A 57,671-nucleotide genomic window follows, 5' to 3' on the forward strand; every position below is an offset into this window, starting at 1 on the left:
GGTATTAGCCCCGGTTTCCCGGAGTTATCCCAAACTATAGGGTAGGTTGCCCACGTGTTACTCACCCGTCCGCCGCTAACGTCAAAGGAGCAAGCTCCTTTTCTGTTCGCTCGACTTGCATGTATTAGGCACGCCGCCAGCGTTCGTCCTGAGCCAGGATCAAACTCTCCATAAAAGAAATTTGATTAGCTCAAATTGTTTTGCTGGCATCATGTTTGATGTCCAAAATTTTTGTTTTGTTCACTAGCAAAACTAGCTACTTAAAACTTTATTGATTACGTTTTGCTTGTTCAGTTTTCAAGGTTCATTTTATTTAAGTCGTTTTCAGCGACTTTATTATCTTATCTTATCCCCAACTAAAAGTCAACAACTTTTCAAAACTTTATTTTCAAGCGTTCCTTCTTGTTAAGGACAATTAATAATATATAATATAGCATTTTAAAAATCAAGCATTTTTCATAAAAAAATTAAAAATCTTTTTAATATCTATTACAAACAATAGAATTCCTGCTAATACAATCAATCCACCGATGATTTGTGTCATGATTAAATACTCTTTAAATATCACCAAAGCTAAAAGAGCAGCTCCTACAGGCTCAAATAATATAGCAATTGAAACAACATTCGTACTGACGTATTTAATTGACCAATTAAACAAAGTATGACCAAGTAAATTTGGTATTAACGCTAATAAGATAAACCATAACCAATCCATCGAAGAATATGGACCAAAAGATTCCCCTTTAACCATTACATATATAAATAAAGTGATGGTACTTACAACATATACAACCATTGTATAGGTCACAAGTGATAATCTCTTACGTACATCCTGTCCTAATAGAAAATAAGCTGTCGCTAGTGCACAAGCAACGAGCGCCAGTACATCTCCATATAAGGCTGTTCCACTTACTTTAAAATCGCTCCAACTAATTAAAACACTTCCTATTATTGCAATTGATCCTGCTACGATTGTTTTCATCGTAATTTTCTCTTTAAAGAAAAAGTAAGTGCCCACAAACGCAAACAAAGGTTGTAGTGTTACTAAAACTGTTGAACTTGCTACTGAAGTATAGTTGAGTGATTCAAACCATAATATAAAATGAAAAGCTAAAAAAATCCCTGCAACTGAAGAAAATAGCCAATCACGTCTTTTTAAAGTCGTTAACTCCTTTGTATATCCCCTTAAAAACCATGGCGCCATGATTAAAACGGAAAATAGCATGCGATAAAATGCTATAATCCCCGCTTCCGCCGATGCTAATTTCACAAAAATAGCTGACATCGATACTGAAATTACACCAATCACAATCGGGATGTATGGATGGATTTTTGGCTGCTCCAAAAAACCCCACCTTCCTAAAAAAATACTTATATGTCCTTACTTCATGTTGTACAATACAAAAAAGTGATGCACATATAATAATGACAGTTTGCATATCTCTTAGCAATACGAAATATCAATGGAGGGTTGTGTATGGAAACACTATTCGAAAATATGATTACATATGAAGTTGGCATAAAATTAGTTATTGCAGCCACATTAAGTTTAGTAATCGGTATCGAAAGGGAATTAAAGAAAAAACCAGTTGGATTAAAAACAAGTTTAGTTATTGCTACTTTCAGCTGCTTATTAACGATTATCTCCATCGAAACTGCCTACTCAACCCCCGCTAGAGAAGATATTAATATTACGATGGACCCTCTTCGTTTAGCCGCACAAATTGTTAGTGGAATTGGCTTTCTTGGTGCAGGAGTCATTCTAAGACGCGGGAATGACAGCATTACGGGTTTAACAACCGCTGCTATGATTTGGGGAGCTGCTGGTATTGGTATTGCGGTTGGTGCAGGTTTTTACATGGATGCAACACTAGCTGTTGTGATCATTGTTTTTGGAATTGAAGTACTATCACCTTTTCTTATGAAAATCGGACCAAAGCGAATTCGTATGCGGGAAATTTTATTAAAAGTCCAAATTGATGATGACAACCATACAGAATCATTTCTATTATTTTTAAAGGACAACAACATTATCATTGAAAATATACGCATTAAAGATGTGCACTTAAAAAACGATAGTGTTTTACATGAGTTAGATTTACGTCTTTCCTTAATCGTCTCGGATAATTTGTTGTCATTTTATCGTTCATTACGAGCACTATCTTATATAGAAAAAATCGAAATGGAAATTTTAAACTAGTTGGAGGATTTTTTATGGCAGAACTATTAAAACTACTAAAAGACGGTAACAAACCCTCTCTAATGGCTGCATGTGTAAATGCATTTTTAGGAATTATTAAAGGAATCGCCTTTTTCTTTACAGGTAACGTTGCGATGTTTGCAGAAATGATGCACTCTCTAGGCGATGCAGCAAACCAATTATTTGTGTATATAGGGTCAGCACTCTCTAAAAAAGCACCTACAAAACAATTTCCCGGTGGCTTTGGTCGTATTGTCAATTTAGTATGCCTTTTCGCCGTAATAATTGTAGCTATCCTTTCTTATGAAACAATAAAAGAAGGTTGGCATCATTTTATTCATCCCACAGGAGAGTCTAGCGGGATATTGATTGCCCTAGGAGTATTATTCATCGGGATTGTTTTAGAAGGGACAGTGCTAGCTAAAGCGGCTGCAGAAGTGCTACATGAATCAGGTCAAGAAAAAGCAGGTATCGCATCTATTCCGAAAGCATTCACATACTTGAATAGAGCAAAACCGGCAACAAAATTAGTTTTTATGGAAGATTTAGTTGCTACTGGGGGCAACTTCTTAGCCTTTGCTGCTATTTTAATTGCTTATTTTACAGGTTGGGGTCGAATAGAAGGACTAGTTTCGATGATAATTGGGGTCATGATGTTTTATGTTGTAGGTAAGGTATTCCTTGATAACGCACGTGGTGTCATTGGTGAAACTGATGAAGAGATGTTAAACCATATCGCTCACCTCGTAATGGATGATCCAAATATCAAAGATATTGTGCGTCTTGAAGTGATTAAAGAAGGAGAGTTTTTACATGTAGAATTAGTGGCTGAAGCTGATCCGCTTTTATCGTTAGCCTTTTTAGATGATGTTCGGGATCATTTAACAGAGGTAATCCTAAGCCAAAAAGGAGTATCTAAAGTAGCTATATTATTCGACGAAGATGATGGGAAAACAAGCTGGATACATGTTGGTGAAAAACCAAACAACTCCATTTAATACTTTTTAAAAACAAATAGCCAATTGCCGTATTTCAGGCAGTTGGCTATTTGTTAGACTAATTTTAAATTAGGAATATCCTCATAACCTACATAAACATGGTTTGTAATCATAAAAGTAAGTAATTTATTACAAGCAATCATTTGTCTTTTACCATTCTGCTGAATAACGATTTTTGAAAATAGTAAGGAGGCTTGACGATTAGCTAATGCATATTCTTCTGCATTGAGAATATTTCTGCCATCCACATGACAACCCAACACGAAATTTCCTAAAAAAGAATCCTTTAATACATTCGGATGCATGGATTGGTAATGTACTTCAGCAATTGAATCTTCTATATTCATAAATTGATGGGCTACCAAATAATGTTTTAAAGCACCTTTTAAATCAATTGCAATAGCTGTATCTGCTAAAATTGTTCGATAATAAACGGGAACAATCTCAGCACCCCCCAAATACGGCTTAACTTCTACAACAATTTCTCCAGAAGGACGAACAAATAATTGTACAATTGCTTTATTTACACCATCCGAAAAAATAACATTCGTTCGCCCAAAACGCACGCTTTTAAAAAATATACTTTGATCTACAATGTATCCAGTGATAATTTTATCATTTTCAATTTGCAATGATTTCGCTTCAATCCCCAATACCTCTACACAATTTTGCATTTTATAAACATGTTGCTGAAATGGCATTTCTATACAACTTAATGTAACAATACGATCCTGTAGCAATTGTTTCAACATTTGATCCCTCTCCTCTTTGTTTAATATTGTAATTATTTTAGTAAAGGTGGCTGAACAACTTCTGAACATTGACACACGAATTGACTGATTACGACAAAAAACTATCCTTTTCTGTCATTCCATAAATCACCTTATAGTAAAACAATCTACAATATAGGTTGAATGACTCAGCTAAAAACATGACTTTCCTCACTTAAAATAAAGAAAAATACATTTATATTCCTTCTATTATGTATCTATTTTATTATATTGCAGGACTAAAGAAACTTCTACGACAAAATTCTACATTAATCGTTAATTTTTCTTAACCTTGCAATAAAAAAAGTATGAGGCTATAAGCATAGCCTCATACTTAAAGTATTAAAGAGAATTTCGTAAAATGGTTCTTACATCTTCCTCTTGCAATCGATTAAAGTTGCCAAAAGGGCCATTTTGCATAGCATGATCTACAATTTGCTGGAATTTCGAATCATCAATATCGTAATCTGCCAAACGACTAGGTGCCCCTAATGATGTCCAAAATGTAGATAAACGATCAATCCCCTCATAAGCAACCTCTTCTACTGTTTTGCCTGTTGCCTCGACTCCAAACACACGTGTTGCTATACCTGCAAAACGCTCAGGATTTACTGGTACATTTAAACGCATCCAATGCGGTTGAAGAATGGCTAAACCACCTGCATGTGGAATGTCATATACAGCAGATACTGCATGTTCAATATTATGAGATGCCCAATCCCCTCGTGAACCAATTGATAGGAACCCATTTAAACCAATTGTCCCTGCTAATAGAATAGTTTCGCGTAACTTCGTATTTTCTAGATCCTCTAATAATTTTGGAGCTGTCGTAATAACCGTTCGCAATACCCCTTCACACATTTCATCTGTGATAGGAGTATTCGTTGTATTGTGGAAATATTGCTCAAATACATGCGACATCATATCCACTATTCCATACACAGTGTGATTTTTAGGTACAGTCACTGTATATGCAGGGTTTAGTATCGAAAATTTCGGGAAGGCTGCTGGACTACCCCAACTTAGTTTTTCTTCTGTAGCAGCATTCGTTATCACAGATCCAGCATTCATTTCTGAGCCTGTAGCAGCAAGTGTTAATACCGTACCTAGTGGTATAGCTTGTTCTACAAACACTTTACGTTTCACGATATCCCAAGCATCGCCATCATACTTAGCGCCAGCAACAATTAATTTAGAACAATCGATTACTGAACCACCACCCACAGCAAGAACTAAGTCAATTCCTTCAGTTTTGCATATCTCAATACCTCGTCTAGCTGTTTCTACTCGTGGATTTGGCTCTACACCACCTAATTCAAATACGGTTTTATCCGCCTGTTGTAATTTTTCTATAACAGCATCGTATACACCATTCGATTTAATACTTCCGCCACCATATACAACTAATACCTTGTTTCCAAATTGCTCTAATTCTTTCGGCAATTTTTCAAGTGCATCCTCACCAAAATGTAGTTTCACTGGGTTAAAAAAAGTAAATGAATCCATCTAATTCGCCCCTTTCTAGTTGGATTTTCTCATAATTACGCTAGAGAAAGCAAAGATTAAACGCTGTCAACACTTTGCTATTTCGAAAGCGTTTTTTCAAACTGTTCAGATTTTGTTCAGACAATAGTTGTATAGTACTACTCATTACATAAAATAAAAGGAATTTTTGCACATGCTTATTATTGTAATTGTTGTCGTAACCATAATTTTGGGCTTTTTTCTGCTAAGATTTTTTAAAATCAAAAAAATAAGGAACGAAAAAAAGATGCTATTAGAGCAGCGCCTAGACCACCTTCTTCAATCAAATAAAAACGAAAAAAATGAGTCATCCTAATAATATAGGAATGACTCATTATCTTCTTTTTACTTAAACCCAACCACGGAAGCGAGAAGCTTCTGCAGTACGGCGAACACCTACCATGTAAGCTGCTAAGCGCATGTTGATGTTACGTGTTGTTGCTGTTGTATATACATTATCAAATGCTTCGACCATTTTTTTGTATAGACGTTCTTCCACTTCTTCTTCTGTCCAATAATAACCTTGGTTATTTTGCACCCATTCAAAGTAAGAAACTGTAACTCCACCTGCAGAGGCTAATACGTCTGGTACAAGTAAAATGCCACGCTCTGTTAAGATTTTAGTTGCTTCAGCTGTTGTTGGACCATTTGCTGCTTCTACTACGATATTTGCTTTCACATTATGCGCATTGTCAGCAGTAATTTGGTTTTCAATAGCAGCTGGTACTAAAATATCACAATCAAGCTCTAACAATTCTTTGTTTGAAATTGTGTTTTCAAATAAAGTAGTTACTGTTCCGAAGCTATCGCGACGATCTAATAAATAGTCGATATCTAAACCTTCAGGATCATGAAGTGCACCATAAGCATCTGAAATACCGATTACTTTCGCACCTAAATCATGCATGAATTTTGCAAGGAAGCTTCCTGCGTTACCAAATCCTTGAATAACAACACGAGCACCTTTAATATCAATACCACGTTTTTTTGCTGCTTCTTCGATTACGATTGTAACACCTTGTGCAGTCGCACGGTCACGACCTTGAGAACCACCAAGTACTAGTGGCTTACCAGTGATGAAGCCTGGAGAGTTGAACTCATCCATTCGGCTATATTCATCCATCATCCATGCCATAATTTGTGCATTTGTAAATACGTCTGGCGCAGGAATATCTTTTGTTGGTCCTACGATTTGACTTACCGCACGAACATAGCCACGGCTTAAACGTTCGATTTCGCCCATTGACATTTGACGAGGATCACAAATGACACCGCCTTTACCACCGCCGTACGGTAGATCGACAATACCACATTTCAATGTCATCCACATTGAAAGCGCTTTAACTTCCTCCTCAGACACTTGTGGGTGGAAACGAACCCCACCTTTAGTTGGTCCTACAGCATCATTATGTTGTGCACGGTAACCAGTAAATACTTTTGTTGTACCATCATCCATTTTCACTGGGATACGTACTTGTAACATGCGAAGCGGTTCTTTTAGTAATTCATACATTGCTTCATCATAGCCAAGTTTATTTAGAGCATCTTGAATGACATCTTGTGTTGATGTGAAAAGATTTAAGTTTTCAGACATTATTAAATCGCCTCTTTGTTTTTTTTAATGATAGTTATCGGCATCATTGTAACATACTTCCGAATTAAAATGTGAACATTTTGTTAAAGTTTAAATACTTTTTCAATTTGTTCAATTGACCAATCTAAATCCTCTTGAGAAATAACAAGTGGTGGTGCAAAACGAATTACTGTATCATGTGTTTCTTTACATAATAGACCTAATTCTTTAAGTTTTTCACAGTATGGACGAGCTGCTTCTGTTAGCTCCATACCGATAAATAAACCACGACCACGTACTTCCTTAATAACTGGGTTGTTAATTTCTTTTAATTTACCTTTGAAGTATTCGCCAAGTTCGTGTGAACGCTCTGCTAATTTTTCATCTAATAATACTTTAATTGATGCAATTGAAACTGCACAAGCTAAAGGATTACCGCCAAAAGTTGAACCATGTGAACCCGGGTTGAATACACCTAAAATACTACGGTTTGCAGCCACACAAGAAATTGGGAATACGCCGCCACCTAGAGCTTTACCCAAGATATACATATCTGGTTCTACTTCTTCCCAATCACAAGCAAACATTTTACCTGTACGTGCTAAACCAGCTTGAATTTCGTCAGCAATGAAAAGTACATTGTTTTCACGGCAAAGTTCACGAGCTGCTTTTAAGAAGCCTTCTGTTGGAATGACGATACCCGCTTCACCTTGAATTGGCTCAATTAAAAATGCAGCAGTGTTTGGTGTAATAGCCGCTTTTAAAGCTTCGAGATTACCATAATCTACTAATTTAACATTTGGTAGCATTGGACCAAAACCACGACGGTATTCTTCATCAGAAGATAAAGATACAGCTAGCATTGTACGACCATGGAAGTTACCATTACATGCAATAACTTCAGCTTTACCCTCTTCTACGCCTTTTACATCATATGCCCAACGACGAGCTGCTTTAAACGCAGTTTCTACTGCTTCAGCACCAGTATTCATTGGTAATACCATTTCTTTATTTGTTAATTTCCCTACTAGCTCATACCATTCACCAAGGTTTTCACTGTAAAAAGCACGTGAAGTTAACGTTACTTTATCAGCTTGCTCTTTTAAAGCAGCGATAATTTTTGGGTGACGGTGTCCTTGGTTTACTGCTGAATAAGCAGATAACATATCTAAATATTTGTTACCTTCTGGATCTTTAACCCAAGCACCCTCAGCCTCTGAAATAACGATTGGCAGTGGATGATAGTTTGCTGCACCAAAATTTTGTGTTTGTTCAATAACTTGTTGAGTTTTTGTCATATCCTATTCTCTCCTTACTAATCATGTTGAAAAACTTTATAAAAGAAAGGGACTATGTATCACTATAAGTAGAATGATTAAGAATATAGCAACAATTCAAACGGTAAATTTGCTAACTTCTCCAAGGTAAACTACGTCATGAAAGTCTACGGTTTTAGCCAGGGTAGCGTTACCTGGAGAAGTGTCACAAATTCATTCAAAATGCCTCAATTTCTACCTACTTTGAACAGCCCTCACGTCAATGTGAAAATTAAAGCATTTCTGAAGTTGTTTTTGCTTGCATATGCAGTTGTAGGTAGTCTGGGCCACCTGCTTTTGAATCTGTACCTGACATGTTGAAGCCACCAAATGGTTGGTAACCTACGATTGCACCTGTACAGCCACGGTTGAAGTAAAGGTTTCCTACATGGAATTCTTCACGTGCTTTTTCTAGGTTCATACGGTTTGTTGTGATAACAGCGCCTGTTAAACCGTATTCTGTATCGTTTGCAATTTCAATCGCATGGTCGAAATCTTTTGCTTTTGCAATGGCTACCACTGGTCCGAAGATTTCTTCCTTCATAATACGAGCAGAAGGATCTACGTCCGCGAATACAGTTGGTTGTACGAAGTAGCCGACTGAATCATCTGCTGTACCACCAGCTACTAAACGACCTTCGCCTTTACCGATTTCGATGTACTCTGTAATTTTATTGAATGCTGCTTGGTCAATTACTGTTGCCATGAAGTTGCTGTAATCAGTTGGGTCACCCACTGTTAAAGCGTTTGTTAACTCTTCTACGCGATTTACCACTTGCTCATACACATCTTCTACGATGACAGCACGAGAACATGCTGAACATTTTTGACCTGAGAAACCAAATGCTGATTTCACGATGGATTGTGCAGCTAATTCTAAATCTGCTTCTTTATCCACTACGATTGTATCTTTACCGCCCATTTCAGCGATGACACGTTTAATCCAAATTTGGCCTTCGTTTAATACAGATGCACGTTGGTTGATACGTAAGCCAACATCACGTGAACCTGTGAAGCTGATGAAGCGTGTTTTTGGATGATCGACTAAGTAGTCACCTACTTCAGCACCAGAACCTGGTACGAAGTTCACTGCACCTGCTGGAAGACCAGCTTCTTCTAATACTTCGATAAATTTATACGCTACAACTGGCGTTGTAGAAGCTGGTTTTAATAACACTGTGTTCCCTGTTACTAAAGCAGCTACTGTTGTACCAGCCATGATTGCAAATGGGAAGTTCCAAGGAGAAATGACAATACCGATTCCTAATGGAATGTAGTCATAACGATTGTATTCACCTGGACGGCTTTCGACTGGCTGACCGTTTTTAATGCGTAGCATTTGGCGACCATAGTATTCCATGAAGTCGATTGCTTCCGCTGTATCTGCATCAGCCTCTGCCCATGGTTTCCCCGCTTCTTTTGTTAATAAAGCTGAGAATTCATGTTTACGACGACGAACGATTGCTGCCGCTTTGAAAAGAACGTCCGCACGAATGGCTGGATCAACTTTTTTCCATGTTTTGAATGTTTCATCTGCCGCTTGCATCGCTTTTTCAGCTAAATCTTTGCTTGCTTTCGAAACGCGACCAATGACTTCTGTTTTCTTTGCAGGATTGTACGAAACGATTTTATCTTCTGTTGTAATGCGCTCGCCACCAATAATTAGTGGGTAGTCTTGACCTAAGTAACCTTCAACTTTATTTAAAGCCTCTACATAAGCATTGTAGTTTGCCTCTTGTGAAAAATCTGTGAATGGTTCGTGTTTGTATGGAATCATACTTAATCCTCCCTTGTGAGATGTGTTTGGGTATGCAAAAAACATTGACGCAAAATATCTTTGCGTATAAAATATTCTTACACTTATTATAATGCAAAATTTCGTTGCATATTTCAAGTAAAAAATTTTTGAGGTGCACATTTTTATGAAAAATTCTGAACCTTTACTACCTTTTTATGAGTTTATTGCAACAAATGTATCCGTTGGTATTCATGCAGTAGACCTATCTGGCAAAACGATTATTTACAATACGAAAATGAAAGAAATTGAAGGATTTCATTTTGATGAACTTGCGGATCGTTCCATTATTGAAATGTTTTCCTTCCGTCAACATGAAAGTACGTTAATGCGTGTTTTACAAACAGGAAAAAAAGAAATTAACGTTAAACAATCCTACTGGAATAAAAATGGTCATGAAATTACAACAATCAATGATACTTTTCCACTTTTTGTTGAAGGCAAACTGATTGGCGCAATCGAATTTGCACGTGATATTACCTCTCTGGAAAAGCTTGTTTATCAACCCCTTCGTCGTTACGATGAACCATTAACATTTGATATGATTAAAGCTGATTCTGAATCCATGAAGCAGGTTATCGACAACGCTAAAAAAGCAGCTGCTGTAAAATTACCAGTATTATTAATTGGCGAATCTGGCACAGGGAAAGACTTAGTAGCAGAGGGCATTCACCACGCCGCTTCACCTGATCCTGATGCCTTTGTGACACTCGTTAGTCGCCGTTCAGCTCAATCGGTGCTTGATAAATTACAGCAATTATTAGAAGAAGATAAAGATTACACCTTCTTCTTCGAACGTATAGATTTTTTAAGCTTAGACATTCAAGAGCAACTTTTGGATATACTACATTCACTTCCACAGTCCAAATATATGCTAATTGGCAGTGTGGGCAGTGATCCCATTACATTGATTGCCGAAAAGAAGCTGTCAAAATCTCTATATTATTTTTTTGCTACAATGGCCATTACCATTCCCAATTTAACGGATCGAAAAGAAGACATTCTTCCATTTGTAGAAGATTATTTTAGTCGACATCGAGAACGATTTGCTTCACAAGTCACTGATCTTGCACCAGATGTACAGGAATTATTTTTACAATATGATTGGCCAGGAAATCTAAAAGAGCTTGAGCTACTACTGGATGAAATTGTTTCATTTATGACAACGGAATCCACTGTTACTTCAGATTTATTACCTTTACATTTCCGCTTCAAAGTGCAGCAGCAAGATACAAATAATCGTGAACCAGAATTTTTTATGTTCCATCAAAATCACAATGTCATGCCACTCGATGCCTATTTGCGTGAAGCCGAATCATATTATGTGCAAAATGTCTTAAATTTATATGAGGGCAATATTACAAAGGCAGCGAATGCACTTGGTATGAGCAGACAAAACCTGCAATATCGAATCCGCAAAATAAAAAAGCAATAGAAAAAACGAGGATACTTTCATTCGAAAGCATCCTCGTTTCTTTATTGACCAGATTGTTCAATCCAGTCCTGCAATTTATCTTTTAAGGAATTAAAACCATTTGCATCCGATTCATCTACACGGTCCTGCAATGATTTACGTGGTGGTGCATCTTTTTTTCTTACTGTTGCTGGGCGATCCTGTAGCGCTCTCATCGATAAACTAATTTTTTCGGCCTCTTCATCGATTTCAAGAATCTTGACTTCAACTTCTTGCCCAACAGCTAAAAATTCACTAACGTCCTTCACAAAGCCGTATGTTATTTCCGAAATATGCACAAGGCCTTGCGTATTGTCATCTAGTGCAACAAATGCACCGTATGGTTGAATACCTGTAACTTTTCCGGTCAACACGTCTCCTAATTCATATTTTTTTACCATAACCTTTGCCCACTTTCTTTTGTTTGCTACGTATATATCGCTTAAATTATAACATACGTGTAAAAACGGGGCAAAAAATCATCTCATCAATCCATGATACCAATTATACGGTAAAAACCATCTTCATTTTGAGATAATCTAAACAAAATTTGCTTGCCATACTCTTTTTGATGTTCTTCATCAAGTCGTACAGCCACCATTGGATAAATTCCATTGTATTGCGACATTTGGCTAATTATGGATAATCCTTTTACTTTGTTTAAAAAATCAGACTCTATTTCTACATTTGATAGGATTACTTTCTCTTGCAATGATTCATCTCCAATAGAAATTGCATATAAATAAAGGGATACCATATTTAAAGGACTGAGCTGATTAATAAATGGTTCAGGGTCACTTTTCAAATACTGATCATAAATTCTCTTAATTTGTGCAATCTCTGCATCATCGATGTCTACAATATTAAATTCTTCAACTGCCGTATCTTTCCTAACTTGCAAAATGGCCGCTGAAATATCTTGTATTGACAGCCCTACTAACGTTTCTGAGTTGTTATATTGGTGTAATTCATTTAAAATAGTTGCCGCATTCTTTGTCATTACCTCCCCATACTTTCCATTAGCAACTTTTTGTAAAAAATTCAGGTATTCTTTATTAACGATTCCCTTTTCAGCATACACTTGATAATTAGTGGATCCTTTCATTAGAGCTAACCAAGTATTTTCAAATACTGCCTTTAATTCCTTATAAGTAACATTCGCCGTATTGATATCAAACAACAATGAACGCTCCATAATTTTCAAGGATTCAGCTGTTTCTTCTCGTGTATACCTCAAGCCTTCTTCTCCTACTAAAAATCCTTTTTGTAAAAACTCAAAGTAACCAAAAATATCAGGGTGCATGTATTTTATAGGCTCAAAAGCAAATTCCCCATCGATGGGATTAGCTTTAAAATAATAGGAACCATCCGTATCCAAATGAAGTTCCATATATTGCTTGCTTGCTGTTTCAATGATTGCTTTTAAATCTGATGGATACTGACTACGATCTATCTTTTTCTTGAAAAACTGTTCATAAGGTTCAAGTAAAGAATTAAAATACATTTCTATGTCATTAAGCGATTGCTTATATAAGCTAAAGATTCCGTAAGATTCATTAAAGGATAATGGCCCATATCCTTTGATTGTCTCTAAGGCTCGTCTTGGGGTCATTAATCCGTCTAAAATTTCTTTCTCCATTATTTGCAATTCCCAATCCTCTTCTATCGGACGTTCGTAACTCGTATAGAAGGCCAACATGGAATCTGCATTTTGAATATATGAAAAAGTATTCAGTTCTTCTACTGAAACTTTCAACTCTCTACTTATATCTTCTTTCACTCTCTTATATTTCTTGGTGATTCGCTCTACCCATTTTTCATACGTCCCTATCGTTTTGTCATCATTTTCTTGGGAAATCTGTTTATCACTGTTATTGTATGTTTCAGGCTGTCTAATCATATATGAAGTTCCTAATAAACCCACTAATAACACGCTCGCAATACTTACAAACCAGACAACCGACTTTTGCCATCTTGAGGGGCGCTGATGACCTTTATTGATAATTTCAAAAGATAATTCCTTGGATATATCCTCTTCTTCAATTTGTTTAAAGACAGTATCAGGATCAAGCTTCGCTTCCATTCGTTCATAGGATTTTTTCAGTAGTGCCATACGTTGGTCAAATTGCTTATCATCCATTTTCAACACTCCCATCTTGCATTAATGCTGCCTTTAGCTTTTCCTTCGCTCGTAATAATCGCACTTTCACCGTCGATAACGAAATATTTAAAACTTCAGCGATTTCTTCGTATTTTAATTCGTGGAAATAATACAACACGAGAGGATAACGGTATTTTTCGTCAAGTGCCTGAATAGCACGATGTAGATGCCTGTCCTCTTCAAACAAAAGAACATCCTCTTCAGCAGATGAATGAGTCTTTTGCTGTTGGGCTTGTAGCTTGTCCTCTTTAGCCTGCTGCCGTTGTTCCTTACGATAATAATCACGCGTAGCATTTAATGTGATTTTATAGAGCCACGTGGTAAATCGATCCTGTTTAAATTGGTGTAAAAAGCGATATAGTTTAACAAATACCTCCTGTGAAACATCAGCTAAATCATTTGTATGTACGCCACATTGAAAGGCAAACTTTTCAACGGTTTGTTGATGTATGCGGATAAGCTCGATATAGGCTTCTTTATCTCCTTGCTGCGCCCTTGCTATTAGTTCAACCTCCGTCATAGCTCTCCCCCCTTTTTGATAATGAAACGAAGTATTCTACCTAATTGTTACATAATTTAAATGTCTTTCCTCATATGTCATCTCTCTAAATTTTTACTCCATCAAATGTCTTTCATGCTATCATCAATTTTCTGATATTTGCTTGTGTTATGAGAATATTGAGGTAAAATAATACTTTAGTATAAGGAGGATTTATTTTCGTGTCATCGAGGGATCAATTTACAACAAAAATTGGGTTTATTTTAGCTGCCGCAGGAAGTGCTATAGGTTTAGGAGCCATTTGGAAATTCCCCTATATGGCGGGTACGAATGGCGGTAGTGTCTTTATTTTATTATTTATTTTATGTACTTTCTTTATTGGCTTACCCGTCCTCATTGCTGAGTTCATGATAGGTCGTCGAGGTCAAAAGGATGCCGTCACTTCCTTTAAGGAACAAGCACCAGGAAAGCCATGGTATTTGATTGGCTGGGGCGGTATGGTAATTGCAGGCCTTATCTTATCATTCTACAGCGTTGTTGGTGGATGGATTTTAAGCTACTTAGGTCGTGCCTTTACATTTAAGCTAACGAATGCTGGCTCTGACATCAACTACGCTGATTTATTTGGCGATATTATTTCAAGCCCTTTCGAAGCAGTACTTGTACAGGGACTATTTATGTTATTAACAGTAGTCATTGTGTCAGCAGGTATTAAGGGCGGAATTGAAAAAGCCAGCACATGGATGATGCCTCTCCTCTTTATTTTCTTTATTGTCCTAGTTATTCGCTCTTTAACTTTAGACGGGGCTATGGAAGGCGTTAAATTTATGTTTGTACCTGATTGGTCCTATTTAAATGCTGAAACATTTTTAATGGCCTTAGGACAAGCTTTCTTCTCATTAAGTGTAGGTATTGCGGTTATGATTACATATGCTTCCTATTTATCTAAAACAGAGAAGATTGGTAACTCTGCGATTAATGTAGCATCTATGAATATTATTATCTCTTTACTTGCAGGACTTGTTATTTTCCCAGCAGTATTTGCGCTTGGTTATACGCCTGATCAAGGGCCAGGCTTAGTATTCATTATTTTGCCAGCTGTATTCGAGCAGTTACCTCTTGGTGGCTTATTCTTAACTATTTTCTTCATTCTATTGCTTTTTGCTACAGTCACTTCTTCCATTTCCATGTTAGAAATAGTCGTGGCAATCGCTATTGGTGATAAACCAGAAAAACGTAGAAAAATTGCTTGGATTGGTGGAATCGTTATTTTCCTCTTTGGTATTCCAAGTGCCCTTTCATTTGGCATATTAGCAGATGTAAAAATAGTAGATCGCTCTATTTTTGACTTTGTTGATTTTATGACTAATAGCATCGGAATGCCGATTGGAGCTTTGTTGATTTCAATTTTTGCAGGTTATTATTATACAAGGGATATTTCACGTAAAGAATTAGCTGCGTCTAGCTTCATGTTTAATATTTGGTACATTTTAATTCGCTACGTCTCCCCACTCGCCATTTTTATTATTTTCATTCAGGGGATTTTGCCTTTATTTAAATAAGTACTAGCCTCAATGATGCATTAAAAAAGAGGTTGTCCATTGACAACCCCTTTTTTTATAAGGAATATGCAAAATATTTTAAATAATACATTTCGCTTCAAATTTAATGGCAATTAGTTTGTAAGAAATGGCTACACAATCTTCAAACGGTATCCATTGCTCAAACGAATGCTCATATGTTTCTTGAATAACTTTTGCAAGTGTTGATGGATCATCAATCCCTTGCAATGCTGCAACTACATCTGCTGTTTCTGTATCATAATGGGCTGGACCTAAGTGGAATGGATCCCACTCCTCTAGCAGATGGACAGCTGCTTGATTCATTTTTATATTTTCCAAAATACTCACCTATTATCCTTTGATCATACTCGTATGATACCATAGTAAAAAAAAAAGAAAAGAGTGATTTGCTTGTCTATTTTTGATCAAACTATCAAACGTCGATGTACAAACTCTGTAAAATGGGACGCAATGGAAAAGGTTTATGGCCTAAACGATGCCTCAGATATCTTACCAATGTGGGTAGCCGATATGGATTTTCCTGCTCCAATAGCCGTTTCAAAGGCTTTACAACAACATGCTGAACATACTATTTTTGGCTATAGTTATATGAGTGAAGAAGCGATACAATCCATTGTAGACTGGCAAAGTACTCGCCATGACTGGCACATAGAGAAAGAAGCCATCCTATTCTGTAATGGTGTTGTGGCTGCATTAGCTAACAGCATTGTTGCCCTAACTAACCCTGGGGACAAAGTACTCATTTCACCTCCAGTTTATCCGCCATTCTTTAACATACCAAAAAGTAATGGTCGTGAAGTTGTGAGTTGCCCCTTAATTGAAAAAGACGGATTGTTTGTCTATGATTTTGAAGCCTTCGAGCAATCTTTAGCCCAAGATGTGAAAGCCTACATACTATGTAACCCGCATAATCCAGGAGGCTATGTATGGGATGAAGCTACTTTAAAGGAAATTGTACGACTTTGTGCTAAATATGATGTCATCATTATTTCTGATGAAATCCATGCTGATTTAATGATTAATGGGGATAAACATATTCCTTTAGCTAAAGTTGCAGGTGATGAAATCAATCGCATTGTTACGTGTATGGCTCCTACTAAAACATTTAACTTAGCAGGAATTCAGGTTTCATATATGATCGTAACAGATAAGAAAAAACGCTTGAAGCTTGAGGCCATCAATATGGCAAGTGGTCAAGGCTCATTAAATACATTTGCCTCTGTTGCCCTTCATGCTGCATACACAGAAGGGGCTCCTTGGTTAGATGAATTACTTCCTTATATTTCTGCCAACATGGATTATGTGAAAACGGAGTTAGAGCAGATTCCAGGTATTCGTGTTACGATTCCTCAATCCACTTATTTAATCTGGATTGATTACCGAGAACTAGCGCTTGAAGAGAAGGAGATCATGAACCGCTTACTTGAAATCGGAAAGCTTGCTCTAGAACCAGGGACAAAATACGGAGAAGAAGGTCGTGGCTTCCTACGTATGAATGTTGCTTGTTCATTTGATACTGTGAAAGATGGAGTCGAGCGTTTTAAAAAGGTCTTTGCGCAATAAAATGGTTGAAAGGATATCTCTCTCCTTAGAGCTATCCTTTTTCTATGTTTAAAAACAAAATTTTGTGGAAAAGGTTCTTATCAATCGGATTTATACAGAGGTGATTTTACATGGACATTGTCCCATTAACGATTAAACGTGCTTATATGACATTCCTATTTCCCTTCGCCTATTCCGAAAAAAATCGTCAAAAAATCAGTGATATACTACTAAACGAGGGCTTTTCCTTTTTCACCTTAAACAATACATCTCTTGAAGACGCTTTTTATGGTGATATGACGATTATACATGAGGAACTTGCCCAATTTTTCTATCCTTTTTTGGAGGATAAATTATTTCCAAACGAAATGAATAACCCTGACTTTATTCGTTTTTCGAAAGCTTTTTATACACAAGGCACCTTACATCTGCAAGAAAGTCAAATCAATTATGATTACGAAGTGATGAGTATTGATGTGACATTATGTCCTTTTGGGAATGGGATTATAACAGTCAGAACAAATATTACAGATCAATCGCATGATCTAAGTGATATCTTAAATTTTATCCACTATTTTAGAGTATTAGAGGCTAAACTACGAGAGGAAAAAGGTGCAAGTCATCATTTTTCATTTGGTCATTGTTCTTCTACGAGTGAATTATTATTTAAGTATTTTATACCTTATTTAAAACCCTTTCTATTACATCAACAAGACCATAGCTATGAAGGCTTACCTTTCTTTGAAGATGAGAGAATGTTTGCCTCAGCTTATTTAATTGCAGAGGAAGAAGCTAAAATTATACCTGAGCATTTATTTCGCTTAGGACAAGTAGACGGTAGGACACCTGCTGGCAAACCCTTTATTTCTAGCACTAATCCTTCATATATCTCTAATTATGTACAAGAGCATGCCCATACACGCTGGGCTCCTAACAGTTATATTATCACCTCCTCACAAGCACAAATAACGATTACAAATAGGCCGTTTGCCAAATGTACACATAGTATTCAAGAATTTATGGGTACGCACTATTACAATTTGTTCATTCATTATTTTTATAAAATGATGCTCTTAAAGCTTTCCTATGAGTATAGTGAAATAAAGTGGGGCAAAGATAAACAGGTTGTCAATGAACTAATCGAGCTGATTACAAAGTTTTCTGCACGCTATTATTTTGAAGAAGTCATCGTACGAACAGAAGGCAGAGAAATTGCTCAATTGCTACGAAAGTACTTCCGTATAAATGAACATTATGTAGAAACCAAAGAAACATTGAATAGTTTGTATCGAACACAGGAAGATCAATCCGATAATCGAAGTAATAATTTACTATTTATTTTAACAGTCTTTACGGTGGTATCGGGTATTTATGGGATGAACTTAGTCATTGAAGGCTGGAAAGATAGCAGTGATTTCGATAGCATCGGTAGTTATACACTCTTTGAATGGGTAGCCTTTATTACTGCATTGAGTGGGATTGGCTTGTCACTTGTACTGGTTTGTTTCACTGCCATCAAGGCCCTGCAAAATACTATTCGACGCTTTAAAAAAAATTGATACAATAAAAAAGAATCTGCTCGCCCTCTGTGGCAAGCAGATTCTTTTTATTAGACATTCTGTTGATTGTTTGTGTTTTTCTTTTCTGCTAAAATACGTGCTTCAATTTCTTTTGATTTTAATTCTTGTTTCTTAGAAATTTTTCTGAAAAGCGTAAACACGATAATACATAAAATAAGCATAATTAAAAATTCAAATGCTGCTGGAATATAACCTGATTTGTCTTCTGGGAAATATAAAAATTGATACATAAAGTTCTGCATGTTCTACACGTCCTTATACGTATTATTCAAAGACTGTAATTGACTCAATTTTCACATCTTCTAATGGTTTGTCACGGAAATCTTTTTCCACATCTGCAATTTTATCCACAATGTCCATACCTTCTACTACATGACCGAATACTGTGTGTTTATGGTCTAACCAAGGTGTACCACCGTTTTGAGCATAAGCTTCGATGATCTCTTCAGGGAAGCCCGCCCCTTGTAATTGACGAAGCATATCACTTGGAAGGTGCTTCATTTGTACAATAAAGAATTGAGAACCATTTGTGTTTGGTCCTGCATTTGCCATTGAAAGCGCTCCACGTAGGTTAAACAATTGCTCTGAGAACTCATCTTCAAAGGAATTACCCCAAATTGATTCTCCGCCCATACCAGTACCAGTTGGGTCGCCACCTTGAATCATGAAGTCTTGAATAACACGGTGGAAAATAATGCCGTTATAGTAGCCTGATTTAGCATGACCTAAAAAATTCTCAACCGTTTTCGGTGCGTGCTCAGGGAATAATTTAATTTTGATAGCACCTAATGTTGTGTTCATTTCTACAAGCACTTCGCCTGCTTGTACGTCTGTTGTTAACTGTGGAAACATGGAAGTCTCTCCTTTAATGATAAATTTCAGTTTCAATGAAAAAGATGCCCTTGCACCTTTTCTGACCTCATTTTAGTCTAACATACTTCCTACTGGTTTTCTCCCTCTAAGTATTGACGATTTTTGCACTTTTACTATTCATGTTTAAAACTATGTAAATAGGTCTGAGCGAGTATTTGGAATCAATCCAAAATATGTTATTCTGATGAAGGATTTATAGAAAGAGTGGAGGCACACATGAAAAAGGCTTTTGGTTTTTTTATTATCGTTCTATCCCTTCCTGCTTTATGGTGGATTAGCACAAACATTAAAACAGAAATCAATATTGCACAAGCACATGAGGAACAAATGACTAATGCAATACATTTACCCGAGGTAGAGGCCCAACTACCTGTTACACTTATTGATCGAAATGGGCAAACATTTAGTGAGGAATATGTCGAATGGCGGCAGCCACTAAGTTTACAAGAAATTCCACAAATTGCCCAGGAAATATTCATTACCAGTGAGGATGCTGATTTTTATACGCATATTGGCTTTGATTTAAGTGCTATTATTCGTGCAGTTGTAGCCAATTCAAATAGCAACACAACCTCTCAAGGTGGTAGTACAATTACGCAGCAGCTTGTTCGGATGCGTTATTTATCCGAAGAAAAAACATATGAACGTAAATTAACAGAGCTTTTTTATGCCTATGAATTAGAAAAAGAATTTGATAAAGAAGCCATTTTAACGATGTACCTAAATGAGTCCTATTTCAGCAATCAAGTTTATGGCATTGGCGGAGCAGCCACCTATTATTTTCAAAAGCCACTCCAAGAATTATCCATCGCTGAAATAGCTTTCATTGCTGCCATCCCAAATAACCCTTCCCTTTATAATCCTTTAAAGAATTATGATCAAACTAAAGCAAGGCAGGAGCGTTTGTTAGATACCCTTGCAGCAAATGGGGCTATTACAGAGGGAGAGGCAAAAAACTATAAGGCTGATGCCATTACATTAAATGTGAAAGATAAAATTCAAAGTTATCCAATGTATAGCACTTATGTTCTTCAAGAGCTAAAATGGCTTATTGCAGAAAAAGAAAGTTATGCGGATCGACTAAGCTCTACAGATAATGAGGAAGAAAAGAAAAAAATTAAAGCACAATTAGACATTCGACTCAATACATTATTTCAAAATGGACTCATCATTCACACAGCACTTGATCCTACTAAACAGCAACATGATGAGGAAAAAATGTCAGCTATTTTAGGTACTAGCCCATGGCAAGCTGCAGGTGCAGCCATAGAAAACCAATCAAGAGAAATAGTCAGTCTGTATGCAGGAAAGAACTATGAAAAATTTGATTTCCATCGTGCATTCCAAGGAACACGTCAGCCTGGTTCAGCTTTTAAGCCTCTGGCAGTCTATGCTCCATTCTTCGAAACAACATCTCATACACCTGATTCGATTGTCAATGGTGGGCGTTATTGTGTGGGCTCGTTTTGCCCACAAAACTATGGGGGCTATACGTATGGTGATGTGTCAATTCGTACTGCTTTTCGACATAGCTATAATACATCTGCACTTCGTCTCTTTCAAACCGTTGGCGTCGAGACAGCCTTTCATTACCTTAATCGCTTTCACTTCCGCTCGATTGTAGAGAAAGATTATAATTATGCTGCATCATTAGGAGGACTAACCTATGGTGTAACAGCATTAGAACTAGCAGATGCTTATACTAGCTTTATTGATGGCTCTTATGTACTTGCACATAGTATTCGAAAAGTCACAGCATTAGATGGAACAGAGCTTTATAGTTGGGATACACAGCGTGATCAAATTTGGTCTCCTAAAACAGTAAAATACATGCGTGAACTCCTTGCAGATGTTGTAGCAAACGGTACGGGTCAAGGTGTCTATAGTAATAGCAGCTACGTTGGTGCAAAAACAGGGACAACGAATGACTATCGTGACTACTGGCTTGCTGGACTCAATAATGAATATACTGCTGCTGTATGGCTAGGGTATGATAAACCTCAATCGATGCAGCAATTAGAAGAGTACAAAATTCATCACCAATTATTTAACGTGTTGCTTGAGTAGTGAAACATGCAAAAGGTAGTAGTCGCTAAGACTACTACCTTTTTAAAGTGTTAAAAAACAAAACCATCAATTAAATTTTTATTAAAGATGTAAATGGTTTTCCGTTACAGGCTACTTGCTTTCCTGTGGACGAGCGCCGAGCCGCTTCCTCCGCTCCGTACAGGGGCTCGCCTGTCTCACTATCCATGGGATTTAACGTCACAGAGGAGACCCTGGAGCGAATGTAAAGGAGTGAAGCGGCTCATCGAACGCCCCCTGGAAAGGACGCTGGCGGAGCGGAAATCAACCCCTCGCCTTTCAAACTCTCTTTTTCTACTATTAACATCACCATTTTAATAGTATGTATTAATTTGCAAACGGCAAACTTGCCAAAATGCCATTATATAGCTTTAATACGACATAAATAACTAATGTTAAAAGAATCGTCCACATAAAAAGTTCAAAGATTAATAGACCGATTGTGCCGCCCATTGATATAAAATGACTCATTTTATAAATCAGATAAATAAAGTAGGTAAATATCGTTATGACGAAAATACCTATTAAAACATAAATAAATTGGATGGCAAATGCAGAACACATAGCACCTACAAATAAGATAATATAGCCACCTCGAGCCTGACTAACTGTGGCTCCTTCGTTGTCCTTTGAAAAGAACAGCATTCCTACTTCATGAATGGTTTCGCCTACTAGTTTAAGGGCAGAAAATAACATAAAAAAAACAATGGCAAAGACGATGAGAAGAAATACACGTAACTCAAAATCTGATAAAAACTCTCGCATTCCTGAATACACACCGATGGCTTGAAAAATCTGTAAAGATTTACCAACAGCATGCATCCCAAATGTCAAACTAAACAATAAAATTGTAATTAATGGTAGATAACCATAGATATATGGGTTCTTCATAAAAAATTTTTTTCCTCTATTTTTATTGATAACTTCCTATTTATAATATAACGAAAATTCTCCAACGACCGCAAGCTAAATCCCAATAGTACATATGCATTCCCAATTAAAGTACGTTATAATTGATTTACTTACCTGCATAAAGGAGGGTTTTTTTGTTACAAGTACTTTATATTTTTATTCCAATGCTTGTTGCAATATTAGTGCCATTATTATATAAACGCATGAATAATATTCACACAGGTTGGTTTGTTCTTGCTGTACCTGTTACGCTTGCTATTATTTATACAACATATATTGCTCAAGTTGCTAAAGGTGAAGTATTTACTGCAGAGCTACCTTGGATTCCATCGCTTGATATTTCCATCATCTCATATTTAGATGGACTTAGCTTATTATTCTCATTACTCATTACTGGAATTGGCTCGTTAGTTGTGCTTTACTCCATTTTTTACTTAGATAAACATAAAGAAAAATTACATAACTTTTATGTTTACTTACTGTTATTTATGTCAGCCATGCTGGGAGTAGTACAGTCAGATCATTTAATTACTCTCTATTTCTTCTGGGAGCTAACATCCATATCATCATTTTTACTCATCGGCTATTGGTATAATCGGGATGCCTCACGCTTCGGTGCATTAAAGTCTATGATGATTACAGTTGGCGGCGGTTTAATGATGTTAGGTGGCTTCGTTCTTCTTTATTTAATGGGAGGCACCTACTCGATTCGAGAATTGATAGTCATGGCACCAAATTTAGTAGACCAACCTTTATTCACTTGGTCACTTGTCCTATTACTCTTGGGAGCATTTACAAAATCCGCGCAATTCCCATTCTACATTTGGTTACCAGATGCCATGGAGGCGCCAACACCAGTAAGTGCATACCTTCACTCAGCTACAATGGTCAAAGCAGGTATCTATTTAGTTGCACGATTTACGCCGATATTTGCAGCCTCTGAACTTTGGGTGTGGCTTGTAACAGGTGTAGGTATCTTAACTTTATTCTGGGGTTCCTTCTTTGCAGTGAAGCAAACTGATTTAAAAGGTATTCTAGCATTCTCTACAGTCAGTCAGCTTGGACTTATTATGTCACTACTCGGGGCAAGTGCTGTTGCTTTTCATGCAAATGGCTCAATCGATACCATAAAATTTGCTGCATTTGCTGCCATTTTCCACCTTATTAATCATGCAACATTTAAAGGCAGTCTCTTCATGATTGCAGGCATTGTGGATCATGAAACTGGAACTCGAGATATTCGTAAACTCGGTGGTTTAATGAGTATTATGCCAATTAGTTTTACTGTGGCTGCAATAGGAAGTTTATCAATGGCTGGTCTTCCACCATTTAATGGGTTCTTAAGTAAAGAAATGTTTTTAACAGCCATGCTTGCACTTCAAAAGTTTGAATTCTTCGGCTTTGAAACATGGGGAGCACTCTTCCCTATTGTTGCGTGGATTGCTAGTATTTTTACATTTATCTATAGTTTCTATTTTGTTTTCCGAACATTTAATGGGAATTACAAACCAGAGCAGTTACCTCATAAACCACATGAGGCGCCGATTGGTATGCTAATTTCTCCTATTCTTTTAGCAACTTTAGTTGTGACAATCTTCTTTATTCCAAACTTTATCGGTAATACCTTTGTAAAACCAGCCGTTCAAGCAATACAGCCATTTTTGTATGATTCACCTCAAGCTGTTGATATTCATGTATCTGCTTGGCATGGCATCACCCCAGAGTTACTGATGACCATTGGAATTATAATAGTTGGGGTATTGTTATTTGTTGCCTTACCAAAATGGCAAGGGATGTATCAACGATTCCCGCAAGCGTTAACATTAAACAATGCCTATGACAAAATCATGCAGGGATTAGATGTTGGCTTAAATCGTATTTCCCGACGCTATATGACAGGTTCTATGCGTCACTATTTACTCTATATGTTTAGCGGAATAACTATTATTGTTATCGGCTCTCTATTCGTGAAAGATGCATTTAGTATTTCATTCCAAGGAGCCTCACCAATTAATTTGTATGAAATTATCTTGATCGTAGTTTTATTAATTGGTACTGCCATCACCATCTTGGCCAAATCACGTTTAACAGCCATTATTGGGCTTGGTACTGTAGGCTATACAGTAGCCTTATTCTTTGTCATTTTTAACGCACCTGATTTAGCGCTGACACAGCTCGTTATAGAAACGATTTCAGTAGCACTATTTTTATTAGCATTTTACCATTTACCTAAGCTTGGTAAACGCGAGGAGCGAATGAGGTTCCAGTTAAATCGTGCCATTATTTCCATTGCAGTTGGTGTGATGGTAACACTTGTTGCGCTATCAGCTCATTCCCAAAAACTAATTCCCTCTATTGCTAAGTACTACGAAGAAACCGTCTATTCATTAGCTGGTGGCGGAAATATTGTAAACGTAATTTTAGTAGACTATCGTGGTTTCGATACATTGTTTGAAATTACAGTACTCGGCATAGCTGGCATGGCCATCTTAGCTATGATTAAGTTACGTATGAATAGAAAGGAGAACACTCATGAAAACAAATGATGTGATAATACAATTTACAGCTAAAATTGTATTTTTCATTATTTTCTTCTTCTCCATTCATATTTTTTTAGCTGGTCACTATACACCTGGTGGAGGCTTTGTTGGAGGTCTGTTAACATCAAGTGCACTTGTTCTTTTAGTGTTAGCCTATGATATCAACACAGTCCGCCATATTCTACCTATTAATTACACATATTTAACAGCCATTGGCTTACTATTAGCCCTTGCTACTGCGGCATACCCAATGTTTGTGGGCAAACCGTTTTTCACACATTTCTTTGATTATTTCGATTTACCGCTTCTAGGCAAACAGTCATTACACACGGCTATGCTTTTTGATAGCGGGGTCTATTTGGTTGTTGTCGGCGTTACGATGACCATTATTCAAACGATTGGGGAGGATGAATAATGGAAATAATTATGGCCTTTGTGATCGGCTTTCTTTTTATGGCAGCGGTCTATTTAATCTTATCAAAAAGTTTATTGCGCATTATTATTGGAACAGGTCTGTTAAGTCATGGTGCTCATCTACTCATCTTAACAATGGGTGGTCTTGGTGGTGAAGCTCCACCTGTCTTAAGCGAAGGAGCCAAAGCATTTGCTGATCCCTTACCCCAAGCACTTATTTTAACTGCAATTGTTATAAGCTTTGGGGTGACAGCATTCTTCCTTGTACTTGCCTACCGTTCCTATCAAGAGCTTAACACGGATGATATTAGCTTAATGAGAGGAAGTGATGAGGATGAATAACTTCCTACTATTACCCATTATCATCCCGTTTTTCTTCGGTATGATTTTAATGTTTGGACAAAAAAATCTAACTTATCAGCGATCATTTTCATTACTTGGGATTGGACTAGCCCTCCTCTCTGCCCTCTCACTGCTTTTAACAGTGAAAGAAGATGGTATTCAAAAGGTCACATTTGGAAATTGGCCTGTTCCTTACGGTATTACAATGGTATCTGATATGGTGTCTGCATTGCTCGTTACAACGACATTGCTTATTGCACTATTTGTTGTTTGGTATGGCTTCGGTTCTATCACGAAGGAACGCGAACGCTTCTTTTATTACCCTGGTATTATGTTTATTTTAACTGGGGTCAATGGTGCCTTTACAACAGGTGATATTTTTAACTTATTTGTGTTCTTTGAAGTATTGTTAATGGCTTCCTATTTACTCATCGTTTTAGGTGGTGAGAAGGGGCAACTGAAAGGGTCAATTAAATATATTTTAATTAATGTTATTTCTTCGGCATTATTTGTTATAACCGTGGCCTATTTATATTCTGTAGTAGGGACATTAAATATGGCTGATATTGCGGTAAAAATTGCTGAAATTAATCAACCAGGGATTATTACTGTTATTGCCGTACTATTTTTAATGGTATTTGGACTAAAAGCAGCTATTTTCCCATTATACTTTTGGCTTCCTACTTCGTATGCAGCAGCCCCGATCCCTGTCTTAACTCTATTTGGCGCTCTGCTAACAAAGGTTGGGGTCTATGCCATTACACGTACCTACACACTATTTTTTGTACATGATTTATCCTATACGCATGATTTACTAATGGCATTAGCTATTGCAACAATTGTGGCTGGTTGTATTGGAGCACTCGCTTATTTTGATGTAAAGCTCATTATTATCTATAACATTGTCATTGCAGTAGGTGTCATTTTATTTGGTGTCTCTCAAATGAATGAGGCCTCTTTAAAAGGAGCGATCTTTTATTTAATTCACGATATGCTGATTAAGGCAGCACTCTTTATGTTAATCGGCATTGTCATCTACATTACTGGTACATCTGACTTGCGTAAAATGGGTGGACTTATGAAAAAATACCCTGCACTGGGTTGGTGTTATTTAATAGCAGCTTTCGGCTTAGCTGGAATTCCACCACTTAGCGGGTTTGTTGGAAAGCTGTTAATTGTTCAGGGAGGCTTTGAGGCTGGAAGTATGTGGAGCAGTATTTTCATTTTAGCATCTTCACTGCTTGTTCTACTATCCGTGATTCGTATTTTCCTCTATGTCTTTTGGGGTGAGGAAAAAGAAACACAAGGTACCGTCGACAAATCTACCTATAAAATGCTGTTTATGCCTACTGCCTTGTTAGTACTTATTACGGTCGCATATGGTGTGGGTTCTGAATGGATTACGCCATTTATGGATGATGCTGCAAAACTATTAAATGATCCATCTATCTATATAGATGCTGTGATGAAGGAGGATTAGCACTATGGCATTTCAAATGATTTTAAATTTTGTACTTGCCTTTGTCTGGATGTTCCTTTCCTCTAATTACACAGCAACTGGTTTTATCATAGGATTCATGATGGGGATACTTTTACTTATTCTCATGCGGAGGTTTTTCAAGTCCCGTCTTTATGTCTATCGATTATGGGCCCTGCTAAAATTAACGTTGTTGTTCTTTAAAGAATTAATTTTAGCAAATGTTCAAGTGTTAAAAGTAGTGTTGAAGCCTAAACTGGACATGCAACCAGCCTTTTTTGCTTATCCAACTGTTTTAACACAAGACTGGGAAATTACGTTATTATCAAGTCTTATTACTTTAACACCAGGAACAGTTGTAGTGCATGTTTCGGATGATGCGAAAACATTGTATGTACATGCAATTGATATTAACGATGTGGATGAAGCCATTGCTTCCATTCGAGATTCATTTGAAAAAGCGATTTTGGAGGTGAGTAAATCATGACAACATTTATTATTGCTGTAATCGTAGTGATTTGCTTATCTATGATAGCGGTCATTTATCGAATGGTAAAAGGTCCTTCCGCATCCGATCGTGTTGTAGCTTTGGATTCACTTGGTGTTTCACTCATTTCCCTAATCGGACTATTTTCGATTTTAGTGGAAACAAGCTTCTTTCTTGAAATCATTTTATTGCTAGCAATTTTATCGTTTATCGGTACGATGGCTTTCTCTAAATTCATAGAGAAAGGAGATATCATCAAACGTGACAATTCTCGCTAATAGTTTAGTTATCTTTTTCATTACTGTTGGAGTACTCTTTATTGTCGTGACAGCTATTGGACTTGTCCGCTTACCTGATTTGTATACACGTGCACATGCCGCGTCAAAAAGTGCAACACTTGGCGTCATGTGTGTACTAATTGGTGTATTCTTTCACTTTTGGCTCATTGAAGATCATTTCAACCCTCGTATTTTATTGGGGATACTCTTCCTCTTTATTACTGGTCCTGTTGGCGGACACATTATGACACGTTCTTCCTATATTGCTGGTGTTAAGCCTTGGAAAGGTACCGTACGTGATGAACTAGGTCCTGAAATTGACAGAATGAAAAAGGAACAAGGTGTAAAATAAACGTAAAAATCTGCCCGATTACTAAATCGAGCAGATTTTTTTAGTTAAATATATCCCTTGGCAGTTAAAATATTTGTCAGTTGCTCCACACATTCTTCAATGGAATGCTGTTCTGTATCCAAAATAACTTCTGGGTTAATCGGTTCTTCATATGGAGCGCTAATCCCTGTAAAATTAGCAATTTCAGCATTCCTTGCTTTTTTATACAAACCTTTAGGATCTCTTTTTTCACATGTTTCTACTGAACACTTTACAAAGACCTCTAAAAATTCACCATCCTCTACAAGTTCACGGACTACCTGACGATCTTCTCGATAAGGTGAAATAAAAGCCGTTAGCACAATTTGACCGCTCTCTATAAATAACTTTGAGACTTCACCTATTCGACGAATATTTTCTTTGCGCCCTGCCTCATCGAATCCTAAGTCACTATTTAAGCCATGACGCACATTATCACCATCTAATACGAAGGCTTGATTGCTCCTTTCAAATAATCGTCGGGCAAATGCATTGGCCACTGATGATTTCCCTGAAGCAGATAAACCCGTAAACCATAAAATAAAGCTTTGATGTTTATTTTTTGAACGGCGTTCTTCTTTTGTAATGGAGGCTTCATGCCAAACAATGTTTGAACTCATTTCACTACCTCCTTACTCATGCCTTTAATTAAAATGTCTACGACTTCTTTACGACTGAATGTACTTGGTGGTACTTCTCCATTTCGTAGCATCTCACGTACCTTCGTTCCTGATAGAATGACATGGGCAGAGCTATCATGTGGACACGTCTTTGTCGTCGCCATGCCTTCACATTGCTGGCAATAAAAGCTATGCTCAAATTTCAGTGGGACAATTCCCAATTCATCTTCAGTAAACTGTTCAAAAATCTTTTGTGCATCATATGTGCCATAATAATCACCAACACCTGCATGATCACGACCAACAATAAAATGAGTACAGCCATAATTTTTTCTAACAAGTGCATGGAAAATAGCTTCCTTTGGTCCTGCATACCGCATAGCGGCTGGAAAAATACCTAATTGTACACGACTTTCAGGATAATAGTTTTTTAATAAAACCTCATAGCTCTCCATACGTATAGCAGCTGACACATCATCTGACTTTGTTTCACCCACAAGTGGATTTAGAAATAACCCATCAATCGTTTCAAGTGCTGCCTTTTGAATATATTCATGCGCCCTATGGACTGGATTACGTGTTTGGAAGCCAACAATAGTTTTCCATCCCTTGTCAGCAAATAATTGTCGCGTTTCTATTGGATCAAATGAATAAGCAGGGAACTTTTGTGTAAGACGTTTAATTAACGTAATTTTCCCTCCAACATAAATGGCAGGACGATCAAAAAGCTTTTGAACGCCCGGATGTGCTAAATCCTCTGTTCCATAGACAAGTAAAGCCTCTTTTCGTTTATTCGGCTCATAAATATCTGCTACTTCAATAACGCCATATACTTCATCACCATAAACCAGCTTCACCTCGTCACCAGGCTGTAAAATGGACGCTTTCTCTTTTGTAACAGGTAAGGTAATCGGAATACTCCATACTACACCTGATGCTAAACGACTTTGTGCCACGACTGACTCATAGTCTACTTGTGTTAAAAAACCTTCAATTGGGCTATACCCCCCTATAGCAATTAGCTCTAAATCACTCAACGAAATTGCATCCAACTCAATTTCCTTATGAATAGTTGTGATTTTTTTTTCCGGATTAAATGCTTGCACAAGTAGTCCACCATGTGGTTGTAGACTCATAAAAATCTCCTCCTAATTCTAGTTAAATACTAAGTTTTGTAGTCAAAAGATAGTGATGATATGATTCAATTTAAATGCCTTCCCCTGCATCATAGATAGACTGCTCTTCTTCACGCATCGTACGCATCAGACTAATGACCCCTAGCGTCCCAACAATAATGCTGCCATTTAAAATAATGGCATAAAGGTCTTTTTCTAAAAATAACTGCACTAAAAAATAAGAAATGACTAATGAAAAGATGGGTGATACAACCCAAATACGTATAATTTTTTTCACAATATGCTTATGGAAGATTTGCTTTCCGTTTTTCGCCATCCCCATCCCAATGATGGATGAAGAAGTGACTTGTGTTAAGGGTACTGGAAGCCCAAAAATTGAGCTTACGCCAACAAGCAGTGCACCTGTACTTGAAATGAGAATGCCCTCTGCCTTTTGAAAGCGCACTATTTTTTTACCGTTTGTTTCAAGCACTCGTTTACCAAGTAGCAGAGCACCTATTGCGACAAATGCACCGCCAAGCACAATGCCCGTTGTCACATCCATCATTCCTGCTCCCACCAAGGGTCCAACTGCATTGGCAACATTATTCATCCCCGCTGAAAATGCTTCGAAAAATCCTGCTAAAACGAGAAGAACAGTTAAAATTGGCCGATCTTTCAGCAACCCTGTGTTTTGTAACTTATATAATAACTTTCCACATACAAGAGCAATGACAAAGGCAACAAGCGGTACAATCACCCAAAATGATATAATGACAAGCAGCGAATTGACGAATAGTACTTTATAGGCAATTCCTACACCCACGACAGCACCCACTGTTACTTCACTCGTTGATAAGGGAATGCCTAAAAGATTGGCGAAAAATAACGAGCTTGTCGCAGAAATCAAGATAATGATGACAACCTTTACCGTAATATATTCCTGGGGCATAATGCCTGAGCTTATCGTTTTAACTACCTCTCCTCCGCCTAATACAGCTCCACTGTAGACGCCTATCGCGCATAAAAGCAATGCTTGCCACGCTTTTTTGATGGCACCTGCCCCATAAGCAACACCCATTGAGGCTGCTGCACCGCTTGCTCCTATGTTCATCGCAAAAAATAAACTAATAGCTATTGCAAAATATTCAAGCATGGCAGAACTCCTTTATTCATGTAACCCGCACTCGGTTTTACCAGAACCTTGCCATCTACCTGAACGTAAATCCTCCATTGTAAATGCTGGTTTCGTACAATGCTCACAGCCGATGCTTGGATAGCCTTGATCGTGTAACGGATTATATGGCAGACTGTGCTTCGAAACATAGCGCCAGACATCCTTCCAAGTCCAATGAATCAATGGACAAACTTTAATCGATTTAAATTTATCGTCACGATTTAAAAAGTTTGTTTGTTGACGTGTTGGTGATTGCTCACGACGTAAGCCTGATATCCAAGCCTTTTTACCTGATAAGGCTTCGTGTAAAGGTTTTATCTTACGAATATCACAGCACTTATTTGGGTTGGTTTTCCATAGTTCGTCACCATGTTGTGTAGCTTGTTGCTCAAGTGTAAGGGCTGGCTTTTTCATGACAATGTTGAGTTGTGGATATTTTTCTTTGACTTTATGAATGGTTTCATATGTTTCTTTAAAGTGTACATCTGTATCTAAAAATACAATCGTAGCGTTAGGCTTTACCTTTGAAATGAGATCAATTAAGACAATGCCCTCAATACCAAAGCTACATGCATAGACGATTTCATCTCCATATTCTTGATAGCTCCACTGTAAAACCTCTAGTGCAGCCTTATACATATCATCAACCTGAAAATCAATGATCGGTTCTTGCCAATTTTCGTAAGTTAACATCGAATCCCCCTCATAGCAAAAAGGCGTTCTAACAAAAGACATAGGAAAAACAGGTCTTTGTTAAAACGCCTCTAGTTTGACTAGCCAGCTCTATATTTAATGATTGTTCACTAGTAGTTGTTACCTCGTACTACAATCATTCTTCTTATTACCAAATATATACTAAAGTACACCAAGCAGTCAACTAGGTTTTTTAAATATCTTTTCCATACACCCATTTTTTTTGCTCTTTGCTGCATATGATGAGTGGTATCTAAGGACACTTATATTAATTTTCAAAATAAATAATCTTTTTTATAATTCCTTGTTGACTAATAGGAAATATATGTTTAATGTATTACTAAAGCTTTGACCTAAAAAAACGCTGATCAGAGGATCTGAAGGCCATCTACCCAATGTTGTCATGTCATTGTGGGTGATGGCTTTTTGCATTCTTAAGACAGAAAAGGGGCGGATTAACTATGAAAAAAAAGAGCTATGTTCTACAATCCTTGGCATTATTAACTATTCTAACGCTTAGTTTAACTGGCTGTGGAAGTGCTAACTCAGATGAAAAAGCAAGCGATCAGGAAGACAAGAAGTCTGTAGAGCTACTAAATGTTTCCTATGATCCAACACGGGAGCTTTACGATGAGTTCAACAAAGATTTTATAAAAAAATGGAAGGCTGATACTGGCCAAGACGTCACAATCAATCAATCACATGGTGGATCTGGCAAACAGGGGCGTGCAGTTATTGATGGTCTTGAAGCCGACGTTGTGACACTCGCACTCGCTTACGATATTGATGAAATTGCTCAAACTCGTGAGCTGCTGAATAAAGATTGGCAAACCGAATTTGATCTTAATTCGACTCCCTATACATCTACAATTGTTTTTTTAGTTCGCAAGGGCAATCCAAAAAACATACAAGATTGGGATGATTTGATTCAAGATGATGTATCTGTCATAACGCCTAATCCCAAAACATCTGGAGGTGCACGGTGGAACTACTTAGCTGCTTGGGCTTATGCCGGAAAGTTATATAACAATGATGAGACAAAAATAAAGGAATTTATGAAATCACTTTACAGTAATGTAGAAGTACTTGATTCTGGCGCTCGTGGAGCTACAACAACATTCGTAGAACGTAAAATTGGAGATGTCTTAATTGCGTGGGAAAATGAAGCATACCTCTCTCTCAATGAATTAGGTAAGGATGAATTTGAAATCATCACGCCTTCTTTAAGTATTTTAGCAGAGCCACCAGTTGCAGTTGTAGACAAAATCGTAGATAAAAAAGGGACACGTGAAGTCGCTGAAGCTTACTTACAGCATTTATATAGTGATACAGGGCAAGAAATTGCGGCGAAAAATTATTATCGACCACGTAGTGAAACGATTCTAGCAAAATATAAAGATCAATTCCCTCAGCTTGAACTTGTTTCCATCGATGATTTTGGTGGTTGGTCACAAGCACAAGCAACCCATTTTAAAGATGGTGGTACCTTTGATGAAATATACGTACCACAATAAGGAGCGTTTTGATGAGCAGTTTAATCATTCCTAAAAAATCGCGTCGAATTATTCCAGGCTTTCATTTATCTCTTGGTTATACAATGCTTTACGTAAGTTTACTAGTGTTACTACCACTTTCCATGATTTTCATTCATACCATGTCCTTAAGCTGGTCAGCATTTATAGATATCATTACAGATCCCCGTGCTGTTGCTTCCTACAAAGTGAGCTTCAGCACTGCACTGATTGCAGGCTTACTAAATGTTTTTTTCGGTACGACTATTGCATGGGTTCTCGTTCGCTATCAATTTCCCTTTAAACGAATCATTGATGGGCTTGTAGACTTACCTTTTGCATTGCCTACTGCTGTCGCTGGAATTGCTTTAACATCTCTTTATGCGCCAAATGGTTGGATTGGTCAATTTTTTGATTTTAAAATTGCCTTTACACCTCTTGGCATCATTATTGCTTTAACCTTTATCGGGCTACCCTTTGTTGTACGAACGGTCCAGCCCGTTTTACAAAATATCAGTGCTGAGGTGGAGGAAGCTTCGGCAAGCCTTGGAGCCAATCGTTTACAAACCTTCCGTAAAGTCATCTTACCAGAGCTAGTACCAGCAATTTTAACTGGCTTTTCCTTGGCCTTTGCGCGCGCTTTAGGTGAATATGGCTCGGTTGTTTTTATTGCAGGAAATATGCCGATGAAAACGGAAATTACGCCGTTAATTATTATGACAAAGCTTGAGCAATATGATTATGCGGGGGCAACTGCCATAGCTGTTGTCATGCTTGTGACATCCTTTATTTTGTTGTTCACCATTAACTTGATACAATGGCTAGCCAATCGTCGGTTTGTACATTAGGAGGTACTATATGGAACAATCAACTTTTATTCAGCAGGCTAGTACAGGAAAAAGGAAAGCAGCTACACAGACTGCTGCCTTACAGGAGCCTCGTATTATTCGCTATACGTTAATATTTATTGCCTTAGCTTTTTTAGCTTTCTTTATCGTACTACCTTTAGTATCTATTTTTATTACAGCCTTTCAAAAAGGATCCGATGTTTACTTTACTGCGATTACACATCCAGATGCATTAGCTGCTATTAAGCTTACATTAATCGTCGTAGCCATTACTGTACCCCTCAATGCGATCTTTGGCGTAATGGCTGCCTGGGCACTTACAAAGTTTAATTTTAAGGGGAAAAATCTATTACTTACTATGGTAGATTTACCTTTTGCAGTTTCACCTGTTATCGCAGGTTTAGTGTTTATTTTATTGTTTGGCTCACAGGGACTATTTGGTGAATGGTTGTTTGCACATGATATTAAAATTGTTTTTGCACTACCTGGCATTGTCCTTGCCACAATTTTCGTCACATTGCCCTTTGTTGCACGTGAATTAATACCGCTGATGCAAACCCAAGGTATATCTGAGGAAGAAGCGTCCATTTCATTGGGGGCAAGTGGCTTTAAAACCTTTTGGTATGTCACATTACCCAATATTAAATGGGGACTATTCTATGGTTTGATTTTATGTAATGCACGAGCCATCGGAGAATTCGGGGCTGTGTCTGTGGTATCTGGTCATATTCGTGGCATGACAAATACGATGCCCCTTCATATTGAAATTCTCTATAATGAATATCAATTTGCAGCAGCCTTTGCAGTTGCTTCCTTAATGAGCGTAATGGCCATCTTTACATTAATTGTGAAAGACATTATTGCTTGGAAATCAAAATCTAGTTAAAAGGAGATGGTCTCAATGAGTATACAAATTCAAAACGTATCCAAAAAATATGGGTCCTTTCAGGCACTAGAGGATATATCCGTACATATTCAGTCTGGGGAGCTAGTAGCACTACTTGGCCCTTCTGGATCAGGAAAAACCTCATTATTACGTGTGATTGCTGGGCTTGAAACAACGGATGTCGGCAATATTTTATTTGATGGTCAATCCATCACAGATCGTCATCCAAAGGAACGCAATGTGGGCTTTGTCTTTCAACATTATGCGCTTTTTCGCCATATGACGGTCTTTGACAATGTTGCTTATGGCCTGAAGGTACGTCCTCGAAAAAGCAGACCTTCAAAACAACAAATCAAAGATAAAGTGATGGAATTATTGCAACTTGTGAAGCTTGAAAATTTCTCAGATCGATATCCAACACAGCTCTCAGGTGGGCAACGACAACGTGTCGCACTGGCAAGAGCGCTTGCTGTAGAGCCAAAGGTACTGTTACTAGATGAACCATTTGGAGCTCTCGATGCAAAAGTACGCAAGGAGTTACGTCGCTGGCTTCGAAAGTTACATGATGAATTTCATATTACAAGTATTTTTGTGACACATGACCAAGAGGAAGCTCTCGATGTTGCAGATCGCATTGTGGTCATGAATAATGGCAAAATCGAGCAAATTGGTAGTCCAGATGAGGTCTATACAAACCCCAAAAGTCCGTTTGTCTATGACTTCTTGGGCAATGTTAATCTATTTAAAGGTCGCTTACATAATGGTAAGCTCATGCAGGGTGAAGTTGCACTTGATGTACCTGATGCCCTAACACATTCAGAGGACAATGCGATAGGCTATGTACGTCCACATGATATTCAGATTGAGAAAACAAGTATTTCAGGTACAGTTCCTGTTAAAATCAGCCACATTCATTTACTAGGACCTATCGTTCAAATTGAACTACGCCGTGAGGATCTTGATGAATTTTTAGAAGCGGAGTTATCAAAAGAACAATTTCATCTTCTTCAACTGAAGGTGGGCGATCAGGTATTTGTAAAGCCGAAACAATTAAAGGTATTTATTCCTGAGGATTATTCTATATAAAAAACCATGTAGCAAATTTTTCTTTGCTACATGGTTTTTATTTTTAATGAAATTCTCTTCCATCATAGACAGCTGTGACATACCCAGCACGAATGACAAAGTCTCCAAAATGTTCGCCCTCTAAACGTTCCTTTGAAAAATGTAGAAGAATTGGTCGTAGCTCTGCTAAAATTTCCTCCTCACCAATATTTTCACGATAGATTTTATTTAAGCGATTGCCTGTAAAACTTGCACCAAGGTACATATTGTATTTACCTGGCCCTTTGCCAATAAAGCCGATTTCACCCATTGCTGCACGTGAACAGCCATTTGGACAACCAGACATGCGAATAACAATTTCTGTTTCATTTAAGCCAGCCTCATCAATAATGGCATCAATTTTTGTTATAAGAGAAGGTAAATAGCGTTCTGCTTCTGCCATGGCTAAGCCACATGTCGGTAATGAGACACAGGCAATGGAATTGCGGCGTAAGGCAGAATAATGCGCACCGTCTGTTAGCTTGTATTGTTTAATAAGCGTATTTATTTGTTTCTTTTTCTGGGGTGTTACATTGCTAATCATTAGGTTTTGGTTCGGTGTTAAACGAAAATCACCCGTGTGCACCTTAGCTATTTCACGTAAGCCAGTTAACAACTGATAATCCTCAAAGTCTTTTATACGGCCATTTTGAATAAATAACGTATAATGCCAATGACCATCTGCACCTTTAATCCAGCCAAATTCATCACCTGTACGCTCAAAAGTATAAGGACGAGCCTGCTGAATTTCCCAGCCTAGACGACGCGTTAATTCTTCTTGGAACCATTCAAGTCCTCTCGCATCAATCGTGTATTTAAATCGTGCATTTTTACGGACAGAGCGATTCCCATAATCACGCTGTATCGTTATTATTTTTTCTGCTGTTTCTAATAATTTATCTGGCGTTATAAAGCCAATTTCACGAGCAAGCTGTGGATAGGTTTCATGATCACCATGTGTCATGCCCATGCCTCCACCAACCGCTACGTTAAAACCAACAAGCTGATTGTCTTCAACGATGGCAATCAGTCCGATATCTTGTGAAAAAACATCTACATCATTACTTGGTGGAATCGCAATACCAATTTTAAATTTACGCGGCAAATATTGAGCTCCATAAATCGGTTCAATTTCTACATCCTGACTATCTACTACCTTTTCTCCATCTAACCATAATTCATGATAAGCGCGTGTTCTCGGCAGTAAATGCTCACTTAGTTTTGCAGACCAATTATAAACCTCTTCATGTAATGCAGACTGGTTTGGATTGACATTACACATCACATTACGGTTCACATCTCCACATGCAGCAAGAGAATCCAATAACACCTCATTGATTTCCTGCATATATTTTTTAACATTCCATTTTAAAATGCCATGTACTTGAAATGCTTGGCGTGTTGTTAATTTTAAAGAGCCATTGCCATACTTTCTAGCCATTTCATCCATCACAAGCCATTGCGCTGGGGTAGCCGCTCCACCTGGTGTTCGTACACGTACCATAAATTGATAGGCCGGTTCCAGCTTTTGTTTCTGACGTTCATTCCGAAGATCTCGATCGTCCTGTAAGTAACTGCCATGAAATTTCATAAGGCGATTATCGTCCTCTGGGATACCAGAGCTTAATGGATTATTCATGGTACGTTCGAGTGTTCCACGTAGGTAATTACTTTCGGTTTTAATACGCTCTACATCACTTGGTTTCCCGGGCTGTGGAGGTAACACTATTTTTTCAGTCATTCTTTATCGCTCCTTTAATCCATTACACCTCAGCGTATTGGGCATACCTGAGGGTTTACTTGCTAACAAAGAGATCAACTCATTAATAAGGGAAGGTTTTCGAGAAATTTGTGTTGAACTCCATTAATAAACGTCACGTTGGTAGCGTTTTTGCTGTTTTAATTCATTCACATAGGCTTTTGCTTCCTCTGGTGTTTTCTGTCCTTGCTGCTCAATAATTTGATGAATGGTTGCATCCACATCAGATGCCATTGATTTTTCGTCACCACATACATAAATGACAGCCCCCTGCTCCAGCCACTCATAAAAACTTGCGGCATTTTCTTGCAATTTATGTTGAACATAGATTTTTTGGTCTGTATCACGTGAAAAGGCTACATGCATGTGACTTAATGTGCCAGCAGCTAGCCAACGTTGCCAATCCGTTTGATAGAGGAAATCCGTAACAAAATGCTGATCACCAAAGATGAGCCATGCTTTCCCCACAATCCCTAACTCTTCTCGCTCCTCTAGAAAAGCTCGATATGGTGCAACACCTGTGCCTGCACCAATCATAATAATTGGCGTTTCATTATTCTCTGGCAATCTGAAATTCGGATTTTTATGAACATAGATTGGTAATGTATCACCTATTTGTATTCGTTCTGCCACACTTCCAGAGCAAACACCAAGGCGTTGTCTACCTGCTGTTTCATAGCTTACCTTGCCAATCGTTAAATGAACCTCTTCGCTATTGGCCTTTTGGCTACTAGCAATAGAATAAAGTCGAGCTGGAATTTTACGCAGTAACTCTACAAATTGCTGTGCACTCCAAGTAAATGGTGTAAATTCCTCTACTAGGTCGAGCAAGTCTCTTCCTTTTGCATAGTCCTTCCAGCCTTTTGGTTCTTCAAATAGCTTAGAAAATTCTTTATGCTCTGTATAAGCAGCAATTTTTTCGAGTAACGGTTTAGATAACACCGTAATTTCTAATTTTTTCTGTAGTGCTTCTTTTATTGTTATTGTTTCATCAAAAACAGTCACTTCTGTCTCCGAATCAAATTGAAGTGCTGTCAGCAATGCATTGACTAATTGTTCATCATTCTCTGGCAGAATGCCAATGCTATCGCCAGGTTCAAAAAGAAAATTAGCTCCCTCAATCGATAATTCAAGATGACGCGTCTCTTTATTGGAGCCACGACCATTTAGATTTATATTTTCAAGTACTTCAGCGTAAAATGGATTTTTTCTTGAATATGTAGATTCTTCAAGTACTTGCGCCCCTTCGGTGTGTGCTGAAGTAGACGTTGCTGAAGTTGTATGCTGAAGAAATTCCTGTTGAACCGCGGAGAACCACTGTGCAGCTGCGTCATCATAATCTACATCGCAATCTATACGAGGAACAATTCTTGTTGCACCTAATTGCGCAAATCGCTCATCAAAGTCCTTACCTGTCTTACAAAAAAATTCATAGGAGCTATCCCCTAAAGCAAGAACCGAATATTGTAGGTGTTCTAATCTAGGCGCCCGCTTGCTATGCAAAAATTCATAGAATTGTATCGCTTGATCTGGTGGATCTCCCTCTCCATGTGTACTCACAATAAGTAATAGATTGGTGATCTTTTTTAAATTACTAGCTTTAAATTTCCCTAATGATGAGACAGTTACATCTATCTGCTGCTCTTTTAAAGCTGCTGCATACTTTTCAGCTAATCCTTGACTATTGCCTGTTTGGGAACCATATAAAATTGTTATTGTTTTGGTAATCGGCTGGGCTGCTGGTGGTGCCTGTTCAACAATTGCTTCAAGAGTTGCTTGGGGAGCACTTAGGTAACCGTTTAGCCAAAATTTTTGTTCAATTGTTAATTTAGGGAGAAGCTCGTTTAATAACTTCACCTGCTCTTCATTAAATGGACTGTTTATTACTTGTAATTTCAATCTTTGCCACCTCACGAATCATCTTCATTTCATATTTTTTAATTTATCGAAGCCTTATTTTTTCCTTTTTCTCAATCTGAACCACATAGGAATTTTGAACAATCAATGTAATTGATCCGTGGTTCACAGTATTTAACATTTGGCGGACATTATCTAATGCTAGATTTACATTTTCAGTTCTTTTATCTACCATTACGAAACACCTTCCTCTTTAAAATGTAGTAATTCATCAATACGTTCCACTAATACTTTTTTCACATTGTCGTCATAGCCTAAGCTTTCACATAACATAATGTTTTGACTGTCAAAGCCTTGTAATCGCTTGGCAATACTTTGTCTTAAAATGCCTGTAAATAATAAATAAGGGACAATAAAAACTTGCTGTTGCTTCCCTTTAACTTGCAGTAACCAGTCTTCAAAGGTTGGTCCCATTCCGTATAAGAAGCATGTATCAACGGCTTTATAGTGATATTTAGTACGTAGCCTTTTGGCAATTTTGGCTAAATCCCTCTTGACGGCTGGATCACTACTCCCACGTCCTATGAGTAAAACACTCGCATTGCTGTTAGGTTGCTGTTTTTCTATTATCCTAGCTTGTAATGTGTCAATTAATCGTTCATGAATGCCAAGAGGCTCACCATATGTAAACTTTACATATGGGTATAGTTTTTGAGCTTTTGCCATTTCTTTCGGAATATCATGCTTTGCGTGTTGAGCAGCTAGTAGGAGAATAGGCATTACGGCAATCGCTGTTGCCCCTTTCCGAATACAGCTAGCAATGCCTTCTGCAATGGTTGGTGTTGCCAGCTCTAGAAAGCATATTTCCTGTATAGTTACTGTCACTTCTTGTTGTACGCCTTGAAGAAAGTTTACGGCCTGCTCTACACCTTCCTTGACACGACTGCCATGTGCAATATATAAAATAGCCTGCATAATCCCACAACCTTATCCCGTTATTTGGATTGGCTGTGCTGGGTTTTGTTCAAACCAATGAATGGTTTCTCTTAAGGTCACAACCTTCCCTACTAATATGATGCTAGGGTTTTGAATCTTTTCCACACACACGATTTCCTCAATTGTAGCTAATGTACCCGTAACAGTTCTTTGCTTAGTAGAAACTGTTCCCCAGTGAATAACAGCCACAGGCGTTTGTTCATCACGGCCATATTTGAGTAATTGTTGACGGATATACGGCAGATTACCAACACCCATATAAATAGCAATCGTATCAATCCCTTTTGCAAGACTTTCCCAACGAATAGCATCTTCTTTTCCGTCCTGCATATGCCCAGTAACCATAGCAAAGCTTGAGCCTAAATCACGATGTGTGACAGGAATACCTGCATATGCTGGAGCTGCTATACCTGACGTAATACCAGGCACAATTTCAAAGGGAATTTGATGCTTTGCTAGCACACCTGCCTCCTCTGCCCCTCTACCAAAAACAAATGGGTCTCCTCCTTTTAATCTTGTGACAACATATCCTTGTTGGGCATAATCAACAAGCGTTTGGTTAATTTGCTCCTGGATCATGGCATGTTGCTGAGGCAACTTCCCGCAAAAGATTAATTTAGCTTCTTTCTTGGCATAGGCTAATAGCTCTTTATTAATGAGTCTGTCATATAAAATGACATCTGCACATTCAATGCAACGTAATCCTTTTATTGTAAGGAGGTCAACATCTCCAGGACCTGCACCGACAATATAAACTTTCCCCATTTCATCTCACTCCTTCTGTCAATTACGCCTCGTTGTCATGGCATTTCAGATTGATTAAACTTACTAATAAGGGTCCTCGATTTTCTAAACCTGACACTTTGCTTTCGGTACAAAAACCTTTACTAAATTAAGATAAAGAAAAAAGGCTAATATTATCCTTAGACACAAAAATGCCTATGAATAATAAAAGCCTCTAGTTTGCTAGTCAGCCACATATTTAATTCTTAGTAATATAATAAGAATAATAAATAATTTAGTATATTCTGTCAACACTAATTTTGATACTTCGTTAGGCACAATAAAAACCAGTTGTCGATATCAAGATCGACAACTGGCTGATCTAATTATGTGCTTACCATGGTCTACGATATCGCGGACCTGGTCGAAAATATGGACCTGGTGGATATGGTCGATAGTTTGGATAATATGGATTGTAAGGATATTGATTAAATTGAGAGCCAAGGAAACTGCCTAAAAAACCACCAAAAAACGGTGCGCCAAATGGCCAAATAAAGCCTCCAAATCCTCCGCCTGGATAACCTCCGAAATTGCGCATATGCTACCTCCCCTTTTTACTCTATCGTATGAAGGAAGATACATCTATCATATGTAGAATGCCTATTCTATCGAGATTAGTGCATAAATCACAAAAAATCAGCGAGAATAAACTCCCGCTGATTGACACGCTTTATTATTTTTCTTCCCCTAAACGTTGGACAAAATTCGCGAGTGTACGGACCATAACACCAGTACCACCCTTAGGTCCTAAATCATGTACAGCTACTGCATCAGATGTGCCTGCTATATCCAGGTGAATCCATGGTGTATCACCAACAAATTCGCCCACAAAACCGCCGCCGAAAATCATATGACCATCACGACCAGGTGAATTATTTAAATCAGCTACATCTGATTTTCGAATTCGTTTTTTATCATTTTCTGTTAAAGGCATACGCCAAACAAATTCATCGGTCTCTTTTGCAGCTTCCATAAATGCTTCAAAAAATGCATCATCATTTGCAAGAGCACCTGTTTTATCCATACCTAGTGCAGTAATAACGCCTCCAGTTAAAGTAGCAACATCGATCAGTGATGTAGCCCCTTGCTGTTTAGCATATGTAGTTGCATCTGCCAGAACTAAACGCCCTTCTGCATCCGTATTTAATACTTCTACCGTTTTTCCGCTGTACGTCGTAATCACATCATCTGGTTTAAACGCTGTATCAGACACCATATTATCTGTAGAACCGATAACGGCTACAACATTTTTATTTGGACGTAATTCACCGATAATTTTCATCGCACCAAGTACAGCAGCGGCACCGCCCATATCACCTTTCATACCAACCATAGAGTCCTTTGGTTTTAAAGAATAGCCGCCTGTATCATACGTTACACCCTTACCAACAAGGCCAATTGGATCTTCAAAATCTTCAGTCGCTTTATATTTTAAGGTAATTAATCGTGGTTCTTCATAAGAGCCTTGGTTAACACATAATATACCACCCATACCTAGTTCCTCTAATTGTGCTTTATCTAATATCTCTACTTCAAAATCGTATTCCACAGCAAGAGATTGTGCATAGTTAGCTAAATCCGTAGCTGTTAGTAGGTTTGGAGGTAAATTAATTAAGCTACGAGCTTCATTGACAGCATCTGCATAAATCACACCTACCTCAAAGCTTGCTACCACTTCATCTAAATCCTCTGCTGTAGTCACAAGGTGAACAGCATCAATACGTTTATTTACTTCGTTTGAAGTTGTTTTATAATGTGGGACAGCATAATAGCCAAGGCCAATTCCTTCACCCGCTAAAAATGCTACATCTGCTGTTGAAATTGACTCTGTTGTAAATGATTCAAGCCAGATGGAATACTCTTTTACTTTTAAAGATCTTAATTCTTTTCCCACTAAACCAAATGCTGTGCGAATATCACCTTCTGTGAGGTTTTTACGCTCATCTAAACCTACAAATACAATACGTTTCAGGTTAGCATGGTCTTTCACAAATGGTAATTTCGTTAGTTTCTTTAATTCAGTTGAGACGTCTCCTGCACTAATCCATGTATCAAGGGCTTCACCGTAAAAAGATGAAAAGCTTGCCCAGTCCTGCATTTGTTCACGATGTTTTGTGACTCCTACCACTAATAGTTCAGTAGAAATCGCTTCAAATGTTTTTGCTTCTTTTACAATATGCATGTAAATTCCTCCATTCCATATACTATTATAACGAAGTTTCTGAAAAGCGCGTAATATTTGCCTATATCTTCTTTTAGAAAATAATGAATGTTATAATAAAAGCAATTATTTGCGAAGGTTGTGATGAAATTGAGTTTACTCCACAATACCCCATTACTAATTGCCCTCTTTGCGGTTCTCTTTGCACAGTTTGTTAAAATCCCCATTCATTTTTTAATGACCAGACAAGTAAAATGGGGACTTTTTACCTCAACAGGTGGAATGCCTAGTTCTCACTCTGCTTCTGTCACTGGATTGGCAACCTCAATTGCCTATGAGACGGGTTTGGAATCCCCCATTTTTGCGGTAGCCGCAATGTTTTCCATTATCGTGATGTATGATGCTAGTGGTGTTCGTTACCAAGCAGGTCAGCATGCAGCCATTTTAAATCAACTGCGTAAGGATTTCCAAACATTGCTTCATGATTTAAAAAAATGGCCACAGATGGACGGACAAGAAAAAATGGAGGAATTAAAAACATTGTTAGGCCATAAACGAAGTGAAGTATTTTTTGGGGCTCTAACGGGTATTTTTATCGCCATCATAGCCTACGAGTTTTTCATCTAACAGACATCAACACATCCTCTAGAGGAGGCTGTGTTTTTTTGTATAAAAAAAATATTCTTTCTTCAATTGAAGAAAGAATACTAAGCACGTTAGAACATTCGATAGCCACTTTTACGTAAATAAATCATCACGATACCAGCCACAATAGAACCCGCAAAGCCACCTGATAAAATAGCAATATCCACAAACTGAAGTGCCTGTAATTTATCAATTAATGCTGGGAATGCAGAGCCTGGCTTAAAAATATAATCTAAGAAGCTTACTTCATCTACAATAAAGATGACAACAATTGGATACACAATTGCCATTAACCATGTCATCCGTAACAGCATATTTAACAAGAATCCGATACCAAAGAACATGACGAAAAATAACAAAATAGAAATGATTAACTGTACTAATGAAACTGGACCATCCATGTATGTATAACCTCCGTTTTCCTCTCATTAGTTTACATGATTACGACACCGCTTTCAATGAACATATCCTTGTTTTCGCTTGTTCGTCATATTTAGGAAAATCATCAATCGATCATCTATGGTTGATCTTTGAATTTAGGGGTAGATGCTTCTTCCTCGGGTATTCGCTTCTCCTTCGTCGTAGATGCTTTTTTCACCAAAAAACTATTGAAGACAAATGCTTATCTTCAATAGTTTCTATGATTTTATGAAGTTGATTGAGCTACTAAAAACTTTGGTGATTTCCAAAGCTGTGCCCATTTTTTAAATGCTGTCAGCACAATTAAGAAGCCAAGCATTAACATGATAACAGATAAAATCCCATTTAACAGATTAAAGCCTGCAGCGGCTGGATTCCAGTATACATTTTTAATCATCCAATAGCCTGCAACGTTGACCGTAATGTATAAATAAGCCAATGGGATAAAGCATGTCAATGCATAGATGCGTTTATCTGCGACCTTCAATACCATCGTCACGCCACATACTAGACCAATGGCTGCCATTAGCTGATTGGATACACCAAATAATACCCAGATTGAGCTTATATCCCCTGAATACAATAAATAGCCCCACATAAAGCAGGCAAGTGCACTAGCAAAAATTGTACCTGGTACCCAATTGGTACGCTTCAGTGGTTTATAAACATTGCCACCAAAATCTTGTATTAAATAACGAGCTACCCTTGTTCCAGCATCAATGGCTGTAAGAATGAAAACCGCTTCAAACATAATGACAAATTGATAGAAGTACGAAGATAACTCTGCGAACCAAGGAATACCTGTAAAGATATCTGTCATACCAACTGCTAGCGTTACAGCACCTCCTGTTCGTCCTTCCAAGTCCATGCCGATACTTTGAGACAATGCTTGTAGATGAACCGGCTCCATTCCTAATGTAGCAAATACAGCTGGTGCTGAGTTAATCGCAAAATAGTCGGCTGGATGAAGAGCAGTAGCTGCGATTAAAGCCATCACACCTACTAGTGACTCTACTAACATAGCACCAAAGCCTACAATACGGATGTCCTCCCAACGATCAATCATCTTAGGCGTTGTTCCTGAGCCTACAAAAGCATGGAAGCCAGAAATGGCACCACAGGCAATTGTAATAGAAACAAACGGCCACACAGGACCGGCAATTACTGGTCCACCACCATGAATAAACTCTGTCAATGGTGGGAATTGAATAGCAGGATTAACAAAGAAAACGCCAATAATTAGTGCAATAAATACCCCAATCTTCATGAAACTACTTAAATAATCACGAGGTGCTAATAAAAGCCACACAGGTAATGCAGCGGCAAAAAAGGCATAGATTGGTAAGATGATAGCTAATGTATCCCGATCAAATGTTAAAAAATCACCGAATGCTGTGCCTTGAATAAGCGGTCCGATAAATACCCCAATCATTAATAAAATAAAGCCTATAGTAGATGTAACAATTAAATTGCCTGTTTTACGATAGGCAATACCCACAAGCATGGCGATTGGTATCGTAATACCTACAGCAAACGTTCCCCATGGATTGCGCTCTAAAGCACCTAACACCACCATCGAGAGACCTGCCATTGTAATCGTAATAATGAATAGCATCGCAAGGCCTGTACAGAAACCTGCGATAGGGCCTAACTCCTCCTTCATCACTTCCGATAGGGATTTACCACCATGACGCATGGAAGCAAATAAAACAACAGCATCATGAACTGCCCCACCAATTACTGCTCCGATTAATAGCCATAGAAGTCCAGGCAAATACCCAAATTGTGCAGCTAGGATTGGTCCAACTAAAGGTCCTGCTGCTGCAATCGCTGCAAAATGATGCCCAAAGGTTACCCACTTATTCGTCGGAACATAGTCTTTACCATCTTCCAAAGCGTGGGCTGGGGTGGGCGTATCATCTTTTATTTTAAGTACTTTCTTTGTAAAGAAAATGCCATACAAACGATAGCTGATCATCAAAATACAAATAGACCCTATCACTATTGTAATCGCATTCATGCAAACACCCCTTTTACTTTTTCCACATCATAGCAAAGGAATGTCCATATTATTCGCAAAATAACTGAAATGTCAGAAATTAAAGTTGAAAGGTAGTAGTTTTCCGTTGAAATGCAACTACTTCGATAGGTCAAAAATTTTCCTTACATCCTTCATATATAGCCTACTTACTGGAATGGAATGTCTGTTATGCACAATTAAATTAAATTTAGAACTACTCCAAGGCTCTAATTCCACAATATGCTCTAAATTGACAATATACGCGCGATGGACACGTACAAAGCCTTTTAAGGTAAGTCTTTTTTCTAACGCGGCCAATGATTCAGAAGCAAAAAAACGCCCCTGTTCTGTCACAACAACCGTTTTACTATCCTCAGAGGTACAATACAAAATATCCTGTATTTTCAATAATAAAATTCGATCGTTTACATAAACTGTTAACTTATCGAGCTTGTCCAACTGAGATGCCTTTAACTCCTCCATTGTTTTTGCTTGCGCAGCTCTTTTTTTAGCTAACAGTTTTTCCACAGCTGTTTGTACCCTTTCTGCCTCAAAGGGTTTCAATATATAATCAAATGCATTGACTTCAAATGCCTGCAAAGCATAGTCATCGTAGGCTGTAGCAAAAATAATTTCAGGTCTCTGTGCATTCAGTAATAATTGTTTGGCTAAGTCAAGTCCATTGTTCATGCCTAATTCAATATCTAGAAATATACAATCGACTTCTTCAAGCTGTGACGCTTTGCACAACTCCTCAAGATTTTCAGATTCACCACAAACATTCACTAATGCTGTTTGCTCTAATAAATATCGCAGTTCCGCGCGTGCTAAGGGTTCATCATCCACAATATATACATTCAAATTTTTCTACTCCCATCTAGTCGCCTTTAACGGCAGTTGAATCATAATTTTTGTGCCCACATCTAACGTACTTGTTATATGAAAATCCGCTTCAGAACCATAAATTTCATGGATCCTCTGATAAATATTCCAAAGAGCGGTCCCTGTCCCCTGTTCGGATTGCATTATACGCTTGCCAAGTTGTTTTACCTGCTCCTTCCTCATACCACAGCCGTTATCTTCCGTTAACAGGACCAGCTTATCATTCACACGTTGTACTTTGACATAGATTTTGCCTTCATTACGATTTTTAAAGGCATGATAAATAGCATTCTCGACAAGAGGCTGTAAGGTAAATGGAGGAATTTGCACATCAAAGAGTGTTTCATCCATGATAAATTCAACTTCGTAACGATTTGGAAACCGTGTTTGCTCAATAGATAAATAAGCTTCAACATGATCTATTTCATTTTTCAATGGAATGAGCATTTGCCGTGCGCCCTGCAAATTGCTTCTAAAAAATGTACTAAGCTTGATTAATAATGCTCTTGCCTCATCTGCATCTGTCCGAATCAAGCTTGAAATAGTATTCAGACTATTAAAGAAGAAATGTGGATGAACTTGTGCTTGTAATGCCTTGATTTCAGCATCCTTTAATAATTTTCGCTGTTGCTCAATTTCAGCATATTCAAGCTGAGAGGAAAATAGTCTACTCAAACCCTCTGCTAGCTCCTTCTTCACCCCTGTCAAAGAATCCGCTTTAGTGAAATAAAGCTTTAAGCTTCCAACTGTTCGATGCTGTACCTTCAAGGGCAAGACAATGGCAGCACTTAATGGGCAGCTAGCGTGTGGACATTGAATTTCCTTTTGAGATGTAGCCATTAAAATTTTGCCTTCCTCTAATACTCGTTTTGTCAAAGCTGTCATGATTTCTCGATGAATTAAATGATGATCCTCCCCAACGCCAACATGTGCTAACACCCCATTTTTATCGGTAATAGCGACCGCATCTACTTTTATTTCTCTTTTAATAATTTCTGCAACCGTTTGGCATGATTCTTCATTCAAGCCCTTACGAAAATGCTCAATTGTTTGTTGGGCAATTGAAAAAGCTTGATGGGTTTGTAATGCCTTTGTTCGCTCCTCTTCATCAATAAACGTTTTAATAATCATGAAAAATAAAAATATCCCAAAGGCATTCATTAAAATCATCGGCATTGCAATTAATGAGACTAACTGTAAGGCCTGCTCAAATGGCTTCGCGACTACTAAAATCACCAGCATTTGAATCGTTTCTGCACAGATGCCGATAATGACTGCTTTCTTATAGGAAAAAGTTTGACGTATTTTAAAGCGTTTACTTAAACCACCTGTAATAAAGCCAGCTAGAATCGTTGAAACACCGCAGGCTATTGCTGTAAAACCACCAAGTGTAATTCGGTGAATACCTGCAATAATTCCTACACATACACCAACAAGTGGTCCACCAAAAATTCCTGCAATGGCGACACCAATTAATCTCGTATTAGCAATGGCCTCCTCCGCATTGATCGTACTATGTATCATCTGATTTAAAGGATGGATTGTCCCACTTTCAATTTTAATCCCTGTATAACTGCTGATAATACATAGGCTACTAAAGATAATAATGAGCCATATTTTCTCTTTCGTTCCTTGCTCCTGAAACAGCTTTTCTCGAAAGAGTCGCCATCTTGACATTAAAAAGGCAAACACAATGATCAGCCCAACTCGCTCTAACATAAATAAAAACAGCTCCATCAAAGGTCACCTCCTAAAAGTCATATTATTTTTTAAAGAATAAACGATAAGAGGTATAACCAAAAATATCACCCGGATTAATCCCTTCTATCGCCTCTAATTGATGTCTTTCAAATTGATTGGAAGCCATTTCCTTTAACATCACAGAGGTTGTTTCATCTTGTGCTAGTTCCTGTGGATACAACCATTTAGCTTCTAAAATTTCTTTTTCTTGAATGGAAACCTGCTGCTGCTCATCTAGCATTCGACAATAAAAAATGGCCATATTATCACTGATGTCATCACGGATGACACCTGTTCTAAATCCAATTAAGCCTGAGACTCTACAATCGATGCCTGTTTCTTCTTTGATTTCACGAATGACCGCCTCATCTACCGTTTCTCCTGCATTAACAAAACCTGCTGGCAATGACCAACGTCCTTTCAATCCGCTATAAGCCTTTTTCACAACTAACCATTGTCCAAGCTCATTCACCGTAACTCCTGATACACCCAACCATATTTTCCCTCGATCTTTTCTCATAACCTTCACCTCTATCTACCTATTATACCTGCTCACTTTCTATGGAATGAAGCATTTATTCTGAATTTTACAGTTAATCCACAGTGAAAATGCTTCTTTCATTCAACCTCAATGAAAGAAGCTATTATACATTGCCTTGAATTTCACTAAATAAGGTCATAAAAATAGATGGTTTTTAACATAGTTACTTACAAACGGGAAAATAAAAAGAAAGAAAAAAGCTCCTTTCATTCATCATGTTTTGCAACATCATCAATCAAAGAAGCCTATTATTGTTAGCCCATTATTCGAATGGATTTATTTACTTTTACTCACAAACCTCAGGTGTACCTTCACGCTTTGCTGTTCTGAAAGACGTACCGCAGCCACATGATGCAATGGCATTTGGATTATCGATTGTGAAGCCACCGCCCATTAGCGATTGTTTATAGTCAATTTTTGTTCCCATCAAAATCGGCGCATCTTCACGGGAAACAAGAATTGTTAAACCATGCTGAACATCTTCAAAATCATCATCTTTTTTCTCTTTATCAAAATGCATGCCATAGGATAGCCCGCTACAGCCGCCACCATTCACCACTACACGTAAAAAAGAACCTTGTTCTTCATTATGCTCCATCATTTCATTAATATGAAAGCCAGCAGCCTGTGTCACTTCTATAATTTGCTTTGTACTTGTCATCCCAATCACCTTCCTTCTTACGTATTATCATAACAATTTTGACCATTGTATGACAAACATTCAGCTTCAAGTCGATTATAAGTTATAATTCTCATATTTTTCACATTAATAGTATTTTTTATTCATGTTAATAAAAACATCATTGGTATAATAGTTACAACGAATTCTTGGCAGGGGGTAATATATATGGAGATCTCACCATATTATGAGAAAAAAATTCAATGTTTAAATTGCAAAAAAGAATTTCCAACATTAAAAGTGCGTTCAAAATTTATTAAAGTAGATCATACGGAAACAGATTTTCAACCTATTTATGCAGATGAAGTGAATGCTCTCTATTATAATGTTTTTGTATGTGAACATTGTGGCTTTTCCTTTACAGAAGACTTTACAAAATATTTTGCACCGGGTATCCAAGATGATATACGTACACAAATTACAGAAAAATGGGTGCATCATGATTTCAAGGGTGAACGTACCGTATTTCAAGCCATTCAAGCCTATAAGTTAGCGTTTCTTTGTGGCACGATAAAAAAAGAAAAAAATGTAGCGATTGCTGGACTAACTCTACGTCTTGCATGGCTTTATCGTTCCTTAAACAATAGTGGACAAGAAGAGCGCTTTATGAAATTAGCACGTGATTATTATATGGAATCTTATTCTACCGAGGACTACAGCTCTACACAAATGTCAGCTGTCCGAATTATGTATATGATTGCTGAATTATCTAGACGTATTGGAGATATTGAAAATGCGACACGCTTCTTTTCTAGAGTCATTGAAAAACAAAGTGTCGGTGGTGAGGCAAAAATTATAGATATGGCGAAAGAACAGTGGGCCATTATTCGTGAAGAAAAAGAACATGCGCGTCATAAATAGGTAAATAAAAAAGTTCTAGCTTGCAAAAAGCTAGAACTTTTTAAAAAGGCTTAGAATACTTGCTCTACTTCCACGATACCTGGTACTTCTTCTAATAATGCTCTTTCAATACCAGCTTTTAATGTAATCGTAGAACTTGGGCAACTGCCACAAGCACCTAATAAACGTAATTTCACAACGCCATCCTCAACATCTACTAATTCACAGTCTCCACCGTCACGTAGTAAGAATGGACGTAATTTATCTAATACCTCTTGAACTTGGTCGTTAATTGTTGCTTCTGCCATTTATCTCGACTCCTTTCCTTATAATGATTATAATGTTAGCAACAGAAAAAATCCAATATTGAATCACAAGGAGAGAAAATACTATGCCATCAACAAAACCTATGATTGAAATTTATGGAACAGCTGTCATCTGTGCTAGTTGTGTCAATGCCCCATCTTCCAAGGATACATATGAGTGGCTACAAGCAGCCATCAATCGCAAATATCCAGATCAAGCATATGATATACGCTATATCGATATTGAAGGTCCAATTGAGAATGAACGCGACCAAGAGTATGCGTCACGTATTCAAGACGATGAATTTTTCTACCCCCTTGTCCTCATTAACAATGAGGTAGTTGGAGAGGGCTATGTCCAATTAAAGCCTGTATTTACAGCCCTTGAAAATTTAGGGTTTGTCCCAGACGAAACGGTTTAATAAAAATAAAGGGATTGTTTCAAAATGATTTTTGAAACAATCCCTTTCAGCTAATTAATCATTTTGACGTTTGTAATACCATAATAATCCTGATTTCATTAAGCGAGCGATACGCCCAGTTACTGTTGTATCAGCTAAGTATACAAAGCCTTGTTTTTTACCAAGAGCCCCCATAAAGCCTTTTAATTTAATATCTGGCATCTTCTCTGGTAAATGTTCACCTTTCCAACGCATACGAAGTACTTTCACAATTTGCTCCGCTTGTTCCTCTGCTAATTGTGCTGTTGGGGCTAAATCTGATGAAGCACAATCTCCTACAACATAGACATGTTCATCATCGAGTAAATTAAAATACTGTGTGACAAGTGGACGGTCATGTTTATCTTTCTCAACATCCATATCACGCACAATTTTGACTGGCTGGACACCTGCAGTCCAAACCACTGCATCGAGTAAAATTTCATCATCATGATTAAAAATTTTACCTGGCTCTACTCTTGTAATATTTGAATTGGCAACCACATCAACATTATGCTTAACAAACCAATCCTTTACATACTTACTGAGTTTCTCCGGAAAATCTTTCAATATACGTTGACCACGGTCAAATAGCTTGATTTTTAAATCTGAGCGACTTTCACGTAGCTCACTTGCAAGCTCAATTCCACTTAGGCCAGCCCCTATAATTCCAACTGTAGACCCAGCTGGTAACCCACAAAGTGCTTGGAATGTTGCACGTGATTTACCCATTGTTTGAATGCTGTACGTATACTCTTCCGCACCTGGTACACCATGATATTTATCTTCACAGCCAAGCCCAATGACTAAATCATCATATTCTATACGTTGTCCGTCTTCAAGAATGACTACTTTTTCCGCACGATTAATTTCAACGACTTCTCCATATACGGCTGTTAAACGTTCATGCTCTGGGAAGCTTACACGAATTTCTTTATCTGTTGCTGTCCCTGCCGCCAATGCATAAAACTCTGTTTTTAAACTATGGAAAGGGGCTCTATCTACTATAACTACCTCTCTGTCTAATGGTAGGCTGTTTAATAGACGAAGCATGACACGCATATTGCCGTAGCCGCCACCTAAAAGTACTAATTTTCCCATAATAGTCTCCTTTTATATCTCTTTTAATAATTGTTCACAAAGTATCCACAAACGAGTATAACCGATTGTGAGAAGTTTCACAATATCAGAATGAAATTTTGTGAAAGATTTCACAAAATAAACGAGAACCTGTTCATTTCTATTGATTTTTAAGCCATTAATAACAAATTCCCTTTATCTTTTATTAAAAAACGTTTCTTTTCTCTTAAACATAAATAATTGACGAAAATCGTAAAACCGAGTAGCATTACTTTGGTGAGGTGACATGGATGAATCCAATGGTTGAATTTTGTATAAGTAATTTAGCAAATGGCTCTCAAGCAACTTATGAAGTACTCGAACGCGATCCAAACATCGACGTTTTGGAATATGGCTGCCTCAGTTATTGTACAAAGTGCTCAGAATCCTTTTATGCAATAGTAAACGGTGAATTAGTAGAAGCAGATTCTCCTGATGAATTAACGAAAGCCATTTATCAATTTATTGAAGAAAATCCTTTATGGTAGTTTTCTAAAATGCCTATATGAATAAATTTGAACAAATAAAAAGGATGTTATGCTGAAAATTAGCATAAACATCCTTTTATTACTTTAGTACGTCCACTACATATGTAGGTTGGCATTCTTTTTCGAGGACAATCTTTGTAGGCGTCACCCCAGTATTCACATGAATGGTGTCACAGCCAAATCGAATGCCACACATAATGTCCGTATCATAATTATCACCGATCATTACCATGTCTTCTTTCGCAATTCCATGTTCGGTCGCAATTACTTCCAGCATGGCTGGCGATGGCTTACCAATATAGATTGGTTCAACATCTGCAACTTCTCCTACCAAGCGTGCAAAAGAACCATTGCCTGGTAAGAACCCGTATTCTGTTGGGAATTTAATATCCTGATTCGTGGCAATAAAGGTCGCTCCTTGCTGAACAAAAACCGTGGCCCTAGCAAGTGCCATATAATCAAGCGTACGATCAATCCCCATAACAAATACATCGGGCTCATCCTCAACAGGCACAATATTTTCATTGAGTAGTGCCTGACGAATACCATCTGTACCCATCATCGCTACTTTTTTGCTTGGAAAATGTAGGGCCACATACTTTGCTGTGACCAATGCACTTGAATAAATATGCTCTAATGGCGCGTTCACGCCAATAGACAGTAAAGCTTCTTGCAGTTGTTCTCGCGTCTTCGAAGAATTATTCGTTACATAGAATGGCTCAATTCCTGCTTGCTGTAAACGATGAATAAAAGCTACCGCAGAAGGAATACCTTCCTTCCCACGGTAGACAGTACCATCTAAATCAAAGCAATAGGCCTTATATTGTTTCATTGATGATCCTCTGGCAAAAATGCTGAAACAGGTCCTAATTCATTTGTTAAATAATTATGAACTGCTGGCGAGAACTGCTTTAAAGCCATTAGATTGGCTGTTAGTACATGGATAACCTCTTGGATATCTACCTCTATAAACTCACGCACTAGCATTTTACGTAAGCCAACAACTGCTTTGTATGGTGTTTCCAAATCAGCAGCTACAACTTTTTCATCGACTAAAATATCAATAATATCCTCGTAGCTTCCTGGATCGCGCATAATGAAACCGTCAATCATTAAATTTCCTACATCCATCATTGACTCCATAATGTTGTGTCCAATTCGCTCGATAGCTAATTTCTTTATATCATTCTGAAGCCAGTTATCCTCTGTCTCCAAAATAGTTAATAGCCCATCTAAGTACTGTAAATTTTTTGTGATTTTATTACGATCTACAAAATACACAAGGAAAGCCCCCATTCAAATCTTTAAAAGTTGATAGTCTTTTCTCTTCTATAGTACCATAACTATAGGATTGGAAGGAGATTAAAAGATGGAACGTTTTTTTTTATATGATGATGTAGAAGATACGAAAACAAGATTTGTTAGTTTTGCTGGACAAAAGCTACGTTATGATTTAGCTATATTACAATCTGGCCGCTTCTTTGGAAAAGTGCTTGTCATGGATATCCAGTTCGGTCGCTTTGCTATTATTGGTCCTGATGATGTAGAAGAGCCTGGGTACTTAGAACATGTGTACAATCGCACAGAGGAAGAAACAATCGAATTACGGGAATACTTGCGTGAATTATTGAACTAACACCCATTTTATTGGGTGTTTTTTTATATAACATAAAAAAATTTCGCTAGCCATGGGCGATTGCGAAATCTTTTTACGTATTGTTATTTATTTAAAGTGGATGGATTATCTTTATTATGGGGCTTGTCTTTATTTTCATTATCATTTTGCTTTTTCGCTTGCTGATTTTGACCAATCACAGCTAAATCGTCTACACTAATATCAAAACCATACCCATATTCCTCTCGATCTAATGGCTTTTTATTGCGTTTTTCTTTTGCCAACATCATCACCTCCATTCATAAATTATCCCTTTTTTAATGATTTATACGCCCTTTTTCTCAATACGTTTAAGCTGTGACATCCTTAATAATCCACTGGGCAGCGCTTATTAAATCTGGAAAGACAGCATCTGCTAATGAATCTTGTTCCCCTAGGAAAACACCCTTTGTTCCTGCCCGTTTTCCTGCAATAATATCCGTATCTGTATCGCCTACCATATAGGATTTTGATAAATCAATGTTATATTTCTTTCCTAAATCCACAATTAATTTGCTATTGGGCTTGCGGCAGTCACAACCTGACTTAGGTTTGTGCGGACAATAAACGACTTCATGGATCACTGCCCCTTTTTTCTTTAGCTCCTTCACCATATGTTCATGTATTTTCTGTAAGCCACTTTCCTTCATAAAGCCTAAACCAACCCCACCTTGATTTGTCACGACAAACACATAATCAAAATGCTTATTTAGCTTTCTGATTGCCTCAGGCACTTGCGGTAAAAAGTACAAATCCTTAGGCTTATTCACAAACTTCACACGATTGGTCAGTACTTCATTGATAACACCATCACGATCTAAAAATACGGCTCTTTTCATTTGCAACACACCTTCAATAAGCTGTTTTGTGCTTTAGTTTTCCCCAATTACACAAAAGCTAACAATCATGAAAAAAAACCTGATGCCTATCACATCAGGTTTTTGTATAAGAGTTTATTCTGCTAAAGGTTCATGGTCTGTTGGCTTTGTTACTTCACTCATATCCACTACTTCTGGCTGTTTCATAACTTTCCCCAATTTACGTAATACGAAATAAGCACAGCCAAAATTACAGTATTCGTATAGATAATCTTGAAGCGTACTTATTTTTGTATCAAAAGTGGATTTTTGATTTTTATCATCAAAAAACCCCTTTAAACGTAACTGGTTATAGCCCCAATCACCTACAATATAATCGTATCTGGCTAAGATATCTGAGTATCTTTCCTGAAAAACTTCCTCCTGAAAGGCCTCGCGATAATCTTCTATTAGTTCATATTCTAATCCTTCAACTATGATCAAAGTGACACCACCCTTTTCGTTCAGCCTTGACGTTTACACTTCCGCTTGTAATTGACGTTCTTTCGTTGCAGCATTTACTTGTTCGTCTGCATGATAACTACTACGTACAAGTGGGCCAGCCTCACAATGCTTAAAGCCTTTCTCCATGGCAATCTTACGCAGTTTACCAAATTCTATTGGTGAATAGTATTTTTTAACTGGTAAATGCTTTTTCGTTGGCTGTAAATATTGACCGATCGTCATAATATCTACATTATTTGCACGTAAATCGTCCATGACTTCTAAAATTTCTTCATGTGTTTCGCCTAATCCAAT

At 37.6% G+C, this 57,671-nt stretch carries 61 protein-coding genes and 1 rRNA gene (1 of these 62 running past the window's edge); 23 read left to right on the forward strand and 39 right to left on the reverse strand.

The features are described 5' to 3' along the window. A 16S ribosomal RNA gene (locus tag BFM98_RS19000) occupies positions 1–175 on the reverse strand; the annotation flags it as partial. A gap of 270 nt (positions 176–445) precedes the next feature. Next, positions 446–1,345 (reverse strand): DMT family transporter, encoded by a 900-nt coding sequence (locus tag BFM98_RS19005; protein WP_066038169.1) that lies wholly within the window; start codon positions 1,343–1,345, stop codon positions 446–448. A gap of 132 nt (positions 1,346–1,477) precedes the next feature. Between BFM98_RS19005 and BFM98_RS19010 the strand changes: the two genes are divergently transcribed. After that, entirely contained in the window at positions 1,478–2,200 is a 723-nt protein-coding gene (locus BFM98_RS19010) for an MgtC/SapB family protein (RefSeq protein WP_004233792.1), read from the forward strand. A 14-nt stretch (positions 2,201–2,214) separates the two neighbouring features. Continuing rightward, positions 2,215–3,198 carry a cation diffusion facilitator family transporter gene (locus BFM98_RS19015; RefSeq protein ID WP_048395811.1) on the forward strand — a complete coding sequence of 328 codons (984 nt, stop codon included), beginning with the start codon at positions 2,215–2,217 and terminating at the stop codon, positions 3,196–3,198. 53 nt (positions 3,199–3,251) lie between these two features. Here BFM98_RS19015 and BFM98_RS19020 read toward each other — a convergent pair whose 3' ends face one another. The 5 genes from BFM98_RS19020 to pruA all read right to left on the reverse strand — a co-directional run bounded on the left by BFM98_RS19020 (position 3,252) and on the right by pruA (position 10,158). Further along, on the reverse strand, positions 3,252–3,950 hold the full coding sequence (locus BFM98_RS19020; RefSeq protein WP_048395809.1) for a hypothetical protein: 699 nt from the start codon (positions 3,948–3,950) through the stop codon (positions 3,252–3,254). A 360-nt stretch (positions 3,951–4,310) separates the two neighbouring features. Further along, the gene (locus BFM98_RS19025; RefSeq protein ID WP_066038170.1) at positions 4,311–5,474 is read right to left on the reverse strand and encodes an iron-containing alcohol dehydrogenase; all 1,164 of its coding nucleotides are present in this window, start codon (positions 5,472–5,474) and stop codon (positions 4,311–4,313) included. A gap of 367 nt (positions 5,475–5,841) precedes the next feature. Next, on the reverse strand, positions 5,842–7,086 hold the full coding sequence (locus tag BFM98_RS19030) for a Glu/Leu/Phe/Val family dehydrogenase (protein WP_004233781.1): 1,245 nt from the start codon (positions 7,084–7,086) through the stop codon (positions 5,842–5,844). Between the two features lie 83 nt (positions 7,087–7,169). Then, on the reverse strand, positions 7,170–8,363 hold the full coding sequence (locus tag BFM98_RS19035; protein ID WP_004233780.1) for an ornithine--oxo-acid transaminase: 1,194 nt from the start codon (positions 8,361–8,363) through the stop codon (positions 7,170–7,172). A gap of 250 nt (positions 8,364–8,613) precedes the next feature. After that, on the reverse strand, positions 8,614–10,158 hold the full coding sequence (pruA, locus tag BFM98_RS19040) for an L-glutamate gamma-semialdehyde dehydrogenase (RefSeq protein ID WP_066036915.1): 1,545 nt from the start codon (positions 10,156–10,158) through the stop codon (positions 8,614–8,616). 145 nt (positions 10,159–10,303) lie between these two features. On the opposite strand from pruA, the gene BFM98_RS19045 reads away from it, so the two are divergent. After that, positions 10,304–11,611, forward strand: a complete 1,308-nt coding sequence (locus BFM98_RS19045) for a sigma-54-dependent Fis family transcriptional regulator (RefSeq protein ID WP_048394476.1) — start codon at positions 10,304–10,306, stop codon at positions 11,609–11,611. Positions 11,612–11,652: 41 nt separating this feature from the next. Here the strand turns inward: BFM98_RS19045 and yugI are convergent, their stop codons facing one another. The 3 genes from yugI to BFM98_RS19060 form a co-directional block, all read right to left on the reverse strand. Continuing rightward, the gene (gene yugI, locus BFM98_RS19050) at positions 11,653–12,030 is read right to left on the reverse strand and encodes a S1 domain-containing post-transcriptional regulator GSP13 (protein ID WP_004228409.1); all 378 of its coding nucleotides are present in this window, start codon (positions 12,028–12,030) and stop codon (positions 11,653–11,655) included. An 86-nt stretch (positions 12,031–12,116) separates the two neighbouring features. Then, entirely contained in the window at positions 12,117–13,769 is a 1,653-nt protein-coding gene (locus BFM98_RS19055) for a hypothetical protein (RefSeq protein WP_048394471.1), read from the reverse strand. Next, on the reverse strand, positions 13,762–14,310 hold the full coding sequence (locus BFM98_RS19060) for an RNA polymerase sigma factor (protein WP_048394469.1): 549 nt from the start codon (positions 14,308–14,310) through the stop codon (positions 13,762–13,764). Before BFM98_RS19060 ends, BFM98_RS19055 begins: the two co-directional genes overlap by 8 nt. 200 nt (positions 14,311–14,510) lie before the next feature. On the opposite strand from BFM98_RS19060, the gene BFM98_RS19065 reads away from it, so the two are divergent. Continuing rightward, on the forward strand, positions 14,511–15,851 hold the full coding sequence (locus tag BFM98_RS19065; RefSeq protein ID WP_066038171.1) for a sodium-dependent transporter: 1,341 nt from the start codon (positions 14,511–14,513) through the stop codon (positions 15,849–15,851). A gap of 78 nt (positions 15,852–15,929) precedes the next feature. Here BFM98_RS19065 and BFM98_RS19070 read toward each other — a convergent pair whose 3' ends face one another. Next, positions 15,930–16,190: a DUF1871 family protein gene (locus BFM98_RS19070; protein WP_083225414.1), complete on the reverse strand. Its 261-nt coding sequence runs from the start codon at positions 16,188–16,190 to the stop codon at positions 15,930–15,932. 72 nt (positions 16,191–16,262) lie between these two features. Here BFM98_RS19070 and BFM98_RS19075 point away from each other — a divergent pair, with 72 nt between their 5' ends. Continuing rightward, positions 16,263–17,435, forward strand: a complete 1,173-nt coding sequence (locus BFM98_RS19075) for a MalY/PatB family protein (protein WP_048394465.1) — start codon at positions 16,263–16,265, stop codon at positions 17,433–17,435. A 110-nt stretch (positions 17,436–17,545) separates the two neighbouring features. Further along, positions 17,546–18,973, forward strand: a complete 1,428-nt coding sequence (locus BFM98_RS19080; protein ID WP_066038173.1) for a magnesium transporter CorA family protein — start codon at positions 17,546–17,548, stop codon at positions 18,971–18,973. Between the two features lie 50 nt (positions 18,974–19,023). On the opposite strand, the gene BFM98_RS19085 is transcribed toward BFM98_RS19080, so the two are convergent. Next, complete coding sequence (locus tag BFM98_RS19085; protein ID WP_066038174.1) at positions 19,024–19,236, reverse strand: hypothetical protein; 213 nt, start codon at positions 19,234–19,236, stop codon at positions 19,024–19,026. A gap of 22 nt (positions 19,237–19,258) precedes the next feature. After that, complete coding sequence (locus tag BFM98_RS19090; RefSeq protein ID WP_004228389.1) at positions 19,259–19,846, reverse strand: peptidylprolyl isomerase; 588 nt, start codon at positions 19,844–19,846, stop codon at positions 19,259–19,261. Between the two features lie 237 nt (positions 19,847–20,083). Between BFM98_RS19090 and BFM98_RS19095 the strand changes: the two genes are divergently transcribed. Continuing rightward, positions 20,084–21,934: a transglycosylase domain-containing protein gene (locus tag BFM98_RS19095; RefSeq protein ID WP_066038175.1), complete on the forward strand. Its 1,851-nt coding sequence runs from the start codon at positions 20,084–20,086 to the stop codon at positions 21,932–21,934. A 345-nt stretch (positions 21,935–22,279) separates the two neighbouring features. On the opposite strand, the gene BFM98_RS19100 is transcribed toward BFM98_RS19095, so the two are convergent. Further along, a complete protein-coding gene (locus BFM98_RS19100) occupies positions 22,280–22,843 on the reverse strand; it encodes a DUF5366 family protein (protein ID WP_066038176.1) in 564 nt (187 codons plus the stop codon). Between the two features lie 155 nt (positions 22,844–22,998). On the opposite strand from BFM98_RS19100, the gene BFM98_RS19105 reads away from it, so the two are divergent. Genes BFM98_RS19105 through mnhG form a run of 7 tightly spaced genes read left to right on the forward strand, consistent with a single transcriptional unit; the run spans position 22,999 to position 28,754 of the window. Further along, positions 22,999–25,410: a Na+/H+ antiporter subunit A gene (locus tag BFM98_RS19105; RefSeq protein ID WP_083225415.1), complete on the forward strand. Its 2,412-nt coding sequence runs from the start codon at positions 22,999–23,001 to the stop codon at positions 25,408–25,410. Further along, entirely contained in the window at positions 25,397–25,819 is a 423-nt protein-coding gene (locus tag BFM98_RS19110; protein WP_004228380.1) for a Na(+)/H(+) antiporter subunit B, read from the forward strand. Before BFM98_RS19105 ends, BFM98_RS19110 begins: the two co-directional genes overlap by 14 nt. Continuing rightward, on the forward strand, positions 25,819–26,160 hold the full coding sequence (locus tag BFM98_RS19115) for a Na(+)/H(+) antiporter subunit C (protein WP_066038177.1): 342 nt from the start codon (positions 25,819–25,821) through the stop codon (positions 26,158–26,160). Before BFM98_RS19110 ends, BFM98_RS19115 begins: the two co-directional genes overlap by 1 nt. Next, the gene (locus BFM98_RS19120) at positions 26,153–27,640 is read left to right on the forward strand and encodes a Na+/H+ antiporter subunit D (protein ID WP_066038178.1); all 1,488 of its coding nucleotides are present in this window, start codon (positions 26,153–26,155) and stop codon (positions 27,638–27,640) included. Before BFM98_RS19115 ends, BFM98_RS19120 begins: the two co-directional genes overlap by 8 nt. A 4-nt stretch (positions 27,641–27,644) precedes the next feature. Continuing rightward, positions 27,645–28,124: a Na+/H+ antiporter subunit E gene (locus tag BFM98_RS19125; protein WP_048394455.1), complete on the forward strand. Its 480-nt coding sequence runs from the start codon at positions 27,645–27,647 to the stop codon at positions 28,122–28,124. After that, positions 28,121–28,402 (forward strand): Na(+)/H(+) antiporter subunit F1, encoded by a 282-nt coding sequence (locus tag BFM98_RS19130; protein ID WP_004228375.1) that lies wholly within the window; start codon positions 28,121–28,123, stop codon positions 28,400–28,402. The genes BFM98_RS19125 and BFM98_RS19130 overlap by 4 nt, the downstream gene beginning before the upstream one ends. Then, a complete protein-coding gene (gene mnhG / locus BFM98_RS19135) occupies positions 28,386–28,754 on the forward strand; it encodes a monovalent cation/H(+) antiporter subunit G (RefSeq protein ID WP_004228373.1) in 369 nt (122 codons plus the stop codon). Before BFM98_RS19130 ends, mnhG begins: the two co-directional genes overlap by 17 nt. A 44-nt stretch (positions 28,755–28,798) precedes the next feature. Here mnhG and cysC read toward each other — a convergent pair whose 3' ends face one another. From cysC to BFM98_RS19155, 4 genes are all read right to left on the reverse strand, one after another. Continuing rightward, positions 28,799–29,392: an adenylyl-sulfate kinase gene (cysC, locus tag BFM98_RS19140; RefSeq protein WP_048394453.1), complete on the reverse strand. Its 594-nt coding sequence runs from the start codon at positions 29,390–29,392 to the stop codon at positions 28,799–28,801. Next, positions 29,389–30,528: a sulfate adenylyltransferase gene (sat, locus tag BFM98_RS19145; protein ID WP_048394451.1), complete on the reverse strand. Its 1,140-nt coding sequence runs from the start codon at positions 30,526–30,528 to the stop codon at positions 29,389–29,391. The genes cysC and sat overlap by 4 nt, the downstream gene beginning before the upstream one ends. 70 nt (positions 30,529–30,598) lie before the next feature. Then, a complete protein-coding gene (locus BFM98_RS19150; protein ID WP_048394449.1) occupies positions 30,599–31,663 on the reverse strand; it encodes a sulfate permease in 1,065 nt (354 codons plus the stop codon). 12 nt (positions 31,664–31,675) lie between these two features. Further along, positions 31,676–32,377 (reverse strand): phosphoadenylyl-sulfate reductase, encoded by a 702-nt coding sequence (locus BFM98_RS19155; RefSeq protein WP_066038179.1) that lies wholly within the window; start codon positions 32,375–32,377, stop codon positions 31,676–31,678. Positions 32,378–32,838: 461 nt separating this feature from the next. Between BFM98_RS19155 and BFM98_RS19160 the strand changes: the two genes are divergently transcribed. Genes BFM98_RS19160 through BFM98_RS19175 form a run of 4 tightly spaced genes read left to right on the forward strand, consistent with a single transcriptional unit; the run spans position 32,839 to position 36,708 of the window. After that, on the forward strand, positions 32,839–33,891 hold the full coding sequence (locus BFM98_RS19160; protein WP_066038180.1) for a sulfate ABC transporter substrate-binding protein: 1,053 nt from the start codon (positions 32,839–32,841) through the stop codon (positions 33,889–33,891). An 11-nt stretch (positions 33,892–33,902) separates the two neighbouring features. Further along, positions 33,903–34,736 (forward strand): sulfate ABC transporter permease subunit CysT, encoded by an 834-nt coding sequence (gene cysT, locus BFM98_RS19165; protein WP_048394444.1) that lies wholly within the window; start codon positions 33,903–33,905, stop codon positions 34,734–34,736. A gap of 10 nt (positions 34,737–34,746) precedes the next feature. Beyond that, positions 34,747–35,622 carry a sulfate ABC transporter permease subunit CysW gene (cysW, locus tag BFM98_RS19170; protein WP_066038181.1) on the forward strand — a complete coding sequence of 292 codons (876 nt, stop codon included), beginning with the start codon at positions 34,747–34,749 and terminating at the stop codon, positions 35,620–35,622. Between the two features lie 15 nt (positions 35,623–35,637). Continuing rightward, entirely contained in the window at positions 35,638–36,708 is a 1,071-nt protein-coding gene (locus BFM98_RS19175; RefSeq protein ID WP_066038182.1) for a sulfate/molybdate ABC transporter ATP-binding protein, read from the forward strand. A gap of 43 nt (positions 36,709–36,751) precedes the next feature. Here the strand turns inward: BFM98_RS19175 and cysI are convergent, their stop codons facing one another. The 7 genes from cysI to BFM98_RS19205 form a co-directional block, all read right to left on the reverse strand. Beyond that, positions 36,752–38,467, reverse strand: coding sequence for an assimilatory sulfite reductase (NADPH) hemoprotein subunit (gene cysI / locus BFM98_RS19180; RefSeq protein ID WP_066038183.1), 1,716 nt, complete (start codon positions 38,465–38,467; stop codon positions 36,752–36,754). Positions 38,468–38,590: 123 nt separating this feature from the next. Beyond that, positions 38,591–40,384 (reverse strand): assimilatory sulfite reductase (NADPH) flavoprotein subunit, encoded by a 1,794-nt coding sequence (locus BFM98_RS19185; RefSeq protein ID WP_066038184.1) that lies wholly within the window; start codon positions 40,382–40,384, stop codon positions 38,591–38,593. Between the two features lie 43 nt (positions 40,385–40,427). After that, on the reverse strand, positions 40,428–40,577 hold the full coding sequence (locus BFM98_RS23530; RefSeq protein WP_004228347.1) for a YezD family protein: 150 nt from the start codon (positions 40,575–40,577) through the stop codon (positions 40,428–40,430). Further along, positions 40,577–41,317: a sirohydrochlorin chelatase gene (locus BFM98_RS19190; protein ID WP_066038185.1), complete on the reverse strand. Its 741-nt coding sequence runs from the start codon at positions 41,315–41,317 to the stop codon at positions 40,577–40,579. The genes BFM98_RS23530 and BFM98_RS19190 overlap by 1 nt, the downstream gene beginning before the upstream one ends. A gap of 12 nt (positions 41,318–41,329) precedes the next feature. After that, entirely contained in the window at positions 41,330–42,103 is a 774-nt protein-coding gene (gene cobA, locus BFM98_RS19195) for a uroporphyrinogen-III C-methyltransferase (RefSeq protein WP_066038186.1), read from the reverse strand. A gap of 352 nt (positions 42,104–42,455) precedes the next feature. After that, entirely contained in the window at positions 42,456–42,659 is a 204-nt protein-coding gene (locus BFM98_RS19200; protein ID WP_016991509.1) for a hypothetical protein, read from the reverse strand. 135 nt (positions 42,660–42,794) lie between these two features. Next, on the reverse strand, positions 42,795–44,303 hold the full coding sequence (locus BFM98_RS19205) for a leucyl aminopeptidase (protein WP_066038187.1): 1,509 nt from the start codon (positions 44,301–44,303) through the stop codon (positions 42,795–42,797). Positions 44,304–44,426: 123 nt separating this feature from the next. Between BFM98_RS19205 and BFM98_RS19210 the strand changes: the two genes are divergently transcribed. Further along, positions 44,427–44,909: a divergent PAP2 family protein gene (locus BFM98_RS19210; RefSeq protein WP_048394429.1), complete on the forward strand. Its 483-nt coding sequence runs from the start codon at positions 44,427–44,429 to the stop codon at positions 44,907–44,909. A gap of 89 nt (positions 44,910–44,998) precedes the next feature. On the opposite strand, the gene BFM98_RS19215 is transcribed toward BFM98_RS19210, so the two are convergent. From BFM98_RS19215 to BFM98_RS19240, 6 genes are all read right to left on the reverse strand, one after another. Continuing rightward, entirely contained in the window at positions 44,999–45,328 is a 330-nt protein-coding gene (locus BFM98_RS19215; protein WP_004228336.1) for a YuiB family protein, read from the reverse strand. A gap of 245 nt (positions 45,329–45,573) precedes the next feature. After that, positions 45,574–47,367, reverse strand: a complete 1,794-nt coding sequence (locus BFM98_RS19220) for a carbon starvation CstA family protein (RefSeq protein ID WP_066038188.1) — start codon at positions 47,365–47,367, stop codon at positions 45,574–45,576. A gap of 117 nt (positions 47,368–47,484) precedes the next feature. Continuing rightward, complete coding sequence (locus tag BFM98_RS19225) at positions 47,485–48,228, reverse strand: LytR/AlgR family response regulator transcription factor (protein ID WP_054549438.1); 744 nt, start codon at positions 48,226–48,228, stop codon at positions 47,485–47,487. 6 nt (positions 48,229–48,234) lie between these two features. Continuing rightward, entirely contained in the window at positions 48,235–49,986 is a 1,752-nt protein-coding gene (locus BFM98_RS19230) for a sensor histidine kinase (protein WP_054549439.1), read from the reverse strand. Between the two features lie 25 nt (positions 49,987–50,011). Continuing rightward, the gene (locus tag BFM98_RS19235; protein ID WP_036078588.1) at positions 50,012–50,509 is read right to left on the reverse strand and encodes an NUDIX hydrolase; all 498 of its coding nucleotides are present in this window, start codon (positions 50,507–50,509) and stop codon (positions 50,012–50,014) included. A 307-nt stretch (positions 50,510–50,816) separates the two neighbouring features. Next, positions 50,817–51,191 carry a HesB/IscA family protein gene (locus BFM98_RS19240; RefSeq protein WP_048394421.1) on the reverse strand — a complete coding sequence of 125 codons (375 nt, stop codon included), beginning with the start codon at positions 51,189–51,191 and terminating at the stop codon, positions 50,817–50,819. A 186-nt stretch (positions 51,192–51,377) separates the two neighbouring features. Between BFM98_RS19240 and BFM98_RS19245 the strand changes: the two genes are divergently transcribed. Further along, a complete protein-coding gene (locus BFM98_RS19245) occupies positions 51,378–52,070 on the forward strand; it encodes a DUF2225 domain-containing protein (RefSeq protein ID WP_048394419.1) in 693 nt (230 codons plus the stop codon). A 50-nt stretch (positions 52,071–52,120) separates the two neighbouring features. On the opposite strand, the gene BFM98_RS19250 is transcribed toward BFM98_RS19245, so the two are convergent. Next, complete coding sequence (locus tag BFM98_RS19250; RefSeq protein ID WP_004228295.1) at positions 52,121–52,357, reverse strand: NifU family protein; 237 nt, start codon at positions 52,355–52,357, stop codon at positions 52,121–52,123. Positions 52,358–52,440: 83 nt separating this feature from the next. On the opposite strand from BFM98_RS19250, the gene BFM98_RS19255 reads away from it, so the two are divergent. Beyond that, entirely contained in the window at positions 52,441–52,776 is a 336-nt protein-coding gene (locus BFM98_RS19255; RefSeq protein WP_054549443.1) for a YuzD family protein, read from the forward strand. A gap of 54 nt (positions 52,777–52,830) precedes the next feature. On the opposite strand, the gene BFM98_RS19260 is transcribed toward BFM98_RS19255, so the two are convergent. After that, positions 52,831–53,895, reverse strand: coding sequence for an NAD(P)/FAD-dependent oxidoreductase (locus BFM98_RS19260; RefSeq protein WP_004228288.1), 1,065 nt, complete (start codon positions 53,893–53,895; stop codon positions 52,831–52,833). Positions 53,896–54,164: 269 nt separating this feature from the next. Between BFM98_RS19260 and BFM98_RS19265 the strand changes: the two genes are divergently transcribed. Next, entirely contained in the window at positions 54,165–54,401 is a 237-nt protein-coding gene (locus BFM98_RS19265; RefSeq protein ID WP_004228286.1) for a YuzB family protein, read from the forward strand. Positions 54,402–54,480: 79 nt separating this feature from the next. Here BFM98_RS19265 and BFM98_RS19270 read toward each other — a convergent pair whose 3' ends face one another. Continuing rightward, positions 54,481–55,233, reverse strand: coding sequence for a TIGR01457 family HAD-type hydrolase (locus BFM98_RS19270; protein WP_066038189.1), 753 nt, complete (start codon positions 55,231–55,233; stop codon positions 54,481–54,483). After that, a complete protein-coding gene (locus tag BFM98_RS19275) occupies positions 55,230–55,682 on the reverse strand; it encodes a DUF86 domain-containing protein (protein WP_066038190.1) in 453 nt (150 codons plus the stop codon). The genes BFM98_RS19270 and BFM98_RS19275 overlap by 4 nt, the downstream gene beginning before the upstream one ends. An 88-nt stretch (positions 55,683–55,770) precedes the next feature. Here BFM98_RS19275 and BFM98_RS19280 point away from each other — a divergent pair, with 88 nt between their 5' ends. Further along, positions 55,771–56,037, forward strand: a complete 267-nt coding sequence (locus tag BFM98_RS19280; protein WP_009371988.1) for a DUF3055 domain-containing protein — start codon at positions 55,771–55,773, stop codon at positions 56,035–56,037. Between the two features lie 83 nt (positions 56,038–56,120). Here the strand turns inward: BFM98_RS19280 and BFM98_RS19285 are convergent, their stop codons facing one another. The 4 genes from BFM98_RS19285 to lipA form a co-directional block, all read right to left on the reverse strand. Then, complete coding sequence (locus BFM98_RS19285) at positions 56,121–56,315, reverse strand: hypothetical protein (RefSeq protein WP_175400780.1); 195 nt, start codon at positions 56,313–56,315, stop codon at positions 56,121–56,123. A 51-nt stretch (positions 56,316–56,366) separates the two neighbouring features. Then, on the reverse strand, positions 56,367–56,894 hold the full coding sequence (locus tag BFM98_RS19290; protein WP_066038191.1) for a D-glycero-alpha-D-manno-heptose-1,7-bisphosphate 7-phosphatase: 528 nt from the start codon (positions 56,892–56,894) through the stop codon (positions 56,367–56,369). A gap of 114 nt (positions 56,895–57,008) precedes the next feature. Then, on the reverse strand, positions 57,009–57,356 hold the full coding sequence (locus BFM98_RS19295) for a YutD family protein (protein WP_004228271.1): 348 nt from the start codon (positions 57,354–57,356) through the stop codon (positions 57,009–57,011). Between the two features lie 33 nt (positions 57,357–57,389). Next, positions 57,390–57,671 carry the 3' portion of a lipoyl synthase gene (lipA, locus tag BFM98_RS19300; RefSeq protein ID WP_004228269.1) on the reverse strand. The gene runs 636 nt beyond the window's last position, so only the last 282 of its 918 coding nucleotides appear in the window; the start codon falls outside the window, past its right edge — the gene reads right to left on this strand; its stop codon occupies positions 57,390–57,392.

The organism is Lysinibacillus sp. AR18-8, from assembly GCF_001705465.1.
GTDB classification, from domain to species: domain Bacteria; phylum Bacillota; class Bacilli; order Bacillales_A; family Planococcaceae; genus Lysinibacillus; species Lysinibacillus capsici.

What these genes read in the sequence shown, in the direction of transcription:
- BFM98_RS19010 (WP_004233792.1), top strand. Translation starts at nt 1,478, where the DNA reads ATGGAAACACTATTCGAAAATATGATTACATATGAAGTTGGCATAAAA.
- BFM98_RS19015 (WP_048395811.1), top strand. Translation starts at nt 2,215, where the DNA reads ATGGCAGAACTATTAAAACTACTAAAAGACGGTAACAAACCCTCTCTA.
- BFM98_RS19020 (WP_048395809.1), bottom strand. Translation starts at nt 3,950, where the DNA reads ATGTTGAAACAATTGCTACAGGATCGTATTGTTACATTAAGTTGTATA.
- BFM98_RS19025 (WP_066038170.1), bottom strand. Translation starts at nt 5,474, where the DNA reads ATGGATTCATTTACTTTTTTTAACCCAGTGAAACTACATTTTGGTGAG.
- BFM98_RS19030 (WP_004233781.1), bottom strand. Translation starts at nt 7,086, where the DNA reads ATGTCTGAAAACTTAAATCTTTTCACATCAACACAAGATGTCATTCAA.
- BFM98_RS19035 (WP_004233780.1), bottom strand. Translation starts at nt 8,363, where the DNA reads ATGACAAAAACTCAACAAGTTATTGAACAAACACAAAATTTTGGTGCA.
- pruA (WP_066036915.1), bottom strand. Translation starts at nt 10,158, where the DNA reads ATGATTCCATACAAACACGAACCATTCACAGATTTTTCACAAGAGGCA.
- BFM98_RS19045 (WP_048394476.1), top strand. Translation starts at nt 10,304, where the DNA reads ATGAAAAATTCTGAACCTTTACTACCTTTTTATGAGTTTATTGCAACA.
- yugI (WP_004228409.1), bottom strand. Translation starts at nt 12,030, where the DNA reads ATGGTAAAAAAATATGAATTAGGAGACGTGTTGACCGGAAAAGTTACA.
- BFM98_RS19055 (WP_048394471.1), bottom strand. Translation starts at nt 13,769, where the DNA reads ATGGATGATAAGCAATTTGACCAACGTATGGCACTACTGAAAAAATCC.
- BFM98_RS19060 (WP_048394469.1), bottom strand. Translation starts at nt 14,310, where the DNA reads ATGACGGAGGTTGAACTAATAGCAAGGGCGCAGCAAGGAGATAAAGAA.
- BFM98_RS19080 (WP_066038173.1), top strand. Translation starts at nt 17,546, where the DNA reads ATGGACATTGTCCCATTAACGATTAAACGTGCTTATATGACATTCCTA.
- BFM98_RS19085 (WP_066038174.1), bottom strand. Translation starts at nt 19,236, where the DNA reads ATGCAGAACTTTATGTATCAATTTTTATATTTCCCAGAAGACAAATCA.
- BFM98_RS19090 (WP_004228389.1), bottom strand. Translation starts at nt 19,846, where the DNA reads ATGTTTCCACAGTTAACAACAGACGTACAAGCAGGCGAAGTGCTTGTA.
- BFM98_RS19095 (WP_066038175.1), top strand. Translation starts at nt 20,084, where the DNA reads ATGAAAAAGGCTTTTGGTTTTTTTATTATCGTTCTATCCCTTCCTGCT.
- BFM98_RS19100 (WP_066038176.1), bottom strand. Translation starts at nt 22,843, where the DNA reads ATGAAGAACCCATATATCTATGGTTATCTACCATTAATTACAATTTTA.
- BFM98_RS19110 (WP_004228380.1), top strand. Translation starts at nt 25,397, where the DNA reads ATGAAAACAAATGATGTGATAATACAATTTACAGCTAAAATTGTATTT.
- BFM98_RS19115 (WP_066038177.1), top strand. Translation starts at nt 25,819, where the DNA reads ATGGAAATAATTATGGCCTTTGTGATCGGCTTTCTTTTTATGGCAGCG.
- BFM98_RS19120 (WP_066038178.1), top strand. Translation starts at nt 26,153, where the DNA reads ATGAATAACTTCCTACTATTACCCATTATCATCCCGTTTTTCTTCGGT.
- BFM98_RS19125 (WP_048394455.1), top strand. Translation starts at nt 27,645, where the DNA reads ATGGCATTTCAAATGATTTTAAATTTTGTACTTGCCTTTGTCTGGATG.
- BFM98_RS19130 (WP_004228375.1), top strand. Translation starts at nt 28,121, where the DNA reads ATGACAACATTTATTATTGCTGTAATCGTAGTGATTTGCTTATCTATG.
- cysC (WP_048394453.1), bottom strand. Translation starts at nt 29,392, where the DNA reads ATGAGTTCAAACATTGTTTGGCATGAAGCCTCCATTACAAAAGAAGAA.
- sat (WP_048394451.1), bottom strand. Translation starts at nt 30,528, where the DNA reads ATGAGTCTACAACCACATGGTGGACTACTTGTGCAAGCATTTAATCCG.
- BFM98_RS19150 (WP_048394449.1), bottom strand. Translation starts at nt 31,663, where the DNA reads ATGCTTGAATATTTTGCAATAGCTATTAGTTTATTTTTTGCGATGAAC.
- BFM98_RS19155 (WP_066038179.1), bottom strand. Translation starts at nt 32,377, where the DNA reads ATGTTAACTTACGAAAATTGGCAAGAACCGATCATTGATTTTCAGGTT.
- BFM98_RS19160 (WP_066038180.1), top strand. Translation starts at nt 32,839, where the DNA reads ATGAAAAAAAAGAGCTATGTTCTACAATCCTTGGCATTATTAACTATT.
- cysT (WP_048394444.1), top strand. Translation starts at nt 33,903, where the DNA reads ATGAGCAGTTTAATCATTCCTAAAAAATCGCGTCGAATTATTCCAGGC.
- cysW (WP_066038181.1), top strand. Translation starts at nt 34,747, where the DNA reads ATGGAACAATCAACTTTTATTCAGCAGGCTAGTACAGGAAAAAGGAAA.
- BFM98_RS19175 (WP_066038182.1), top strand. Translation starts at nt 35,638, where the DNA reads ATGAGTATACAAATTCAAAACGTATCCAAAAAATATGGGTCCTTTCAG.
- cysI (WP_066038183.1), bottom strand. Translation starts at nt 38,467, where the DNA reads ATGACTGAAAAAATAGTGTTACCTCCACAGCCCGGGAAACCAAGTGAT.
- BFM98_RS23530 (WP_004228347.1), bottom strand. Translation starts at nt 40,577, where the DNA reads ATGGTAGATAAAAGAACTGAAAATGTAAATCTAGCATTAGATAATGTC.
- BFM98_RS19190 (WP_066038185.1), bottom strand. Translation starts at nt 41,317, where the DNA reads ATGCAGGCTATTTTATATATTGCACATGGCAGTCGTGTCAAGGAAGGT.
- cobA (WP_066038186.1), bottom strand. Translation starts at nt 42,103, where the DNA reads ATGGGGAAAGTTTATATTGTCGGTGCAGGTCCTGGAGATGTTGACCTC.
- BFM98_RS19200 (WP_016991509.1), bottom strand. Translation starts at nt 42,659, where the DNA reads ATGCGCAATTTCGGAGGTTATCCAGGCGGAGGATTTGGAGGCTTTATT.
- BFM98_RS19205 (WP_066038187.1), bottom strand. Translation starts at nt 44,303, where the DNA reads ATGCATATTGTAAAAGAAGCAAAAACATTTGAAGCGATTTCTACTGAA.
- BFM98_RS19210 (WP_048394429.1), top strand. Translation starts at nt 44,427, where the DNA reads ATGAAATTGAGTTTACTCCACAATACCCCATTACTAATTGCCCTCTTT.
- BFM98_RS19215 (WP_004228336.1), bottom strand. Translation starts at nt 45,328, where the DNA reads ATGGATGGTCCAGTTTCATTAGTACAGTTAATCATTTCTATTTTGTTA.
- BFM98_RS19220 (WP_066038188.1), bottom strand. Translation starts at nt 47,367, where the DNA reads ATGAATGCGATTACAATAGTGATAGGGTCTATTTGTATTTTGATGATC.
- BFM98_RS19230 (WP_054549439.1), bottom strand. Translation starts at nt 49,986, where the DNA reads ATGGAGCTGTTTTTATTTATGTTAGAGCGAGTTGGGCTGATCATTGTG.
- BFM98_RS19235 (WP_036078588.1), bottom strand. Translation starts at nt 50,509, where the DNA reads ATGAGAAAAGATCGAGGGAAAATATGGTTGGGTGTATCAGGAGTTACG.
- BFM98_RS19240 (WP_048394421.1), bottom strand. Translation starts at nt 51,191, where the DNA reads ATGACAAGTACAAAGCAAATTATAGAAGTGACACAGGCTGCTGGCTTT.
- BFM98_RS19245 (WP_048394419.1), top strand. Translation starts at nt 51,378, where the DNA reads ATGGAGATCTCACCATATTATGAGAAAAAAATTCAATGTTTAAATTGC.
- BFM98_RS19250 (WP_004228295.1), bottom strand. Translation starts at nt 52,357, where the DNA reads ATGGCAGAAGCAACAATTAACGACCAAGTTCAAGAGGTATTAGATAAA.
- BFM98_RS19255 (WP_054549443.1), top strand. Translation starts at nt 52,441, where the DNA reads ATGCCATCAACAAAACCTATGATTGAAATTTATGGAACAGCTGTCATC.
- BFM98_RS19260 (WP_004228288.1), bottom strand. Translation starts at nt 53,895, where the DNA reads ATGGGAAAATTAGTACTTTTAGGTGGCGGCTACGGCAATATGCGTGTC.
- BFM98_RS19265 (WP_004228286.1), top strand. Translation starts at nt 54,165, where the DNA reads ATGAATCCAATGGTTGAATTTTGTATAAGTAATTTAGCAAATGGCTCT.
- BFM98_RS19270 (WP_066038189.1), bottom strand. Translation starts at nt 55,233, where the DNA reads ATGAAACAATATAAGGCCTATTGCTTTGATTTAGATGGTACTGTCTAC.
- BFM98_RS19280 (WP_009371988.1), top strand. Translation starts at nt 55,771, where the DNA reads ATGGAACGTTTTTTTTTATATGATGATGTAGAAGATACGAAAACAAGA.
- BFM98_RS19285 (WP_175400780.1), bottom strand. Translation starts at nt 56,315, where the DNA reads ATGGAGGTGATGATGTTGGCAAAAGAAAAACGCAATAAAAAGCCATTA.
- BFM98_RS19290 (WP_066038191.1), bottom strand. Translation starts at nt 56,894, where the DNA reads ATGAAAAGAGCCGTATTTTTAGATCGTGATGGTGTTATCAATGAAGTA.